Source organism: Limnohabitans sp. TS-CS-82, from assembly GCF_002943475.1.
The window spans coordinates 115,344-172,331 of the sequence record NZ_PTQX01000010.1; the positions used below are offsets into that span (position 1 = coordinate 115,344).

Here is a 56,988-nt window from a genome sequence, read left to right on the forward strand (position 1 = left end):
AAAGCGTCTGGGTTTGTGGGACGACGTGATGGTCATGGACCTGAAGCACTTCGACGGCTCACTGCGCCCCATCGACCGCGTGCCACAAGAGATCAAAGCCTTGTACGCCACGGCATTCGAAGTGGAACCCACTTGGTTGGTCGAAGCTGCGTCACGTCGCCAAAAGTGGATTGACCAAGCGCAATCGCTCAACATCTACATGGCGGGCGCGTCGGGCAAAAAGCTCGACGAGACCTACAAGCTCGCTTGGTTGCGTGGCTTGAAAACTACTTACTACCTCCGCACCTCCAGCGCGCAACAAGTTGAGAAATCAACTGTACAAGCCGGCTCACACAACGCTGTGTCTTCGGGCCCAGCAGCAGGTGGCATGAGTGCACTCGAAGCAGCTGCCGCTGCAGCGCAAGCGCAGATGAATGCCATCCCCGCCACTGACATCAAGTTCTGCGGTGTGGATGATCCCACCTGCGAGTCCTGTCAGTAATTTGCAATTGCACAACAAAAATTTGCAAGGAAGTGCGTGATCGCTTTGCGATTCACTTTCTTGCATCCATAATTCACACATTGGATAAATACATATGTTGACCTGGGACGAAGAAGTCAAGCCCTCATCGCCATCACCTCTTACAAGCGGCACCTCCAGCCGCCCGATGGATCTCCCACCTCTTTCGACAACGCCTGCTTCGCAGCCTGTTGACGCGCGCGCCTCTGCAACCTCATCAACATCAAGCGCCAGCCGCCGTGTGACGGCTGCAGACAAGCGCATCATCAACGGCCAAACCGACGTCAACCAGTTGGTGCCGTTCAAATATAAATGGGCTTGGGAAAAATACCTCGCCACTTGCGCCAACCACTGGATGCCGCAAGAAGTGAACATGACGCGTGACATCGCCTTGTGGAAAGACCCCAACGGTTTGACCGATGACGAGCGCCGTTTGATCATGCGCAACCTCGGCTTCTTTGTGACGGCCGATTCGTTGGCCGCCAACAACATCGTGTTGGGCACCTACCGCCACATCACGGCGCCTGAGTGCCGTCAGTTCTTGCTGCGTCAAGCGTTTGAAGAAGCGATCCACACACACGCCTACCAATACATCGTCGAGTCTTTGGGCTTGGATGAGGGCGAGATCTTCAACGCATACCACGAAGTCAAATCCATCCGCGACAAAGACGAGTTCTTGATTCCGTTTATCGACGCGATCATGGACCCCAACTTCCACACTGGCACACCTCAAACCGATCAAACCCTGTTGAAGTCGTTGATCGTGTTTGCTTGCTTGATGGAAGGCTTGTTCTTCTATGTGGGCTTCACACAAATCTTGGCCTTGGGGCGTCAAAACAAGATGACAGGCGCTGCTGAGCAGTACCAATACATCTTGCGTGATGAGTCCATGCACTGCAACTTTGGCATCGACTTGATCAACCAGATCAAACTCGAAAACCCACACCTGTGGACAGCAGAGTTCAAAGCCGAAATCAACGCTTTGTTCATGCAAGCCGTCGAACTCGAATACCGCTATGCCGAAGACACCATGCCACGTGGCGTGTTGGGCTTGAATGCATCCATGTTCAAAGGTTATTTGCGCTACATCGCCAACCGCCGCGCCACGCAAATCGGTTTGGAAGCGCTGTTCCCCAACGAGGAAAATCCTTTCCCTTGGATGAGCGAGATGATTGACCTGAAAAAAGAACGCAACTTCTTCGAAACCCGTGTGATTGAGTACCAATCGGGTGGTGCTTTGTCTTGGGACTAAGTTGATTCACGATACACATGTCACCTAATTTGTCTGCCACAGCTAAAAACGTCCGTGATCGAGACGTTGTGGTGGATACACCGTGTTCATGGGGTTGGACCCGGGTCCAGCGCCATGAATCGCTTTGCACACTAAAACAAGTGCGAAGTGTTTTCACCCAATGATCTAAATCCGATCTAGGAGAACATAAATGGCAACTGCAAAAAAACCGGCCGCTAAAAAGGCCCCCGCAAAGAAAGCTGTTGTGGCCAAAAAGCCCGCAGCTAAAAAAGTAGCCGTCGCTAAACCAGCGGCTAAAAAAGCTGTCGCTGCTAAAAAGCCAGCGGCTAAGAAAGTTGCTGCCGCTAAGCCAGCAGCTAAAAAAGCTGTCGCCGCTAAAAAGCCAGTCGCTAAGAAAGTTGCTGCCGCTAAGCCAGCAGCCAAAAAAGCTGTCGCCGCTAAAAAGCCAGTCGCTAAGAAAGTTGCTGCCGCTAAGCCAGTAGCCAAAAAAGCCGCTGCCAAGCCAGCCGCTAAAAAAGCTGCTGCTAAACCAGTCGCCAAAAAAGCTGTTGCTGCTAAAAAGCCAGTCGCTAAAAAAGCTGCTGCCAAGCCAGTCGCTAAGCCTGCAGCGAAAAAAGTAGCCAAAGCTGCTGTCGCTAAAAAGCCTGCAGCTAAAAAACCAGCCGCGAAGAAAGCCGCTAAAAAACCTGCTCCCAAGAAAGCTGCGAAAGCAGCCGCTGCGCAGACCACGCTGAACCCGCAAGCTGCTTGGCCATTTCCAACAGCCAGCAAGCCCTGATCATTCAGATCCGTGGCGACGGTTTACCGTCAGCTCAAGCCCGAAACCGAAAGGTCTCGGGCTTTTTCTTATGGAGCTTTTGTCGATGACCATCCCTGATGTTTCTTACCTGCGACGCGAAAAAGCGGGCGATGTGATCGTGGACATTCATGTCATTCCCAACGCATCGCGTACACAGGCCGATGGCGTGCACGATGGCGCCTTGCGCGTACGTCTGCATGCACCGCCCGTGGATGGCAAAGCCAACTTGGCACTCGCGGCATGGCTGGCAGACACTTTAGACATCGCCAAGCGACATGTAGAACTCGTGCGCGGGCAAACTTCTAAACGCAAACAATTGCGCGTCACGGCAGCCGCATGCGAGACGGCGAAATGGACAGCGCTGACGCTTGAACAGCGTTGATTAAGCGGAAATCAGCTCAGTCACGCTGTAATTCTGTGGCCCACGTTGGGCAATTTTCAAAGCACCGACTTGGTTACCCAAAGCTGCACATTGAGCCAACGACCAGCCCTGCTCCAAACCAAACAACAAAGCACCTCGCCAAGCATCGCCGCAACCAGTCGGGTCAACCACCTCAAGCGCCTTGACAGGCGGAACGACGGTCTTCTCGCCCGCCACCCAAACCTCGCAACCCTGCGCGCCTAGGGTCACCACCAAACCGTCCACACGGCGTGAAATGTCAGCATGGCTCAAGCCTGTGCGGTCGCTGAGCATCTTGCCTTCGTAGTCATTCACGGTGACCCACGTCGCTTGATCGATGAAGCGCGCAAGCGCATCGCCATCGAACATCGGCAAGCCTTGGCCTGGATCAAATACGAAGGGAATGTCTGCGGCGTTGAACTGCTCTGCGTGCTGCAGCATGGCATCTCGGCCATCTGGGGAAATGATGCCCAACTTGATGTCCGCACGTTTTTCAATGCGCAGGCTGTGCGCCTGCATCATGGCACCTGGGTGAAATGCCGTGATTTGGTTGTTGTCCCGATCGGTCATGATCATGGCCTGTGCGGTGTAAGTGTCTTCCACTTGACGCACAAACTCGGTCGAAATACCCAGACTGCTCAATCGCTTCAAATAATCAGCACCGTCAGAACCCAGCGTTGCCATGGGCAAAGGCTGTCCGCCCAACATTTTCAAGCTGTAAGCGATGTTGCCAGCGCAGCCCCCAAAGTCACGGCGCAAGGCGGGCACCAAAAATGACACGTTCAAAATGTGCAATTGATCGGGCAAGATTTGCTCAGCAAATCGCCCCTCAAAGGTCATGATGGAATCAAAGGCCAATGAGCCGCAAATCAACGAAGCCATAAAAACTTTCTTAAGGGTAGAAGACCAAGGCACGAAAGCCTGTGATGCGCTGACTGGCAGCGGCTTCTAAATCAAAATTAACGCGCGTGCGCGCCTCTCGCAGCGCCAGCAGGTGATCATCCAAACCCAACTCTTCTGGCGTGAACACACGGCGCACCACCACTTGGTCTTGCAAGTCCAGCAAACTGAGCTCTAAAGCAGGCGTAGCGACGGGGTAATGCTCTGTGTTTTTCAAACGCAGCTGCACCATATAACCACCCGCAGGGGCCTCACTGAAGCTGCTGTTTTCAATCAGTACGGCATCCAACTCGCGTGGCCACGTGACTTCGCAGGCAAAGGGTTCGCAAAGGGCTTGCAACGCAGGACGCAATGCGGGGACTTGGGCAAACACCACATGACGCCCCACCCATAACGCTTGCACCATCAACAGCAGCAACAAGATGACACTGAGAAGAATCCAAACACCACGATGAGAACGCGCTGGAGACGCCGCTAGGGACGCCGCTGGGGAATCAAATGACACAGCGGTCGTCGAAAGCGCTGGCGACAGATCAAGTTCCGCCAGCATTGCCGCCAGTGACGCCGTGTCACTGAGTGCGACGGGTGGCGTCAAATTCGCCAAAGCTTCAAACACGCATGTACAACGACCACACCGCACCCAACCATTGGCCAACTTGAGCTGGTCAGGTGTCACTTTGAAAGAAGTGGCACAGGTGGGGCAGTAGGTGACGTCCATCAGAGTTGCGCGGTCATCAAAATCCAACCGTCTTCTTGGTCACTGACTTGCAATGCGCAATACGGTGCGTACGCGTCTTTCAGCTCTTGCGCTTGACGCTCCAAGATGCCTGCCAACACCAAATGGCCACCAGCGGCCACATGCTTGCACAACAGCGGTGCCAGCACTTTCAGCGGCGTGGCCAAGATGTTGGCCAACACGGTTTGGTACACGCCCGATGCTTGATCGGGCAAGCCCGCATTCAGACGCACGTTGTTCGCATCGGCATTCAACGTGGTAGCTGTCACGGCCGCATCGTCGATGTCCACCGCATCGACCAACGTCGCGCCATGCAACGCTGCGCCAATCGCCAAAATACCCGAACCACAACCGTAGTCGAGCACACGCTGTTGGGTCACATCGTGGGTGGCAATCCAGCGCAAACACATGCGCGTGGTCGGATGGGTGCCGGTGCCAAATGCCAAACCGGGGTCAAGGCGAATGACTTTCTTGGCTTGCGCGGGTGGCTCATGCCACGTCGGCACAATCCAAAATTCAGGCGTGATGTCCACAGGCGCAAATTGCGACTGCGTCAAACGCACCCAATCTTGATCCGCCACCGCTTGAATGCCCAACACTTCAGAGCCGGCAAAGAAGTCTTGCAACGCCAACAAACGCGCAGCGTCTTGCGCGACCGTTTGTTCAGCAAACAAGGCCACGATGCGCGAACGCTTCCAGCCACCTTTGGGTGGTGGCATGCCGGGCTCGCCAAACAAAGCTTGCTCGGCATCGGTTTGTGCATCGGCGTCTTCCACCGACACGCTCAACGCATCCAAGGCGTCCAGCGCATCGCTGATGGCTTCCACACCCTCTTCAGGGCACATCAGTCGCAGTTCAAACATCAACGCTTGTGAGCGGCGAGCCACTCTTCCAAGTAGTGAATGTTCGTACCGCCCGCCATGAACTTGGCGTCCACCATCAACTCGCGGTGCAGCGGGATGTTGGTGTTGATGCCTTCAACCAAGGTCTCGTTCAAAGCCGTACGCATGCGTGCCAAAGCTTCGTCACGGGTGTCACCGTGCACGATGATCTTGCCGATCATTGAGTCGTAGTTTGGCGGCACGTAGTAGTTGGTATAGATGTGCGAGTCCACGCGCACGCCAGGACCACCGGGCGCGTGCCACATGGTGATGCGGCCAGGCGACGGGATGAACTTGAACGGATCTTCCGCGTTGATGCGGCACTCGATCGAATGACCGCGCACATGAATGTCGCGTTGCGTGAACGGCAACTTCAAACCTGCGGCCACCATGATTTGTGTTTTCACGATGTCCACGCCGGTGATGTACTCGGTCACGGGATGCTCCACCTGAACGCGGGTGTTCATCTCAATGAAATAGAACTCGCCGTTTTCAAACAAGAACTCGAAGGTGCCCGCGCCGCGGTAACCAATCTTTTTACAAGCCGCTGCGCAACGCTCGCCAATCTTCTCAATCAGCTTGCGGGGAATGCCAGGTGCAGGCGCTTCCTCGATCACTTTTTGGTGACGACGTTGCATCGAACAATCGCGCTCGCCCAAATAGACGGCATTCTTGAACTTGTCGGCCAAAATTTGAATTTCGATGTGACGTGGGTTTTGGAGGAACTTCTCCATGTACACCGCTGGGTTGCCGAAGGCTGTCCCAGCTTCGGCCTTGGTCATCGCCACAGCGTTGATCAAAGCCGCTTCGGTGTGCACCACGCGCATGCCACGACCACCGCCACCGCCCGCGGCTTTGATGATCACGGGATAGCCCACGCTCTTGGCAATGCGACGGATTTGGGCAGGATCATCAGGCAACTCGCCTTCCGAACCCGGCACGCAAGGCACGCCGGCACGGATCATGGCTTGCTTGGCCGACACCTTGTCGCCCATGATGCGGATCGACTCAGCGGTGGGGCCAATGAATTGGAAACCGCTCTTCTCGACGCGCTCTGCAAAGTCTGCGTTTTCGCTCAAAAAGCCGTAGCCAGGGTGAATCGCTTCAGCGTCGGTCACCTCAGCCGCCGCAATGATGGCGGGCATGTTGAGGTAGCTCTGAGCCGATGCCGCAGGGCCAATACACACAGCTTCGTCGGCCAACTTGACATATTTCGCGTCACGGTCAGCCTCGGAGTACACCATCACCGCTTTCACACCCAGCTCGCGACAGGCGCGCTGAATGCGAAGGGCAATCTCGCCACGGTTGGCGATCAGAATTTTCTTGAACATGGCGTGAACCCCTTATTCAATGATGAACAAGGGCGCGCCGTATTCAACTGCCTGACCGTTCTCGGCCAAGATTTGGGTGATCGTGCCTGCCTTGTCAGCTTCGATCTCGTTCAAGATCTTCATCGCTTCGATGATGCAGATGGTGTCGCCTTGTTTGACTTGGCTGCCAATTTCCACAAACGACTTAGCACCGGGGCTGGACGAGCGGTAGAACGTGCCCACCATGGGTGACTTCACCGTGTGACCTGCGGGCACAGCTTCAACCACCGCGACCACTGGCGCAGGCGCTGCAGCAACGGGGGCAGGTGCGGCTGCGGCGGGTGCTGCCATCATTTGCGTGACCATCGCCACAGGCGCTGGTGCACTCTTGACGATGCGGACCTTGCCTTCAGCCTCTGTAATTTCGAGTTCAGACACATTGGAATCGGAGACCAGGTCAATCAACGTCTTGAGTTTTCGCAAATCCATAACTACACCTTATTTGTTGTAAATAAGGTGCTAATTTACACCAAATCGTGAACCGCTCTCAAAATCTAGGCTTATAAAACCCAGTTATTTACTTCATCTTCTGACAATTTTCCCAATTTACGCTGTTTCAATTGCCCGTGCGCATTTAAAACGACCGTGAACGGCAGCCCACCTTGGCTGTTTCCGAGCACTTTGCCAAGCTCCGTGCCATTCAAACCCGCCAAACCGACGGGATAAGACACCGCATGTTGAGCCAAAAATTGCCTCACACGACTGGGTTGATCAATCGCCAAGCCTAAAACTTGCCAACCTTTTGCTGAATTTTGACGGTAAAAGGCATCGATTAACGGCATTTCTTCGACACAGGGGGCGCACCAAGTGGCCCAGAAGTTCAGCACCAAGGGCTTGCCTTGAAAATCAGCCAGTCGCAACACCTCTCCCGTTGGCGACTCAAACTCAGAGGCCCAAAGGGTCGACAAAGCCTCACTTGGCATGTCTGTCAGCGCATGACGCCGCCATGCCACACCAGCCCCCGCTAACCCTGCCACCGCAGCCACACCGGCGTACAGCCAATGGCGACGTGTTGCTGATATCGTCATGCTTCTTCCTTCATCATTCGTTCTAAGGCCGTCAAATTTCCACGCTGGGTTCGACCTTGGGCATCGGGTTTTAAAGCACCACGCAGATCATCGTGGTCATAAATCATCAAATGAACCACCGCTTTCTGCGTCAAGCCTGGACAAGCACAGACCATACTCAGGGCATCCACAGCCTCGCCATGAAAGCCCTGAACCGTACTCACTTCGTAGCGCACTTGGTGGTCAATCAGCTTAATCTCTGCCGATTTGGGGTCATCACAAAACAACTGCAGGTAAATATCAGACAAAGCGGTCGCGGTACCGCGCCACACTGCACCGCTCAAATGGGGCCGAAACTCAACCAAACGACTCATCCACACCGCAGCCAACTGACGCAAGGCCAGCAATTCAGCAGGCTGCGTGTCCGCACAAAACAAGTCGATGTACTCACGCACCGCATCTTCCACTTGGTCGTTGTTTGGCAATGGCGCACGGCCGTTCAAGCCCAGCTGTTTCACCGCGCGACGTTTGGCAGCGCCGTACTCCAAGCCTTCTTCCACCACCATGCGTGCTGCCGTGGCTGCAATTTCTTCTTGAACCGTATTCATAGATAGCGATTGTCGCGCCAAGCCGCGCGAGACAACATCAAGGGCGATGGGAACACCCACCTAAAATCAGGGCATGCACATACATATTTTGGGAATTTGCGGCACGTTCATGGGTGGACTGGCTGCGTTGGCACGTGAAGCGGGCCATCAAGTCACCGGTTGCGATGCGGGCGTCTACCCGCCCATGAGCGACCAACTACGAGCCTTGGGCATTGAACTGATCGAAGGCTTTGAGGCCGACCAAATGCGCCTTAACCCCGATGTGTATGTGATTGGCAACGTGGTCTCCCGTGCCCGCTTGGCCGACGGCTCACCGAAATTTCCGCTGATGGAAGCCATTTTGGAAAGCGGCGCCACCTACACCAGCGGCCCGCAATGGTTGGCCGAACATGTGTTGCACCACCCCAGCCAGCCTCGCCACGTGTTAGCGGTTGCAGGCACGCACGGCAAAACCACGACCACCTCCATGCTGGCTTGGATTCTTCAAGCAGCAGGCTTGGAGCCTGGTTTTTTAGTCGGTGGCGTGCCCATGAACTTTGGCGTGTCAGCACGTTTGGGACGTTTGAGCTCCGAAGCCGACGTGGCAGCCCACAAACGCACGCCTTTCGTGATTGAAGCCGACGAATACGACACGGCCTTCTTCGACAAGCGCAGCAAATTCGTGCATTACCACCCGCGCACGGCCATCTTGAACAACCTTGAGTTTGACCACGCCGACATCTTCGACAACCTTGCCGCCATCGAGCGCCAGTTCCACCACTTGGTGCGCACCGTGCCCGGCAGCGGCCGTGTGGTGGTGAATGCGGACGAAGACAGCTTGCAACGTGTGTTGGACCAAGGCTGCTGGAGCTGCGTGGCTAAGTTTGGCGTGAGCGCCAACGCACAAGGACCAGACGGCTGGTCGGTGCAAGGTGAGCCCGACAATTTTGCCGTGCTGCATCAAGGCCAAGAAGTAGGTCGCGTGCGATGGGGCATAACAGGCGTCCACAACCAACTCAACGCCTTGGCTGCCATTGCCGCCGCTGAGCACTTGGGCGTGCCCCCCGCGCAAGCGGCCGCGTCTTTGACTGAGTTTCAAAACGTGCGCCGCCGCATGGAAGTGCGTGGCACCGTTGTGCGGGTGGGTGGCGACATCAACGTTTACGACGACTTTGCCCATCACCCCACCGCCATTCGCACCACCGTCGACGGCCTGCGCCGCAAAGTAGGCCCCAACGCGCGCATCTTGGCCGTGTTTGAGCCGCGCAGCAACACCATGAAGCTGGGCACGATGAAGTCACAACTGCCGTGGAGTTTGGAAGACGCGGACCTCGCGTTTTGCCATTCAGGGGGTCTGGACTGGGACGCCACGGAGGCTTTGGCACCGATGGGTGCGCGCGCTTGTGTCGCAGGCTCGGTCGATGCGGTCATTGCCCAAGTGGTCGCCGCCGCCCAAGCCGGCGACCATGTGCTGTGCATGAGCAATGGCGGGTTTGGTGGCATTCACGCCAAGCTGCTTGCAGCCTTGGCGTGATCCCACACGCGCGTCGCGTTAAGAACGCTTGCGACGCGCGGCCACAGCGTCAGACAAAACGTCCAACGCAGCCACCGAGTCATCCCAATCCAAGCACGCATCGGTGATGCTCTTGCCATATTCCAGCTTGGACACATCGTCTTTGCCTGGGGTGAACTTCTGCGCACCGCCGTGAATGTGGCTTTCAATCATCACGCCAAACACTTGGTGTGAACCACCCGTGATTTGCTCGGCAATATCCTTTGCCACGACCAACTGACGCTCGTGCTGCTTGCTGCTGTTGGCATGGCTGCAATCCACCATCAAGGTCGCTGGCAACTTGGCTTTGGCCAACTCTTCGCAAGCAGCGGTCACGCTGGCTGCGTCGTAGTTAGGCGTTTTGCCACCGCGCAAGATGACGTGGCAGTCTTTGTTGCCCTTGGTTTGCACAATCGCCACTTGGCCATTTTTGTGAATCGACAAAAAGTGGTGCGCGCCCGCTGCTGCTTGAATCGCGTCGGTGGCAATTTTGATGTTGCCGTCGGTCCCGTTTTTGAAACCGATCGGGGCAGAAATACCCGAAGCCAACTCGCGGTGCACTTGGCTCTCGGTCGTGCGCGCCCCAATCGCGCCCCACGAAATCAAGTCGCCAATGTATTGCGGGCTGATCGCATCCAAGAATTCGCTGCCAGCGGGCAGACCCAAGCGGTTGATCTCGATCAGCAGCTGGCGTGCAATGCGCAAGCCTTCGTCGATGCGGAAACTCTCGTCCAAGTACGGGTCGTTGATCAATCCCTTCCAGCCCACTGTGGTGCGTGGTTTTTCGAAGTACACGCGCATCACGATTTCCAAGGTGTCAGCGTACTTGTCGCGCAGCGGTTGCAAGCGGCGTGCGTAGTCAATCGCGGCAGCGGGGTCGTGGATGGAGCATGGGCCAATCACCACCAACAAACGGTCATCCTTGCCGTTCATGATGTGGTGGATGGTCTTGCGAGTGTGCGTGATGAGCTTCTCGACCGGTGTGTCTTGGATCGGGAAGAAGCGAATCAAATGTTCGGGAGGAGGCAGCACGGTGATGTCCTTGATACGTTGATCGTCGGTTTGACTGGTGTTTTCAACGTGGCTTGGATAACTTGTGTGGGTTTTCATGATCTCGTCCTGAAGTTTGAAAAAAGTGATTTAAAAATTTGGCAAAAAAAAACCGCCGGGAGTCCGGCGGTTGGTTTGGGAGTTCAGAGCGTTTGGGCTACGTTCAGATCTCTCGACCGCCGTGGGGGCGTGAGATAAAAAAGTAAGCAAAATAAAAACGGGCTGAAGTCATGAATCGGAATGTAGCACAGGGATTCTGGCAGTTTGCTGACAAATCACTGGGGTTTACACGCAACGCCTGAGTCGGGTGCTGCGCATCACACGGGGGTTAAGCCGTTCCACCCACCGTCAAACCATCAATGCGCAAGGTCGGCTGACCCACGCCCACGGGCACGCTTTGGCCTTCTTTACCGCAGGTGCCAACGCCCGTGTCGAGCGCCATGTCGTTGCCAATCAAGCTCACGCGCGTCAAGGCATCTGGGCCATTGCCCACCAAGGTGGCGCCTTTGACAGGGTATTGAATCTTGCCGTTTTCTACCCAAAACGCTTGGCTGGTCGAAAACACAAACTTGCCCGACGTGATGTCCACCTGACCGCCACCAAAGTTCACCGCGTACAAGCCCTTCTTCAAGCTCGACACAATTTCTTCAGGCGACTTGTCACCGCCCAACATGTACGTGTTCGTCATGCGTGGCATCGGCACATGCGCGTAGCTCTCGCGGCGGCCATTGCCTGTGGGCTTGACACCCATCAAACGCGCATTCATGGCGTCTTGGATGTAGCCCTTCAAGATGCCATCTTCGATCAACACATTGCGTTGGCTGGCATTGCCTTCGTCATCCACGTTAAGCGAGCCACGGCGGTCTGGCAAGGTGCCATCGTCGAGCACGGTCACGCCTTTGGCGGCCACGCGTTGGCCAATGCGACCACTGAAAGCGCTGGAGCCTTTGCGGTTGAAATCACCTTCCAAACCGTGACCGATCGCTTCGTGCAGCAAGATGCCTGGCCAACCTGGGCCCAACACCACGCTCATTTCACCGGCCGGTGCTGGGCGTGCTTCCAAGTTGGTCAGCGCGCATTTGACGGCTTCGTCCACATAGCTTTGCACCAGCGCATCGTCGAAATGCGTCAAACCAAAGCGCCCGCCGCCGCCGCCCGATCCTGTTTCACGGCGCCCGTTTTGCTCGGCAATCACCGACACACTCAGGCGCACCAAAGGGCGCACATCGGCGGCCAAAGTGCCATCCGCGCGCACCACCATCACCACGTCGTACTCGCTGGCCAAACCGGCCATGACTTGAATGATGCGAGGGTCTTTGGCGCGTGCCATTTGCTCCACGCGCCCCAGCAAGGCCACTTTCTCGGTGCTGTCGAGCGAGGCAATCGGATCGAGGTCACGGTACAACGAACGGCTGGGCGCCACCTTGCGCGACGGCACCTTGACGCGCCCGCTTTTCGAGGCCGCACCGATGGTGCGTACCGTGCGAGCCGCGTCGAGCAACGAGGCTTCAGAAATATCGTCCGAATAGGCGAATGCTGTTTTTTCGCCACTCACCGCGCGAACGCCAACGCCTTGATCGATGCTGAACGAGCCAGTTTTGACAATGCCCTCTTCCAAACTCCAACCTTCGGAGCGGGTGTACTGAAAGTACAAATCAGCCTCATCCACTTGGTGGGCCTTGATTTCAGCCAAGGTACGCGCCAAGTGCGTCTCGTCCAAACCAAAAGGCTCCAACAACAGTTGACGGGCAACGCTCAAGCGTTCGAGGGTGGGTTCACGTGAAATCATGGGATGGATTGTAGAAGTCAAGCGTCAAGACTGCACCAGTTGCTTGGCTTTGGCCACAGACATCAAAATGCCAAGGCCAAGACCCAGCGTCACCATCGCGGTGCCGCCATAGCTGATGAAGGGTAAAGGCACGCCCACCACGGGCAAGATGCCGCTGACCATGCCCATGTTCACAAAGGCATAGATGAAAAAACTCAAGGTGATGCTGCCCGCCAAAAGCCGCGCAAACAAAGTGGGGCCTTCAACAGCGATGGCCAAGCCCCTGAACACCAAGAAGATGAAGCCCGCGATGAGCATCAAATTACCAAACAGGCCAAACTCTTCGCCAAACGCAGCGAACACAAAGTCGGTGGTGCGTTCGGGAATGAAATCGAGGTGGGTTTGGGTGCCTTGCATGAAGCCCTTGCCCCAGAAGCCGCCCGAGCCAATGGCGATCATGCCTTGGATGATGTGGAAGCCTTTGCCCAACGGGTCTCGCGAGGGGTCGAGCAGGGTACAGATGCGCTGCTGTTGGTAGTCGTGCAAGATGGGCCAGCGGAAACCGTCGGCGCACAACGTGGGCTCAAAAATTACCACCAAGGCAATGCCAATCAGGCCCAGCACGATGGGTGGCACGATCAAAAACCAACTCAAGCCGGCAAAGAAGATCACCGCGACCCCCGCAGACAAAACCAAAATGGATGTGCCCAAGTCAGGCTGACGCATGATCAAACCCACAGGCACCAACAACAGCAGGCCCGCCACCAAAAAGTCGAGTGGACGCAATTGACCTTCGCGCTTTTGGAACCACCACGCCAACATCAACGGCATGGCAATTTTCATGATCTCGCTGGGTTGAATCACCACACCGATGTTCAGCCAGCGACGTGCGCCCTTTTTGGTCAAGCCAAACAGCGCCACCGCCACCAACAAAGCCACCCCTACGGTGTACAAGGGCACCGCAAACGCCAGCAAACGTTGCGGTGGGATCTGGGCCACCACAAACATGATGAAGCCAGCGATCAACATGTTGCGACCGTGGTCAAAGAAACGCGCACCATTGGCAAAGCCGGACGAATACATGGTCAACAGGCCCGCACACGCCAGCAAAAAAACGCCAAACGCCAAAGGTCCGTCAAAGCCTCGCAGCAATGGCATCAAGCGTTGAAATGGGCTGGGTTTGTGGATCACAGTGGGCATAAGCTGGATTATCTCTTTTCGCCAGCGGCTGCTAGGATTTCTGCCATGCCTCAAACCCCAGCCCCCTTTGTTGCCGCGCAGACAAACGCCATCACACATCTGCTTTATTTGCACGGTTTTCGCTCCTCGCCACAGTCCACCAAAGCGCGTCACATGGCGGTGCTCATGGCCGAGCGCTTTCCGGCGGTGACGTGGTGGTGTCCGCAACTGCCGCCTTCCCCGCAAGCCGCAGCCGCCTTGATCGCTGAAGGCACCGCAGACTGGCCCATGCAAACCATGGCCGTGATGGGCTCGTCCTTGGGCGGGTATTACGCCACGTGGGTGGCCGCACAGCGCGGGTGCAAGGCGGTCTTGATCAACCCCGCCGTGTTCCCTGCCCGCGATTTGGCCAAGTACATCGGCGAGCAAACCGCTTGGCACAACCCCGACGAACGGTTTTACTTTGCGCCCGAGTTTGTGGACGAGTTGCGGGCGCTGGAACGCCCCGCCTTTCAACCAAGCCCAGATCAGCTGCTGGCCTTGATCGCCAAAGGCGACGAAGTGCTGGATTGGCGCGAAATGACCGCACGCTACGCCAACGCCCAGCAGGTGCTGATTGAAGGGGGCGACCACGCCCTGAGCGACTTCGACGCCCACCTTCCCCATGTGTTGGCATTTTTAGGTTTGGCGTGATCCCAGGCGAACCGCCAAGGCGATCATGGGACAATTGCGCCCATGTACGCATTGTTTGAAGACGCTGGTAAATTCCAGACGGGCCGCATCCTCTCCGAAGCTGAAAGCTCGGCCCAAATTGAGCTGGAATCCGGCAAACGGGTCAAGGTCAAAGCCGCCCATATCTTGATCAAGTTTGACAAGCCCTCACCCGCTGACTTGATGCGCGAGGCCCAAGCCGTGAGCGCCACCATTGAGCTCGACCTCGCGTGGGAGTTCGCCCCCGAAGACGAGTTCGGTTTTGCCGACTTGGCCCGCGAATACTTCAGCGCGCAAGCCACGCTGACCGAGCAAACCGCGGCCTTGCTGCGCTTGTTCGAAGCCCCCCACTATTTCCGCCGTGCTGGCAAAGGCCGTTTCAAAAAGGCTTCGGCCGACGTGATTCAGCAAGCCTTGGCAGGCATCGAAAAGAAGAAACAACTTCAGGCGCAAATTGAAGCTTGGGCAGCAGAACTGGCACAAGGCACTTGCCCCGCGCCCATTCAAACGCAGCTCTACAAAATTTTGTTCCGGCCCGACAAAAACGCGCCCGAGTACAAAGCCGTGGTCGACGCGGCCCGCGCCACCCAAACTGCGCCCTTGGCCTTGCTGCAACGCGCAGGCGCTATCACCTCGGCTTACCAGTTCCACTGGCAGCGGTTCTTGTTTGACAACTTCCCCAAAGGCACGGGCTTTCCCGCCTTGCAAGCGCCCGCCATTGCGGACGAATTGCCGCTGTCCACGGCTCAGGCTTACTCCATCGACGACTCGCAAACCACCGAGATCGACGATGCTTTGTCCGTCCAAGGTTTGGGCACAGGCACGGTCACGCTGGGCATTCACATTGCCGCACCGGCACTGGCCTTGAAGCCTGGCAGCCCGATTGACCAACTGGGCCGCAACCGCTTGTCCACCGTCTACATGCCCGGCTACAAAATCACCATGTTGCCCGACGATGTGGTGCAAACCTACACGCTGCAAGAGGGCCGCGACTGCCCTGCCGTGTCGCTGTACGTCACCTTTGACGAAGCCACCTTGGCCCAACAGAAAGCCGAAACCCGCGTGGAGCGCGTGACCATCGCCGCCAACTTGCGCCACGACCAACTCGACAGCATCGTCACCGAAGCTTGGCTCAAAGACAGCAGCTTCAGCCACGAAGCTGGCGTGCAAGAACCCGCCATGCCACGCGATCAGTTGGCCTTCTTGTTCCGCTTGGCCCAACACCTCAAAGCCCAACGCGAAGTGGTGCGCGGCAAGCCCGAAACCTTCAACCGTCCCGACTACAACTTCCGTTTGGTCGGCAACGAAGGCGCTGAGCCCCAAGGCTTCGAGCAAGTGCAAATCACCACCCGCCAACGCGGCGCACCGTTAGACCTGATGGTGGCCGAGGCCATGATTTTGGCCAACAGCACGTGGGGCAGCTGGATGGCCGACCTCGGCGTACCCGGCATTTACCGCAGCCAAGCCAGCTTGCTGCCCGGCGTCAAAGTGCGCATGGGCACCAAAGCTTTGCCCCACGCAGGCATTGGCGTGCCCAGCTACGCATGGAGCACCTCCCCCCTGCGCCGCTACACCGACTTGGTCAACCAATGGCAAATCATTGCCTGCGCCAAACACGGCAGCACCGCCGCTTTGGCCGCGCCGTTCAAGCCCAAAGACGCGGAGTTGTTCTCGATCATCTCGGCGTTTGATGGTGCCTACAGCGCTTACAACGGCTACCAAAACGGCATGGAACGCTTTTGGACCTTGCAGTACTTGAAACAAAACAACATCACCGAACTCACCGCCACGGTGTTCAAAACCTTCCCTGGTCACCCGCCCATGGCGCGTGCCGACACCCTGCCCTTGGTGTTCCCCGTCATGAGTGCAGGTGATGTGCCGCGCGGCGCGCGTCTGCAAGTGCGGTTGAGCGACATCGATGACATCACGCTCGACATCACTGGTCATCTCTTGAACGTACTGGACGCAGACGACCCCATGGGCACCGATGCCAGCGAAGCCCCCGAAGAGGACGACGACAACGCCGCCGGTCCACTCGCCATTGCCGTCGATGTCAACGAGGACCCAAACACGGAGGCCACCGTCTCGTGAAAGCCTTGACGCTGCTGCACACGTACTTGTCGCGCTGGACCACCTTGCAGGTGGCCCTGATACTGTCGTTGACCGTGCACGTCGCCATCTTGACGCTGCGCATTGCAGACCCTGAACGCTTTCAGCGCCTGTTTGACGACACGACCTTGGAAGTGATTTTGGTCAACACCCACGCCAAATCCGAGGCGCCCGACAAGGCCCAAGCCTTGGCGCAAACCCAACTGGCGGGCGGGGGTGAACTCAAAACCGGTCGCGCCGCTTCGCCCCTTGCCATGTCCAACGTCACCAACAGCGGCGACAGCGTGGCCAACGTACAGCGCCAAGTGGCGGGGTTGAAAAAAGAGCAATCCCTGTTGCTGGCCCAAGTCAAAGCCATGCTGGCCCAATTGCCGCCACCGCAGCCCAACAAGAGCCAAGCCGAGCGCGAAGAAATTGAGCAGCGACGTCGCCAAATGCTCAAACTGCTGGCCGAAATTGAACAACGCATCGAACAAGAAAATGCGCGTCCCACCAAGCATTACGTGAGCCCCGCCACCCGCGAAGTGGCTTACGCGCTGTATTACGACGCGCTCAAACGCAAGATTGAGGATCGAGGCACGCGCTACTTCCCAGAACGTGATGGCCACAAACTCTATGGCGAACTGACCATGCTCATCACGATCACACCCGATGGGCGCGTGCTCAAAACAGAGATCGTCCAAAGCTCGGGCCAAACCGACCTCGACCGTCGCGCACAAGCCATCGTCACCAGTGCAGGGCCGTTTGGTGAGTTCACCGACGAGATGCGCCAAAAAGCCGACCAGCTAGGCGTAATTTCGCGCTTCGTGTTTGGACGAGACAACGCTTTGCACACGCGCGGCGAAGCGCCTGTCAACTGAACGTGTGGCCTGCATGAACCTCTCTGGCCCACGTTTTCGTCCGCTGCTGAGCTGGCTGCTGCTGATCTTGACGGCTTGGGTTTGCTTGCAATTTTTCTTCCTCGCGCGCATCGCGGTGATGGCGCGTGTGGCGCCCGAGTCCACCGCGTTCGAGCGCTCGGAAGCGTGGCGCCTCGCCAACTCAAAAGACCAACTTCGCTGGCGACAAGACTGGGTGCCCTACAGCGCCATCTCCAACCATTTGAAACGCGCCGTCATTGCGTCGGAAGATGACATCTTTGCCCAACACGACGGTGTGCAGTGGGAGGCGATTGAAAAAGCTTGGGCTAAAAATGCCAAGGCTGAATTGCAAGCCAGCCGTGCCAACAAAACACGCCCCCCCAAAGTGGTGGGCGGGTCGACCATCACGCAGCAGTTGGCGAAAAACTTGTTTCTCTCTGGCGAACGCACCTTGGTGCGCAAAGGTCAAGAGTTTGTGCTGACCTTGATGCTAGAAGCTCTGTTGAACAAACCGCGTATTTTGGAGATTTACCTCAACCATGTGGAATGGGGCGAAGGTATTTTTGGCGCCGAGGCAGCCGCTCAGCATTACTTTGGCAAGCCAGCTTCACAACTCACGCCATGGGAAGCTGGGCGCTTGGCCGTGATGCTGCCACGCCCGAAGTACTACCAAAAGTTCCCGCAATCTGACTACTTGGCTGGTCGCACCGAAATCATCGTCTCGCGCATGAACAGCGCGCAGTTGCCTTAACCGCCATGCGTATTCTCGGCATCGATCCTGGCCTTCGTACCACCGGTTTTGGCGTGGTGGAAAAGCACGGCAACCAACTGCTGTACGTCGCCAGCGGCACCATCCGCACCAACAAAGAGGCCCAAGGGAATTTGCCTGAGCGCTTGAAGGTCTTGTTTGACGGCATCCATGAAGTGGTCGAGCGTTACAAACCCGACTGCTCGGCGGTTGAAATTGTGTTCGTCAACGTCAACCCACAAGCCACGTTGCTGCTGGGCCAAGCACGCGGCGCTTGCGTGACCGCCTTGGTCACGTGCGATTTACCTGTGGCCGAATACACCGCTTTGCAAATGAAGCAAGCGGTTGCCGGACACGGCATGGCGAAAAAAGAACAGGTGCAGGAAATGGTCAAACGCTTGCTCAACCTGCCCGGCCTGCCTGGCCCTGATGCGGCCGACGCGTTGGGCTTGGCCATCACACATGCCCACGCAGGACACGCCATGGCTCGCTTGGCAGCAGCGACCCCCTTGGATCGCAAAACCAGCGGCATGTACCGCGCAGGGCGTAGTCGCTAAATTTTTCGGTCGTGAATTACCAAGCAGGGGCGAGATGTGCCAAACCCTGTGGTGCTTTGCGCACATCGGCAAACGTCACGAGGTCGTACGCGTCTGGGCGGCTTAACAATTCGCGTAACAGCTTGTTGTTCATGGCGTGACCGGATCGAAACGCCACATACGACGCGAGCAAGGGTTTACCGATCAAATACAAATCGCCCATGGCATCGAGAATTTTGTGTTTCACAAACTCGTCGTCATAGCGCAATCCGTCGCTGTTCAAAACCTTGTAGTCATCCATCACGATGGCGTTGTCTAAGCCGCCACCTAACGCCAAGCCATTGGCACGCAGCATCTCCACATCGCGGGTGAAGCCAAAGGTGCGCGCGCGCGCGATGTCGCGGGTGTAGCTGTGGGTGTCGGTGTCAAACACCACGCTTTGCCCTGTGGAGTCAACCGCTGGGTGGTGAAAGTCAATTTCAAAACTGAGCTTGTAACCATGGTGTGGCTCTAAGCGCGCCCACTTCACGTTGTCGCCCTCGCCTTCGCGCACTTCCACCGTCTTGAGCACGCGAATGAAACGCTTGGGCGCGTCTTGCTCGACGATGCCCGCGCTTTGCAACAAAAACACAAACGACGACGCGGAGCCATCCAAGATGGGCACTTCTTCAGCGGTGATGTCGATGGTGAGGTTATCAATCCCCAAGCCAGCACAAGCCGACATCAAATGCTCGACGGTGAACACTTTGGCGCCGCCATTGGAAATGGTCGAAGCCAAGCGCGTGTCGGTCACGGCGGTCGCGCTGATCGGAATGTCGATCGGCTGCGGCAAATCCACCCGCCGGAAGACGATGCCCGTGTCGGGTTGCGCAGGCCGGAGGGTCAGCTCCACGCGTTGACCGCTGTGTAAGCCGACACCCACCGCTTTGGTGAGGGATTGAAGGGTTCTTTGTTTAAGCACGGATGAATTTTAATCAATCCCCTCTTTTCAGGGGATTGATCTGTTCAATCGTCGCGATCTAAATTCTTAGTCGGCTTGCTTGCGCAAGAAAGCTGGAATTTCGTAATCGTCCATGCCGCCGGAGGACAACGCGTCGACCTTGGCTGCCGCTTGGGTGCGGTTGGTGCGCCACACGCTAGGCACGGCCATGCTGTTGTAGTCAGGCTGTGCACGGGTAGTGCCCACGCCCAAACCAGACGCCAAGCCTGACAAACCCGCAGAAGCCGCGGCCATCAAGCCGGCAGGCGATGCGTTAGGGGCTTGGGTGGTGGGAAAGCTCATGCCGTCCGTACCTGTGCGCAACACTTGCAATTGAGGTGCAGCGCGACGGCCACCAGCCAAACCTGTGGCCACCACGGTCACGCGAATTTGGTCGCCCAAAGCTTCGTCGTAAGCCGTACCGTAAATGACGTGCGCGTCTGGCGAAGCGAACTTGCGAATCGTATTCATGGCTTCGCGCGACTCAGACATCTTCAAGCCCCCCTTCGCCGCGGTGATCAGCACCAACACGCCCTTGGCACCAGACATGTCCACGCCTTCGAGCAACGGACAAGCCACGGCTTGTTCAGCCGCAATGCGTGCACGGTCTGGACCATTGGCCACCGCCGTGCCCATCATGGCCTTGCCGGTTTCGCTCATCACGGTGCGCACGTCTTCAAAGTCGACGTTCACCAAAGCTTCCACGTTGATGATCTCGGCAATACCGCCGACCGAGTTTTTCAACACGTCGTTGGCAAAAGCAAACGCTTCGTCTTGGCTGGCATCGTCGCCCAACACGTCCATCAACTTGTCGTTCAACACCACGATCAAGGAGTCCACATTGGCTTCGAGTTCGGCCAAGCCAGCTTCGGCGTTGCCCATGCGGCGGTTGCCTTCAAACTCGAACGGCTTGGTGACCACGCCCACGGTCAAGATGCCCATTTCGCGTGCCACGCGTGCCACTACAGGCGCAGCGCCTGTGCCAGTACCGCCGCCCATACCGGCGGTCACGAACAGCATGTTGGTGCCTTCGAGCGCAGAGCGAATTTCATCGATAGCGGCTTCTGCTGCTTCACGGCCGCGCTCTGGCTTGCTGCCAGCGCCCAAGCCGCTTTCGCCGAGCTGGATCACTTTGTGGGCATTGCTCACGCGCAACGCTTGCGCATCGGTGTTCGCTGTGACGAACTCCACACCTTGCACGCCTGAGCGAATCATGTGCTCAACGGCGTTACCGCCGCCGCCGCCCACGCCAATCACTTTGATTTGGGTGCCTGAGTTGAATGTTTCTACTTCGATCATTTCGATGCTCATGATTTTTCTCCTATCGATCTAAAAATTTGCAGTTGCCTTGATTTCAAAAATTCTTGTGTGTTCATGCTGCGCCCTCAGGATGGAGGAGCAGTTGCAGCGCAGGGTCGCCATCGTCGACCGCTGAGCCGCCTCGGTGGCGGACTGCCACGCGCGAGATAAAGTTTGTGAAACGGAATCATGGTTAAAAATTCCCCACGATCCAGTCTTTGAACCGGTCCATCGCTGACTTGACCGATCCGCTCTTTTGCGACACTTTGAACCCGCGCAGACGCGCCATGCGCGCCTCTTCCAGCAAGCCCATCACCGTGGCAGAGCGTGGTTGCGACACCATGTCGGCCAAGGCGCTCTTGTAGTGCGGCACACCGCGACGCACAGGCTTCAAGAAAATATCTTCGCCCAGCTCCACCATGCCGGGCATCACCGCGCTGCCGCCGGTCAGCACAATGCCTGACGACAACACTTCTTCGTAGCCCGATTCGCGGATGACTTGTTGCACCAACGAAAAAATCTCTTCCACACGCGGCTCAATCACGCCAGCCAATGCTTGACGGCTGAGCATGCGCGGTGCGCGGTCACCCAAGCCTGGCACTTCGACTTGCACCTCTGGGTCAGCCAGCATCTGCTTGGCATAGCCCGATTCGATCTTGATTTCTTCCGCATCTTTGGTGGGCGTGCGCAAGGCCATCGCGATGTCGCTGGTGATCAAGTCACCCGCAATCGGAATCACGGCGGTGTGACGGATCGCACCGTTGGTAAAGATGGCCACGTCGGTGGTGCCTGCGCCAATGTCTACCAACGCCACGCCCAACTCGCGCTCGTCATCGGTCAACACCGACAAACTCGACGCCAAGGGGTTGAGCATCAACTGGTCCACATCCAAGCCGCAGCGACGCACGCACTTGATGATGTTTTCTGCCGCGCTTTGCGCGCCCGTGACGATGTGCACCTTGGCTTCCAAGCGAATGCCGCTCATGCCAATGGGCTCACGCACGTCTTGGCCGTCAATCACAAATTCTTGCGGCTGCACCAACAACAAACGTTGGTCAGTCGAGATGTTGATGGCCTTGGCCGTCTCCACCACACGCGCCACATCCGGCGCGGTGACTTCTTTGTCTTTCACCGCCACCATGCCGGTGGAGTTGATGCCGCGAATGTGGCTGCCCGTGATGCCGGTGTACACGCGCGTGATCTTGCAGTCAGCCATCAACTCGGCTTCTTTCAAGGCCTGCTGAATACTTTGCACCGTGGCATCGATGTTGACCACCACACCGCGCTTCAAACCGTTACTGGGCGACACACCCAAGCCTGCGAGCTTGAGCTCACCGCCAGGCAGAACTTCGGCGACCACGACCATGACCTTGGCTGTGCCAATGTCTAAGCCGACCACCAAATCTTTGTACTCTTTTGCCATAACAGCCTCGTTCTTTCTCTTCTATCGCCCAGTTCGTGCGCGTGGGGCCAACACATCTTGGGTGCTGACACCGCGCAAACGAAGCGCATAACCGTTTTCGTGCCGCAAGTCTGCCGACTCAATGGCACCGACCTTGCGGCCCAATTTTTGGGTGACTTGCACCAAGGTCTGACCCATCACTTGCATGCGCGCCATCACCTCTTGCGTGTTGCCACGCCCCAACTCAATCACCGCACCACGGCCCACATGGGCACGCCAGCTGCCACGCCCTGTGAGCTCTAAGCTGTCGAGCGCCAAGGTCATATTTTTGAACACAGGCGCCAAGGCCAAATACATCGCCAACACCTGCTCCGACTGGCTGTCGGGCCCACTCAAACGTGGCAGGTTGTCGTCGTCCAAGTCACCCACATTGGCTTCAAAAACCTCGCCGTAGGTGTTGACCATGCGCGCGTCACTGTCATCGCCCCAAAACGCCACGGGCTGATGCTCTTGCAAGGTCACACGCAAGCGATTGGGAAACTCGCGCTGCACGGTGGCCAAACGCACCCAAGGCACGCTCTCGAACGTGCTGCGAACGCGGCCCAAATCCGCCGTGAAGAAATTACCCGTCAACTTCGACGCCACATTGGCACGCAAGGTCACCGCGTTGTTGTGTTCCACCTCGCCCAGCACCGTGATACCGGTCAAGGCAAACGCAGGCAATCGCACCAAGGCCCACACACCGGCACACAACACACCCACGATCACCGACACAAACATGAGCGAAGCCGCCATGTGCATCAGACGAACGTCCAGCGGCACGGCCACGGAGGTGTTGACCTCAGGGCGCGGGCGCAGGTGGGTGGTGTAGCGCGTGGTCATGCGTGCGCAGGTCCTTGTGGGTGATCGAGCGTGGCGCTGGCCAGCAGCGTCAAGCACAGGTCTTCGTAGCTGATGCCTGCGGCGCGCGCCGACATGGGCACCAACGAGTGGCTGGTCATGCCGGGGGATGTGTTCATCTCCAGCAAGAAGGGTTTGCGGTCACTGGCGCGCAACATGATGTCGGCGCGTCCCCAGCCACGACAACCCAAGGCACGGTATGCGGCAACAACCAAGCGTTGAATCTCACGCTCCTCGGCCTCTGGCAAGCCGCTTGGACAGTGGTATTTCACGTCGTCGGTGAAATACTTGTTTTGGTAGTCGTAAGCACCATCGGGTGCGGCAATGCGCACCACAGGCAAAGCGCGTGCGTTCGGACCGTTGCCCAAAATCGGACAGGTCAACTCTTCGCCCGTGATGAATTCTTCGCACAACAAATCGGGGTCGTAGCGGGTGGCCAAGGCCGTGGCCGCTTGAATTTGCGACGCATCGGTCACCTTGCTCATGCCAATCGACGAGCCTTCGCGGGGCGGCTTGACGATCAAAGGCAAACCCAACTTGGCGGGAATGGCTTGGATGTTGTCAGCCGTTTGGTCTTCGGGTGCGAGCCACACATAGCCCGGTGTCGACAAGCCGACAGCCGACCACACGCGCTTGGTCATCACTTTGTCCATCGCCATCGCGGAGGCCATCACGCCGGAACCGGTGTAAGGGATGCCTAACAACTCCAGCGCGCCTTGCACCGAACCGTCTTCGCCGTAACGGCCATGCAAGGCGATGAAGGCGTGGGTAAAGCCCTCGCGCTTGAGATCGTCCAAGCTGCGCTCGGCGGGGTCAAACGCCAACGCGTTCACACCTTTGGACTGCAGCGCCGTGAGCACGCCCGTGCCCGACATGATCGACACATCGCGCTCAGCCGACATGCCTCCCATCAGCACCGCGACCTTGGCGCTTTGGAGGTTGAAAGTGGTGGTGTCGCTCATGACTTAGCTTTTCACAGAAGTGTTACGTTGCTCGACCAAGGCCAGAACTTGGGTGGGCACTTGACCAATGGAGCCTGCGCCCATGCACATCACCACATCACCGGCTTGGGCGTTGTCGGCAATGACTTGGGCCATGTTTTGAATGTCATCCACGAAGATCAAGGCTTCGTGGCCCGCCACACGCATGGCACGCGACAAAGCGCGGCCATCGGCGGCGGCAATTGGCGTTTCGCCCGCGGCATAAATCTCGGACAGCCACAACACATCGGCACGGCCCATGACCTGCACGAAGTCTTCAAAGCAATCGCGGGTGCGCGTGTAACGGTGCGGTTGGAAAGCCAACACCAAACGACGCCCCGGAAACGCACCGCGTGCGGCAGCCAAGGTGGCCGCCACTTCCACGGGGTGGTGACCGTAATCTTCGATGAGGGTGAACTCACCACCGGTTTTCGCGGCCACATCGCCATGACGCTGGAAGCGTCGACCCACGCCTTTGAATTCAGCCAGGGCTTTTTGCACCGCCTCGTCTGGCACATTGAGCTCCACCGCAATCGCAATGGCGGCCAAGGCATTGAGCACGTTGTGCTCGCCCGCCAAGTTCAGGGTGATGTCTAAGTCGGGCAGCGTGATGCCGTTGCGACGCTGCACCGTGAAACACATGCGACCGTTGTCGGCACGCACGTTCACCGCACGCACTTGCGCTTGGTCGTTGAAACCGTAGCTGGTGATCGGGCGCGACACATCCGACAAGATGCTGCGCACGGCCGCATCGTCGGTGCACAAAATGGCGGCGCCGTAAAACGGCATGCGGTGCAAAAACTCAACAAATGCTGCCTTCAAACGGTTGAAGTCATGGCCATACGTGTCCATGTGATCGGCGTCGATGTTGGTCACCACGGCCATCACGGGCAGCAGGTTCAAGAACGAGGCATCCGACTCGTCGGCTTCGACCACGATGTAGTCGCCCGAGCCCAATTTGGCATTGGCACCGGCGCTGGTCAGCTTGCCGCCGATCACAAACGTGGGGTCCATGCCGGCTTCGGCCAGCACACTGGCTACCAAACTGGTGGTGGTGGTTTTGCCGTGCGTGCCCGCAATGGCCACACCGGTTTTCAGGCGCATCAACTCAGCCAACATGACGGCACGCGGCACCACAGGCACGAGCTTGGCGTGCGCCGCCACCACTTCGGGGTTGCTGGCTTGCACGGCGGTCGATGTCACCACCGCATCGGCACCCGCGATGTTGGCGGCGTCGTGGCCCACATAGGTTTGGATGCCCAAGCTTTTCAATCGCTTCAACGCGGCACTGTCTGACAAGTCAGAGCCTGAAATGACATAGCCCAAATTCAGCAGCACCTCGGCAATGCCGCTCATGCCTGCACCGCCGATGCCGACGAAATGGATGTGACGAATGGCGTGTTTCATGCCTTCTCCCCTTTGGCTGCCAAGGTTTCGCAGGCAGCGACCACCGCTTGTGCGGCGTCAATTTTTCTCATCGCGTAGGCTTTCTCTGCGCACGCTTGCAGCGTGCGGCGTGTCATGAATTGCAATCGGTTGGCCAAGTCTTGGGCGTTCAACTCGGCTTGTGGAATCAACCAGCCACCGCCCGCTTCCACCAAGAAACGGGCGTTGGTGGTTTGGTGGTCGTCCACCGCATGGGGGAACGGCACGTAAATCGCCGCCACGCCCACCGCCGCCAATTCGGTGACGGTGCTGGCACCCGCGCGGGCAATGACGATGTCGGCCTCGGCAAAGGCTTGTGCGGTGTCGTCAATGAACGGGGTGAGTTCGGCTTGCACGCCCGCTTGCGCATACGCGGCTTGCAGGGCGTCGATTTGTTTGGCACCGCTTTGATGCAAGACCGTCGGACGTTGGGCTGCAGGAATCAAGGCCAAGGCTTGCGGCACCAAGGTGTTCAATGCTTGCGCCCCCAAACTGCCGCCGACCACCAACACACGCAAGGGGCCACTGCGGCTGGCAAAACGCTCGGCCGGTGTGGCTTGCGTGACAAAACCTTCACGCAAAGGGTTGCCCACCCACTCGGCTTGAGGCATCACGTTCGGGAATGCGGTGAACACACGACGTGCCACACGCGCCAACACTTTGTTGGCCATACCAGCCACCGAGTTTTGTTCGTGGAGCACCAAGGGCTTGCCCAGCAACACAGCCATCAAACCCGCAGGAAAACTGATGTACCCGCCCAAGCCCACCACGGCATCGGGCTTCACGCGACGCACCACTTGCAGGCTTTGCCAGAAGGCACGCAAAAGCTTGAACGGCAACAACGCCAAGGTCTTGAAGCCCTTGCCGCGCACGCCGCCAAACTGCACCGTTTCTAGGGCAATGCCTTGCGCAGGGACCAAACGGCTTTCCATGCTGGGGGCTGGTGCGCCCACCCAATGCACATTCCAACCGCGCGCACGCAACAGTTCAGCCACGGCCAACCCTGGGAAAATGTGACCACCTGTGCCGCCCGCCATGATCAAAGCGGTGCGTGTGGGCTGAGAGGTGCGCACGTTCATAGCCGCCCTCCATGCATGACCACACGGTTTTCATAGTCCACGCGCAACACCACCGCAATGGCGATGAGGTTGAGCAAGATGGCCGAACCGCCGTAACTCATCAAAGGCAAGGTCAAACCTTTGGTGGGCAAAGCGCCGAGGTTCACGCCCATGTTGATGAACGATTGAAAGCCCATCCAAATGCCCACGCCCTGCGCCACCAAACCGGCAAACACGCGGTCCATGGCAATGGCTTGGCGACCGATGTACATGATGCGGCGTGTCAGCCACATGAACATGCCAATCACCAGCACGACGCCGACAAAACCAAATTCTTCACCAATCACCGCCAACAAAAAGTCGGTGTGTGCTTCGGGCAACCAATGGAGTTTTTCAACACTGCCGCCCAAACCCACGCCAAATATCTCGCCGCGACCGATGGCGATCAGCGAGTGCGACAACTGGTAACCCTTGCCCAACGCATGCTCCATGCTCCACGGGTCGAGGTACGCAAAAATACGCTCGCGACGCCAAGGCGACGACGCGATGATCAATCCAAACACCGCTATCAGCGCCGTGGCGATCAAGAAGAACATGCGCGCATTCACGCCACCCAAGAACAAAATGCCCATGGCGATGACCGCGATCACCATGAACGCGCCCATGTCTGGCTCGGACAGCAACAGCAAGCCCACGATGGACACCGCAGCACCCATGGGCGTCACGGCGGCAAAGAACTTTTCTTTCACGTCCATCTTGCGCACCATGTAGTTGGCGGCGTACAGCAACACGCCCCACTTGGCCAACTCAGAGGGCTGGAAGTTCATGAACCCCAAGCCAATCCAACGGCGTGCGCCATTGACCGATTTGCCAATGAAGGGCATCAACACGGCAATCAACAACACGATGGACACCACAAACACCCAAGGTGCCACGCGCTCCCAAGTGTTGAGGGGCACTTGAAAGGCAAACAACGCGGCCACAAACGCCACGAACAAGGACATGGCGTGGCGCAGCAAAAAGTGCGTGGGGGTGTACCCCGCGCCCATGCGTGGGTTATCAGGAATGGCAATCGACGCCGAATACACCATCACCAAACCGAACATCAGCAGGGCAAACGTGACCCACACCAAAGGCTGATCGAACCCCTTCACATGCACAGGCGAAGCCGTGGTGTGGGTGAACTCGGTGCCTTGCACGCGCACTGGCAACACATCGATGCCCGCCTCGGGCTGATCGGCGCCCCACAGGCGACTCACGCGCTGCCCGACGGCTCGCAAGAACTGCGGCACAACGTGGAGGTGACGCATCACGGTCATACGCCGACCCCTTGCGTGCCATCCAAGGCCTGTCCGGCTTCGTCGGCCAAGGCTTGAACAGCGTTCACAAACACCTCAGCGCGATGGGCGTAGTTGCGGAACATGTCGAGGCTCGCGCAAGCGGGCGACAGCAACACCGCATCACGCGCTTGGGCCATGCGACTGGCTTGCAGCACCGCGTCAGGCAAAGTCGCCGCGTCGACCAAGGGAACGCCACAGTCTTGCAACACCTCGCGCAAAGCGGGGGCATCGCGCCCGATCAGCACCACGCCACGTGCGTAGTGTGTGATGGGCGTTTGCAGTGGCGAGAAATCTTGCCCCTTGCCATCGCCGCCCAAGATCACCACCAAACGGCGATCCACACCCAAGCCTTGCAAGGCAGCCACGGTGGCGCCCACGTTGGTGCCTTTGCTGTCGTCAAAGTACTCGACGTCGTTCAACACCGTGACCGATTCGACACGGTGTGGCTCGCCGCGGTATTCACGCAAGCCAAACAACATCGGGGCCAAACTGGCTTGGGTACTGCCCGCCAAAGCGAGTGCGGCCAAAGCATTGAGCGCGTTGTGACGGCCACGAATGCGCAAGGCATCGGCGGGCATCAAGCGTTGAATGTGAATTTCTTCCGCATCGTCTTTGCGGCGGCGACGTGTTTCGTCAGCTTCCAAGGCGCGCACCAACCACGTCATGCCGTTGATGGTCTCAATGCCGTAGTCACCAGGACGTTGCGGCAGGTCGCCGCCAAAGGTGACGTGTGCACGCACTTGGGGTTTTTGCAACTTCACGCGCACGGGTTCGGGCAGCATGTTCATCACGCCCAAATCTTCGCGGTTGAGCACCAGCAGACCGTGTTGACCAAAAATGCGCGCTTTGGCCGCGGCATAGGCGCGCATGTCGCCGTGCCAATCCAAATGATCTTGGGTGAGGTTGAGCACGGCACCGGCGGTGGGCTCGAAGTTGGTGACGCCGTCCAACTGGAAGCTGGACAACTCCAACACCCAGACTTGCGGTAGGTAAGGATGATCCACCGGTGGCGGAGGTGGCGGCACGAGTTGTGGCAACTCGACATCGAAGGGGGTATCGGCAGCGGCTTCTTCAGTACGGGGCTGCTCCGCATTGACATCGGCATTTTCTGCAGCGTCAGGGCTGGCAACAGCCTCCCCCTTGGGGGATTCCGTGTGCTGCGTCAGTGTCATGCTGAGCTGCGCGTGATCGGCGGCGGCCAATGCAGCGTCCACGCTGGCTTGGAGTTTGGCCTCGGCCAACACGCTGGCCGCTTGCGCAGCCGCCAGTGCTTCTTGCACTTTGGCCTCTTCGGCCTGTGCGGCATCCAGTTCGTCTTGTTCGGCCTTGGCTTTTTCAGCGGCCTCGGCCTCTTGAACAGCGGCGACGTCCAACGCTTGCGACAAGGTGTCGAGCAAGGTGGGGCCGATGTTGCCGGCGATGGCCACGCGCAAACCCGCACGCTCTAACAACTGGCCGGTCAACGACGTGACTGTGGTTTTACCGTTGGTGCCCGTGATCGCCAACACTTTGGGGTGATAGGCCGCGGTGATTTGTAAATCACTGAGGGCTTGTGCAAACAAGGTAAGTTCCGTGCCGATCCACAAACCAGCAGCCTGTGCCGCTTGCCAAACCGAAGCCACTGACTCAGGACTCAAACCTGGGCTCTTGAACACGGCACGAATGCCGTGACCATCTTCTGAACCCTGCAACAACGCGGCATCAAAGGCGCCATGCACAAACGTGACTTGGGGCAACTCGCTGCGCAAGGCTGCCAAATGCGGCGGCTCCGCACGCGTGTCGACCACTTGCACTTGCGCCCCGCAACGCACGCACCAACGCGCCATCGCCAAGCCGGAATCACCCAAGCCCAGAATCAGCACCGATTGGTTGAGGAGTTGCTGCATCGTCTTATCTCAGCTTCAAAGTCGACAAACCCACCAAGCACAGCAGCATGGTGATGATCCAAAAACGCACGGTGACTTGGGTTTCTTTCCAGCCGCTTTTCTCGAAGTGGTGGTGGAGCGGCGCCATTTTCAAAATGCGACGACCTTCGCCAAATTTCTTCTTGGTGTATTTGAAATATGTGACTTGCACCATGACCGATAAGGCTTCGACCACGAAGATGCCGCCCATGATGGCCAGCACAATTTCTTGCCGCACGATCACGGCCACGGTGCCCAAAGCGCCACCGAGCGCCAACGCGCCCACATCGCCCATGAAGACTTGGGCGGGATGGGTGTTGAACCACAAAAAGGCCAAGCCCGCGCCCGCCATCGCGGCACAAAACACCATCAATTCGCCAGAGCCGGGAATGTAGGGGAACAGCAAATATTTGGAGTAAACCGAGCTGCCGGTGACGTACGCAAACACGCCCAAAGCAGAACCCACCATCACCACGGGCATGATGGCCAAGCCATCCAAGCCGTCGGTCAAGTTCACGGCATTGCTGGAGCCCACGATGACCAAATAAGTCATGATGACAAAGCCAAACACACCCAGCGGGTAGCTCACTTCTTTGATGAAGGGCAAGAGCAAACCGGCCTTGGGCGGCAAGTTCACATCAAAACCCGACTTCACCCACGAGTAGAACAACTCCAACACGCGCAAGTTGCTGCTCTCGGAAATGCTGAACACCAAGTACAAAGCGGCTAGCAAACCAATGGCTGATTGCCACAAATACTTTTCACGCGAAGGCATGCCTTCGGGGTCTTTGTTGACCACTTTGCGCCAATCGTCGGCCCAACCCACCGCGCCAAAACCGAAGGTGACGATCATCACGATCCACACAAATCGGTTCGACAAATCGGCCCACAACAAGGTGGACACCGCGATGCCAATCAAGATCAACACGCCGCCCATGGTGGGCGTGCCACTCTTGGCCAAATGCGTTTGCATGGCGTATTCGCGAATGGGTTGGCCAATCTTTAGCGCAGCCAAACGGCGAATCACAGCGGGCCCGGCGATCAGGCCAATCAGCAACGCCGTCAACGCCGCCATCACCGCACGGAAGGTGAGGTATTGGAAAACGCGGAAATACCCGAAATCGGGCGACAGAGTTTGCAGCCATTGGGCCAACATCAGCAGCATGGCGTGTGTTCCTTTGTGAGGTCTTGTGCAGCGGTGATGGCGTCCACCACCCGCTCCATCTTCATGAATCGTGAGCCTTTGACCAACACGCTGCCCACGTTCGGCAAGAGCGCCTGCACGCGTGCCTTGAGGCTGTCGATGTCGTCAAAGTGTTGTGCGTGTGGGCCGCTCGCTTGTGCGCTGTGCGCGGCCAAATCGCCCAAGCACAGGACGTGCTCAATGCCGCAGTGCAAGGCATGTACGCCCACTTCTTGGTGAAACTCGGAGCCTTGATCGCCCACTTCGCCCATGTCGCCCAAGACCAACAAACGGGGTTGGGGCAACTCGGCCAACACGTCAATCGCCGCGCGCACCGAGTCTGGGTTGGCGTTGTAGGTGTCGTCCACCACGGTGATGGTGCGGCCTTGGCACTGAACTTCAAAAGCACGCGAGCGGCCCTTGACCGGCTCAAAGCTGTTCAGCCCTTCGACCACTTTTGCCAGCGGCACGCCCGCAGCCAAGGCACAAGCCGTTGCAGCCAAGGCATTGCCCACGTTGTGACGACCGGCAATGTGAAGCTGAATGGCCAACTCGCCAGCGGGCGTCTGAGCGCGCACCACCCAATGGCCTTGGTGCCAGTCGGCTTGCAACAACTGAACCTCAGCCATGGCTTGGCCTGCTGCCAACACTTGGTTGGAAAAACGCAGGCAACGGCGTTCGCCCGCCAAGGTTTGCCACAACTCGGAATAGGTGTCGTTGGCAGGGAAGACCGCCACGCCATCTACGGGCAAGGCTTTGAGCGCTTCGCCGTTTTCTTGCGCCACCGCCTCGACCGTGGCCATGAACTCTTGATGCTCGCGCTGCGCGTTGTTCACCAAGGCCACGGTGGCTTGGGTCATGGTGGCCAAACCGGCAATTTCGCCGGGGTGGTTCATGCCCAACTCCACCACCGCACGGCGGTGGTGTGCGCGCAAACGCAGCAGGGTTTGAGGCACACCAATGTCGTTGTTCAAGTTGCCTTGGGTGGCCATGGCATCGTCACCCACATCCGCACGCAAGATGCTGGCGATCATTTGGGTGACGGTGGTTTTGCCATTGCTGCCCGTCACGGCGATCACAGGCAAGGCAAACTGAGCACGCCAGCCTGCGGCCAATTGACCCAAAGCCACACGCGTGTCGGGCACTTCCAAGCCTGCCAACTGGGCGGCAGCTAAACCGTGGTGCGCCAGCGCAGCAGTGGCGCCTTGGGCGGCCACATCGGCCAAGAAATCATTGGCATCAAAGCGCTCGCCTTTGAGGGCCACAAACAAATCGCCGGGTTGCAAGCTGCGACTGTCGGTGTGCACGCGTTGGACCACTTGCTGCGCATCGCCCACCAATCGGGCATCGGTCAGCCACGATTGAATGCGTTGTAGACGGAGGTTCATGTCAGACATGGACGCTCCTTTGTGCCAAAGCGGCTTGGGCATGGGCCACATCGCTGAACGGATGTTTGACGCCCATCACCTCTTGGTAATCTTCGTGGCCTTTGCCAGCAATCAACACCACGTCTGCGGGCTTGGCGCTGACCACGGCGTGAGCAATGGCTTGGGCGCGGTCGACGATGACCGTGGCGCTCTGGGCGCGCTGCAAGCCCGTCAACATGCTGTTCAAAATCGTTTGTGGATTTTCGCTGCGCGGGTTGTCACTGGTCAGCACCACATGCTGAGCCCACTGCTCAGCGGCAGCGGCCATCAACGGACGCTTGGCCGCATCACGATCGCCACCGCAACCCAACACGCAGGTCACATCGCCACCGCGCGATTGCGCCAATGGCAACAAGGCTTGCACGGCTTGCGCCACCGCATCTGGGGTGTGGGCGTAGTCCACAACAACCAAGGGCGCGCCGTCAGCCGTCAGGGCTTGCATACGGCCTGGCACGGCTGGCAATTGGGCACACGCTTGAACGGCGTCGGCCAAACTGTGGCCCACGGCGCGCAGGCAAGCCAACACACCCAACACATTGCTGATGTTGTAGAGGCCCACCAAGCGGGTGTCGAGGTGGTGCGTGTCCGCGCCTTCCACCACATCAAAACTCAAACCCAAGTGTCCGTGCGTGATGTTGCAGGCTTGCACATGTTGCGCGGGCAATGCCGACAGACGCTGTGCGGTGGATGCATCGCACGACACCGTCCACACGCTGCGTTTGCCCGCAGTTTTGAGTTGCGTGGCCAAGAGGGCGCCTTGCGCGTCGTCCACATTCACAACGGCGGCTTGCAAACCTAGCCAATCAAACAACGCAGATTTGGCTTGCCAGTAACTGGCCATGTCACCGTGGTAGTCCAAATGGTCTTGGGTGAAATTGGTGAACATGGCAACGCGCACTTGGGCGCCATCTAAACGGTGCTCAGCCAGACCGATGGACGAGGCTTCAATGGCACAGGCATCCACGCCAGCCGTCACCATGTCGCGCAAACGGGCCTGCAACAACACTGGGTCTGGCGTCGTCATGCCCGTGTATTCGAGGGCATGGACTTCGCCCACCCCCAAGGTGCCCACCATGGCACAACGTTGCCCCACTTGACCCAAAGCATGCGCCAGCCACCACGCGGTGGAGGTTTTGCCATTGGTGCCGGTGATCGCAACCACATCGAGTGCTTGGCTGGGCTGTTCGTAATAAGCCGCTGCAATGGGGCCGCTGGCAGCCTTCAAACCGTCGTAAGCGGCAATCGCGTTGTCAGCCGATGCAGGCCAATCAAACTGGTCGGCGCCTTGGTACTCCACCAAACAAGCCGTAGCCCCTTGTTGCAGAGCTTGCGCCACATACACACGGCCATCGGTCACACCGCCTGGCCAAGCCACGAAACCGTCACCCGCTTGCACACGACGGCTGTCGGTGTGCAACACGCCGCGTACGCGACTGTGCAGCCACTGCGCCGCTTCTTGATGCGTGTGAAGTCGCTTCATCAGAAGGACTCCTTTTCCACTTGCGTGAACACTTGGGGCTTGACCGCCATGTCGGGCTGAACGCCCATCAAACGCAGCGTTTGCTGAACGGTTTGACTGAACACGGGTGCGGCCACATCGCCACCGAAATACAAGCCGTTGGTCGGCTCGTCGACCATCACAGCCACCACGATGCGTGGGTTTTCAATGGGCGCGATGCCGACAAAAAAGCCGCGGTATTTTTTACCTGCGTAACCCTTGCCTTCGACCTTGTGAGCGGTCCCCGTTTTGCCGCCCACGGAGTACCCCATGGTCTGCGCCTTGACCGCTGTGCCGCCCGGACCAGTCACCATGTGCAGCATGTTGAGAATGGCCGCAGCGTTTTTGCTGGACAACACGCGGGCGCCTGCCGCAGGCTGCTGAATCTTCACCAAGCTGACGGGCAACAGCTCACCATCGTGTGCAAACACGGTGTAGGCCTGCGCCAGTTGAAACAAACTGGCCGACAAACCGTAGCCATAACTCATGGTCGCCTGTTCGATCGGACGCCATGTTTTGTAAGCGCGAACTTTGCCAGACACAGCCCCCGGAAACGGCACTTGGGGCTTTTGCCCCAGTCCCATTTGCGTGAAGATTTCCCACATGTCGTGGGGCTGCATTTGCATGGCGATCTTGACTGTGCCGACGTTGCTGGATTTTTGAATCACCTCATTCACGCTGAGCATGCCGTGAGGGTGCGAATCGGTGATGGTGGCGGTGCCCATCTGCAAGCGACCAGGCGCGGTTTGGATCATGGTCTCGGGCTTGACGACGCCCTTCTCCAAGGCCAAACCAATGACCAAAGGCTTCATGGTGGAGCCGGGTTCAAAGGTATCGGTCAGCGCGCGATTGCGCAGCTGCGCACCGCTCAAGTTGCCACGTTTACCCGGCGAATAGCTAGGGTAGTTGGTGAGCGCCAAGATTTCACCGGTTTGCACATCCAAAACGACAACGCTGCCAGCGGCAGCTTTGTTGGCTAACACGGTTTCTTTGATCTTTTCATACGCAAAGTACTGCACTTTGCTGTCGATGCTGAGCTGCAAATCTCGCCCATCAACAGGCGGCACCATCTCGCCCACGTCTTCGACCACGCGTCCCAAACGGTCTTTGATCACGCGGCGCGAACCTGCTTTGCCACCCAAGTCTTTGTTGAAGGTCAGCTCCACGCCTTCTTGGCCTAAGTTTTCGACGTTGGTGAAACCCACCACATGCGCCACAGCCTCGCCTTCGGGATAAATGCGCTTGTACTCTTTGCGCAAGTAAACACCCTTGATGTTGAGCGCTTCGATTTCTTTGGCAACGGACTCGTCCACTTGGCGTTTGATCCAGACAAAAATTTTGTCTTCGTCTTTGAGCTTTTTATCCAACTCGGCTGGGCTCATCTCCAAGAGCTTGGCCAAGCTTTTGAGCTTGACGGGGTCACGCTCGATGTCTTCAGGGTTGGCCCAAATACTGGGCACGGGCACGCTAGACGCCAAGATGTGACCATTGCGGTCCAAGATGCGACCACGGTTGGCAGGCAACTCCAAATTGCGCACAAAACGCACGGTGCCTTGGCGCTTGAAAAACGCGTTGTCAATCACCTGCACATAGGCCGCGCGCGCCACCAAACCCAAAAAGCCGAACGCAATACACGCCACGATGAATTGGCTTCGCCAAATCGGCGTCTTGCTGGCCAACAATGGGCTGGAGCTGTATTGAACGCTGCGGCTGCTCTTGATCATGGCTTCACCTGCGCGGAGGCAGCGCTGCTGGGCAAGGCGGCATATTGCGTGATGGCTGGCGTGATGGTGCGCATGCGCAACTGCTCACGAGCGAGCTTTTCAACACGCAGCGGCGTGGCTTGCGCACGGCGCTCCACATCCAAACGGTCGTTCTCAATTTCCAAACGACGGGCTTCGCTGGTGGCCCGGTCAATCTCTGTGGTCAATGAACGCGACTCATACTGCGTGCGCACCAAATAAAAGGCGCTGGCCATGACGGCCAAAAACAAGACCAAGCTCACGCGGCTCATGACCGCGCCTCCGCATCGCCGCCCAAGCGCTCGGCCACACGCATGATGGCGCTGCCCGAACGTGGATTGCCTTTGAGCTCTTCAGCACTGGGCTTGATGCGATCGACGGGTTTGAACTCCATCACCTTCGGTGCGGCAAATGGGGCACGACGGTCGTACACCTCACGCGAATGTTTGGTGATGAATTGCTTGACGATGCGGTCTTCCAACGAGTGGAAACTGATCACGGCCAAGCGGCCTTTGGGACGCAACACCTTCAACGTGGCCTCTAGCGCTTGTTGCAACTCCTCAAGCTCGGCATTGATGAAAATCCGAAAAGCCTGAAATGTGCGCGTTGCAGGGTTCTTACCCGACTCGCGGGTTTTGACCGTGTCAGCCACGAGCTGGGCCAATTCAGAGGTGCTTGTAGGCAAGCGCCCTTCTTGTCGGCGAGCATCAATCGCCTTTGCAATCTGTAAAGCAAACCGTTCTTCGCCATATTCACGTATCACCTCCGCAATGTGTTGGAGCTCTGCCTCGGCCAGCCACTCGGCCACGCTTTGGCCACGCGTGGTGTCCATGCGCATGTCCAAGGGGCCTTCAAATCGAAATGAGAAACCGCGTGCGGGGTTGTCGATCTGGGGGGAGCTGACCCCCAAATCCATCAAAATGCCGTCCACGCTGCCCGCCGGCAATTCACCCAAATCGGTGAAGCCTTGGTGGCGAATCGAAAAACGGGGGTCTTGAATTTGGGCAGCGGCCGCAATCGCGTCAGGGTCTTTGTCAAACGCGATCAAGCGACCTTGCGGCGACAACTTCGACAAAATCAGACGAGAGTGCCCACCACGACCAAAGGTCGCGTCTACGTAGGTTCCGTCCGGCTGAATGTCGAGCGCCTCGACCGCTTCGTGCAGTAGGACGGTGGTGTGCTGCCAGGGCTGTTCCACCGTTATCCTTTAAAAAGAGAAGTCCTTGAACACATCAGGCATCTCCCCTTGCATGGCTTGGGCTTCTTGCGCCTCATAGGTCGCCTTGTCCCAAAGTTCAAAGTGATTGCCCATTCCCAGCAGCATGGTGTCTTTGCTGATACCCGCTGCAGTTCGCAACTCAGGGGAGATCAACACACGGCCCGTGCCGTCCATGTCCGCATCCATCGCGTTGCCTAGAAAAATACGTTTCCACCATTGCGCGCTCATGGGCAGCTCGGCAATACGCTCGCGGAACTTCTCCCACTCAGGGCGCGGAAACACCATCAAACAGCCGTGCGGATGGCGCGTGATCGTCAGTTGCCCAGCCGCGGTTGCGCTCAAGACGTCGCGATGCCGCGTTGGCACCGACAGACGACCTTTGGCGTCAAGACTCAGCGATGAAGCACCCTGAAACACGAAAGCGACCTTTTTCCTTGGCTACACACATAAAGCTCTTAAGCGACAAATGCCAAAACGCACTTTTCACCACTTATTTGCACTTATTTGCACTGTAGCAGGAAAATTCAACAAGGCCAGCAGTATTTGGATTTTTTTCAATGAAATCAAGGACTTACGACGATTTTAAGATTTACCTACAGAGCTAAAAATCTATATAAATGAAGCACTTAGGAAGGTCTGTAAAAGTGGCTTATCAAGACCTCTGGACTGCAAAAAAAAAGCAGGCCCAAGGGCCTGCTGATCAAATATTTATCAAAACCGACAAATCATTAATCCCCAAACATACGCTGTTTGATCTCGCGGCGCTCTTGCGCTTCCAAAGACAAGGTTGCCGTGGGACGCGCCAACAAACGGCCGACGCCGATGGCTTCACCCGTCTCGTCACAGTAACCGTAGTCACCGTTGTCAATGCGGTGGATGGACTGCTCGATTTTCTTGAGCAACTTGCGCTCGCGGTCACGGGTACGCAGCTCCAAAGCATGCTCTTCTTCGATGGTCGCGCGGTCGGCAGGGTCAGGCACCACCACGGTGTCTTCACGCAAATGCTCGGTGGTTTCGCTAGCGTTGCTCAACACTTCATTTTTGAGTGTGACCAACTTGAGTCGGAAAAACGCCATTTGCGTGTCATTCATGTACTCGCTGTCTGGCATGGCAATGATTTCAGCATCGGTGAGCTGTTCAGCCGTTTTGGATTTCCAGTTGTTGGCGAGTTTGGCGTCTTTGGTAGGTATCACAGGAACAATAGTTGGGGCAAAAGGAGCCGAGATCGGCATGAAGCTAGATTTGGCGGCGTTCGACGCCACCACTTGAGCTGGCGGGGGAGGAACCAAAGCCGCCATCTTGGCAGCTCTGGAGTTTTTCTTGTGCACCACGGGGGTGTAACCAGGAATGATGGGCACCACATGCACGATGGGTGCCGCCACAGGCTTGGCTTTGACTTTAGGCTCTTTGGCGGGTTTAGGCGCCTTGACTGCTTTAGGAGGTTTGACTGTTTTCTCTGGCTTGGCCGCCACGACTTTCGGCGCAGCTGATTTCTCAGACTTCACAGCCTTGACTGGCGCGGCTTTCGCTGCTGCTTTTTTCTCGACCGCAGGTTTGGCCGCCTTAGCTGCCGCTTTCACGACGGGTGCCTTCTCCGCTTTTTTAGCGGTGGGTTTGGCAGCCGCTTTGAGAGGCAGAGGCGCTTTCGTGGGCGCTTTCGTGGGCGCTTTCGTGGGCACTTTCACAACAGACTTCTTAGCTGCTGCTTTAGCGGCAACTTTCGCCGCAGGCTTGGCCACCGCTTTGGTCGTCACTTTAGATGCCGATTTAGCGGGTGCTTTGACCGGCACTTTAGCCACCGGTTTTGCAGCCGCCTTCGCTGCCACCTTTTTAGCCACGGGCTTTGCAGCAACTTTGGCAGGCGCTGCCTTTTTTGCCACCGTGGTGGTTTTTGCAGATTTAGCCGTTTGAACAGCTTTAACCGCTTTCACAGCCGTGGGCTTTGCGACAGGTTTTTTCACTACTTTTTTCGCAACCGCTTTGGGCGATGCACCGTTTTTAACTGCTTTTTTCGCAATTTCAGGCTTCTTAGAAGCGGGTTTTCGGGCTTTAGCGTTCACAGAGTGTCTCCTCGCAGGCCTTTACCGCACGGGTGTGTGCGAGGGTTGGAACCCTGTGACGCATCCAAAAAGGCGGCGGCGTCACAGCTTGGGTCTGGCGCGCGGGATTGTAGCCACAAACAGAAGCACCATTTTTCAAGTCTTGGTGCATCGATTCATTTATCAAACTAAAGACTGCTCTAAGCCTTGCACCAAGATATCTTTGGGTAAATCAATGCCAATGAACACCATTTTGCTGAGGCGCTCTTCGCCTTCTGCCCATTCAGGGCCCAAATCGCTGCCCATCAACTGGTGCACGCCTTGGAAAATCACCTTGCGCTCGGTGCCCTTCATATTGAGCACGCCTTTGTAGCGCAGCATCTTGGGGCCGTAAATATTGACGATGGCGCCTAAAAAGTCTTCCAACTTGGCGGGGTCGAACTGGCGCTTGGACTTGAACACGAAGCTTTTCACATCGTCATCGTGGTGATGGTGGTGACCGGGACCATGGTCGTGCGCATGTGCGTGATCGTGCGCATGTGAGGGATGGTCGCAGTGCTCACCGTGTTCATGGTCGTGGTCATGCTTGTGCGAGGGGTGGTCGCAATGCTCGCCGTCATGGTGGTGATGGTCGTCGTCCGACAAGAAGTCGGGGTCGATGTCGAGCTTGGCGTTCAAGTTGAACCCACGCAAATCAAACACCTCGGCCAACGACACCTCGCCAAAGTGCACCACTTTTTGTGGCGCGCGCGGGTTCATGTGCTTGAGGCGGTGCTGCAAAGCATCCAACTCGGTAGGCGAGACCAGATCGGCCTTGCTGATGAAGATTTGATCGGCAAAGCCCACTTGGCGACGCGCTTCTTGGCGGTCGTTCAACTGCTGGGCAGCATGCTTGGCATCGACCAAGGTCAAGATGGAGTCGAGCAAGAAGCTCTCGGCAATCTCGTCGTCCATGAAGAAGGTCTGCGCCACAGGGCCAGGGTCGGCCAAACCGGTGGTCTCGATCACCACGCGGTCAAAGTTGAGCAAGCCTTTGCGCTTTTTGGCGGCCAGCAATTGCAGCGTGGTGCGCAAATCTTCACGGATGGTGCAGCACACGCAGCCGTTGTTCATCTGAATGATTTGCTCGTTGGTGTCAGACACCAAGATCTCGTTGTCGATGTTTTCTTCGCCAAACTCGTTTTCAATGACCGCAATCTTTTGGCCGTGGGCCTCGGTCAGCACGCGCTTGAGCAGCGTGGTTTTGCCTGAACCCAAAAAGCCGGTCAGGATGGTGGCGGGGATCAACATAAGAGAGCCTTCTAGAAATTAGAGTGAATCTGGAGAGATGGTGGCGGCAGCGGCTTTTTCAACCAGTTCCGCCGCTTTGACAACCACCAAACCTTTGAGGTATTCCCCCTCGGGGAAGGCCAAGGTCATCGGGTGGTCGGGCGCGCCTTGCATGCGCTCGCTGATGTAGCCGTCACACGGCGCGTCAGTGCCCGCAGAGGCCACAATTTTATGGAACAAATCCGCGCTGATGCCGCCCGAACAGCTGTAGGTGAAGAGCACGCCGCCCGGCTCCAACAGCTTGAATGCCAAACGGTTGATGTCTTTGTAGGCGCGCGCCGCACGGTCGGCATGCGCGGCAGACGGCGCAAACTTGGGCGGGTCGAGCACGATGGCGTCAAACGTGCGGCCTTCTTGAATGAACTGCCGCAACGACGCATTCACATCCGCATCCATCATGGTGGTGCGTGCGGCGTCAAAACCGTTCAACGCAACGTTCGCTTTGGCCAGCTCAATCGCGGGGCCAGACGAATCGATCGACGTCACATGTGCCGCACCGCCCGCTAAAGCGGCCACGGTGAAGCCACCGGTGTAGCAATAGCAATTGAGCACGCGCTGAAACTGCAAGCGACGGGCGTAATCGGCAAACTTCTTACGGCTGTCGCGCTGGTCCAAATAAAAACCGGTCTTGTGTCCCTCAGCCACGTCCAGCGACAACTGCCAACCGTGCTCGCGCAGCACCACACCCGTGGCGCCCTCGCCGCGCAGCCAGCCTGTGACTTCGGGCAAACCTTCGAGCTTGCGCACGTTGGAGTCTGAGCGTTCGTAGAGCTTGGTCAGGCCTGTTTGCGCCAGCAGCTCGTCGGCAATCACAGACTTCCAGCGCTCGGTACCGCATGAGAGAAAAGAGGCCACCAAGATGTCGTCGTAACGGTCCACGATGAGGCCCGGCAAACCATCGGACTCGCCATGAATCAAACGCACGCCATTGCTTTGAATGTCAAATCGGCTGCGCGCTGCAATGGCGCGGGCGATGGACGCTTTGAAGAACGAAGCGTCAATGCGCTGGCCTTCGTCAAAACTCCAAATGCGTGCGCGAATTTTGGAGGCGGGGCTGAACGAAGCCCAGCCGAGGAACTTGCCATCGTTGGCTTCGACCCGCACGGTCTCGCCCGCGTCGCCACTGCCTTTGGCAATGGCGCTGTCAAAAATCCACGGGTGGCGGCGCAGCGCGGAGCGCTCTTTGCCTTCTCTGAGTTTGATCGATTTCATACCGACCATTGTCGTTACTTCTTACGCGCCCTCGGATGCGCCGCGTCATAAGCCTGCGCCAAATGCTGAAAGTCCAGCCGCGTGTACACCTGCGTGGTGGTGATGTTGGCGTGACCCAGCAACTCTTGCACCGCCCGCAAGTCGCTGCTGGACTGCAGCACATGGCTGGCAAACGAATGCCGCAGCATGTGCGGGTGCACGGGGGTCGACAAGCCCGCTTGCAAGCTGCGCTGACGCAGGCGCTGCCAAATGGCTTGCGCCGTCAAGCGCGTGCCGTGCTGGCCAATGAACAAGGCCATTTGATCAGCGGCAGCGGGCTTGACGCCCTGCCCGCGCACGGCGATCCACGCTTGCAACGCCTCCAACGCTTTACGCCCGACAGGCACGCTGCGGCGTTTGCTGCCTTTGCCCAGCACATGGGCATCGCCGCTTTCTAAGTCAATCCAACCTTTGGCGATGGCGCTGGCCTGCACATCCAAGCCCGTCAACTCGCCCACGCGCAAACCACAGCCGTAGAGCAGCTCCACCATCGCCGCATCGCGGCTGTTGAGCCACGGGTCGCTCGCGGGGTCTGTTGGCGTGAAGTCGGCCAACTGCACGGCGTCATCCACGCTCAGCGCTTTGGGCAAGGGTTTGGGCGATTTGGGGGCACGGATGTCTTGCACGGGGTTGGCGCTGATCAAGCCTTCGCGGCCCATCCACACATAAAAACCGCGCCAGCCCGACAAGATCAACGCAATGCCACGCCCGCTGCGACCGCCTGCGTGCATCTGCGACACCCAACGGCGAATGTGCGTGCTCTGCACCGCATCCAGCGCCACACGCGATTGCTCGGCGTAACTGCTGAGTTTTTGCAGATCGAGGGTGTACAGCGCCAACGTGCGCTCGGCCAGTCGCTTCTCAAAGCGCACATGGTCGAGGTAGCGGGCCACCCAATCCATCACGCGGCGCGAAGGTGGCTCAGCGCCCACATGGGTTGATCTGCAAGCCGCATGGTTTAACGCAGCGACGTCAAGGCCGCGCTGGCCAAGTCGCCCAAACGCTCGATGAAATCGGTGCCCATGCCCGCAAAGTAGCGCTCGGGGTCGGGCGAGGCCAACACCAACAAGCCCACCACGGGTTGCTCAACGGCGGTGCGCGGTGTGTCTTGCTCGCGGGTGGCGCGCAGGGCAATCAACGCCACCGACTGGGCCGCACTGGGCTCGACCAGCCAAGTGACGGCTTCAAACGCTTGGTTGGGCCCCACGTAAGGCGTGGTCAGCGCGGCGGCAAACGCTTTGGCGCTGTCGGTCACGCCTGCGACAAAGGCTTCGATCTGAAATGGCTCAGCCACGTCCCACAACTTGATGACCACTTGCGGCACAGCAAATTCGTTTTGAATGCCCTCGGCCACAGCGCGCGGCAGGTCGCGGGCGATGGGGTTCATCAGCAGGGATTTGACCCAACGTTGCAGGTGCGCCATCAGCACCTCGTTTTCGGTGCCGTGACGCATCATGTCCATCATGCGCATCTCCAGCCCTTTGATTTTTTCGCGCAGCATTTCGGCTTGGCGCTCTTGCAGGCTCACTGCGCGTTGGCCGTGGGGGCTGGTGAGTTTGACGGTGGCCAGCAACTCGGCATGGCGGTCAAAAAAATCAGGCGTGTTCACCAAAAAATTGGCGATGTCGTCTTCGGTGATGGGGTTCATGGAGGCGTGAGTCATAAGGTGTCTGGAAGGGTAATGTCGCCGCGAAACACGGTGGTGGCGGGGCCGGTCATGCGCACCGCGCTCTGACCGCCTTGCCATTCGATGGTGAGTGTGCCGCCGTGGGTTTGCACGGTCACGCAAGGGTCTAACAAGCCCCAGCGAATGCCGGTGACCACCGCGGCGCAAGCGCCCGTGCCACAGGCCAAGGTTTCGCCGGCCCCGCGCTCAAACACGCGCAAGCGCACCGCGCCGCGGTTGAGCACTTGCATGAAGCCCGCGTTCACACGTTTAGGGAAAGCGGCATGGTGCTCGATCAACGGGCCTTGCGTCAGCACGGGTGCGGTGTCCACATCGGCCACCACTTGCACGGCATGCGGGTTGCCCATGGAAACCACGCCAACGCGGGGCGTGTCGCCGTTGCTGAGGGGCAATTGCCACGCCAACACCTCGCCAGCCCAAGGCGCAGCAGAAGCCGGCGCATACACCGCTTGGGCGTGTTCAGGCGCAAAGGGAATTTGGGGCAAGTCAAACACGGGCGCCCCCATATCGACCGTCACTTGACCGTCTGGCATTTCTTGCAGCGTGATCACGCCGCCATGCACTTTGACGCGCACCGTGGTTTTGTCGGTCAAGCCCTGCTCGCGCACAAAACGCACAAAGCAGCGCGAGCCATTGCCGCATTGCTCGACTTCGCCACCATCGGCGTTGTGAATCACATATTCAAAATCCACATCGGGCTGAGGCGCGGGACGCACGGTCAAAATTTGATCGGCACCGATGCCAAAGTGGCGATCGGCCAAGAAACGGTAATGGGCAGGGGTGAGGTTCAGGCGCTCGCGGGTCTCGTCCAAGACCACAAAATCGTTGCCTGCGCCCTGCATTTTGGTGAAGCTAATTCGCATCGGTCGATTATCGGACACCGCGTGTCACGCAATGGTCAAGATTTACACGTTTGTGCGTCTATGCTCGCGCCCATCTTTCAACTTCCGACACACAAGGCCAACTCATGCGCATTCCCGCTTGGACCCCCGAACAAAAAGCACAACCCAAAGACTTGACCGACGCCATTTTGGCGCGACGTGGCGGCGAATTCATCAACCTCGACCGTGCCTTGCTGTGGAGCGAGCCCGTGGCGCGCGGCTGGAACGTGTATTTGAAAAACGTGCGCACCGGCCTGCCCACCAGCCGCAAGCTGTGTGAACTGGGCATTTGCACCGTGGCACTGTTGACCGGTGCCGAGTACGAGTACCACCACCACGCCCCCGACTTCTTAACGGCAGGCGGCACCCAAGCCGAACTCGATGCCCTGAACCGTGCGGTAAAAGGCGATGCACGCCAACCCAACACCGACGCAGCCTTGGGCGAGGTCGAGCGTTTGGTGGTGCAATACGCCGCACAAATGACCCGCGATGTGACTGTGCAAGACGCCGTGTTTGCCGCCTTGAAAACCCATTTCAACACCACCGAACTGGTGGAGTTGACCACCGCGATTGCCACCTACAACATGGTGGCGCGCTTCTTGGTGGCCTTGCAAATCACACCCGAGGGCGAGCCGCACCGTTGATGCAGCCCATTCGGAGTGAGAGACAACTCAGTCGACTTTGATGTTGTTGTCTTTCACCACTTTGGCCCAAATGTCCATTTGCTTTTCAATGAACGCACTGGCTTGGGCCGAGCTGCCGCCCGTCACGTCAATGCCTTGCGCATCGAGCTTCTTGGCAACTTCGGGGTTTTTCAGCACTTTGTTGAGTTCTTCGTTCATGCGCTTGACGATTTCAGGTGGCACTTTGGACGAGGCCAGCACCGCCCACCACGCAGGCGCTTCAAAGCCGGGATAGCCGTTTTCGGCCACGGTGGGCACGTTGGGCAGATCCGGCGAACGCTTGCTGGATGTGACGGCCAGAGGGCGCATGCGACCGCTGTCGATGTGCGGCTTGGTCACAAAAACAGAGCCAATGGACAAAGGCACATGGCCCGCCACAGCATCGCTCATCATGGGGCCACCGCCTTTGTAGGGCACATGCGTCCACTCGGCGCCCGCATTTTTGCCCAACAAGGCCATGGCCAAGTGGCCCAAACTGCCGTTGCCAATCGTGCCAAAGCTCACATTTTTCTTGGCCTTGGCCGCCGCCATCACATCGGCAAATGTTTTGTATTCAGAGTTCACATGAGTGGCCAGCACCATGGGCGACGTGCCGACCAGCACCAACGGCACCAAATCTTTTTTGGTATCGAAAGGCATGCTGGGGTTGAGGCTGGGGTTCACGCCGTGCGTGTCAAACACCACCGCAAAGGTGTAGCCATCCGCAGGCGCTTGCACCACTGCAGCCGTGCCGATGACGCCCGATGCGCCACCCCGGTTTTCCACAATCACGCTTTGCCCCAATGCGAGCGACAGCGGCTGCGCGATGATGCGGGCTACTTGGTCTACCGAGCCGCCTGGCGGGAACACCGCAACCAGCTTGATGGGTTGCTTGGTCGGCCAAGCCTGAGCGGCAGCCCACTGCGGTGCGCACAGCGCAGCCAAAGTCAGGGCGCAGCCCAAAGCAGTTTTGAAAGTACGTCGTTGCATGCGAAATCCCAAAGAGTTTTGTCTAAGGCAGAATTGTTCGTGAACGCAGCCCTCCAAACTTTGCGGCTTATACGCAAGGGTAAACACCAAGATGAGGCCTCTCCATAATTGGGCATGGCTCGCACTACCCAACTTTTACACCCCGCCCGCACCGCTGTTGCCGTGCGCCCTGCTGCCACCGTGTTGCTGCTGCGCGATGGCCCCAGCGGCTTAGAAGTGCTGATGACACGCCGCTCCGCCACGGCCAGCTTTGCCCCCGGCGCCTACGTGTTCCCGGGTGGCGGCATTGATGCTGCTGACGCGCAAGCACACCCACACGCCCGACGCCGAGCCACACAAAGCGACTTGCATTTGACGCAAGCCATCGCGGCCATTCGCGAGAGCTTTGAAGAGCTGGGCATCTTGCTGGCCCGCCATGCCAACGGGCAAATGGCCAACGCCGCAGACATCGCCGCGCTGGACCGCCAAGCGTCTGGCGACAAATTTGCCAGCCAATGCGCAGCGCGTGGCCTGACCTTGGCCGCCGACGAAGTGTTTGTGTTGGCGCATTGGATCACCGACCGCGACCTACCCCGTCGCTTTGACGTGCCGTTCTTGGTGGCCCGCATGCCCGACGCGCAAACGCCCGTGGCCGACGAGCAAGAACAGTTCGAGCCCGTGTGGGTGCGACCCGCCGATGCGCTGAGCCGTCACGAGGCGGGCGACTTTTTCATCATCTTCCCCACCATCCGCACCTTGGAGCGGCTGCAGCATTACGCAACGGTCGACAGCGTGTTGGCCGCTTGCGCCAGCGAGCAACCGTGGTTCACCAGTTGCCCGCGGGCGGGCTGGTTGGCAGGTCAAGAAGTGCGCTACATGGAGCACGAGCAGCCATTTGGCGAACTCGCCCTCACCTGCCCCGACGGCCAAATTGCCCACCACCTCGACTGGCAAAGCGACCAGCCCGTGTTGCTGTTGAAAAACGTGCAGCGCCTCACCGCCCCCAACCCCGGCGTGATGACCGGTCCAGGCACCAACAGCTACTTGGTGGGCGACCCCGACACGGGCTACGCTGCCATCGACCCAGGCCCCGCCGATCCAGAGCACTTGGACCGTTTGTGGCGCGCAGCGGGCGGCAACATTCGCCACATCGTCTGCACCCATTCGCACCCCGACCACTCACCCGGCGCCGCGCCACTGCAAGCCCTGTGCGCGCAACACGGCCACACCCCGCCTGTGTTGGGTCTGTCGTCGCAACCCACGGCCCGCGCGCACAGCAGCTTCACGCCTGACCGCGAATTGGCAGATGGCGAGTTGTTGGTCTTGCAAGGCAACGGCACCACCCACACCCTGCGCGTGGTGCACACGCCCGGCCATGCGGCCAATCATTTGTGCTTGGTGCTGGAAGAAGACTGCTTGCTGTTCAGCGGTGACCATGTGCTCAACGGCAGCACCACCGTCATCGACCCGCCAGACGGCAATATGGCCGATTACTTGAATTCGCTCGACAAATTGCTCGCCGCTTGCGCGCAAAACCGCATCGAATTCATCCTGCCCGCGCACGGCTATGTGCTGGGCAACCTGTGGGACGAAGCGCACGATGCGCGGGCTTGCATCACCCACCTGAAAAACCATCGCCTGAAACGCGAAGCCAAAATTTTGGGCGTGATGCAAAAGCACCCAAACGCCAGCATGGACGATTGGGTGCAACTGGCCTATGACGATGTGCCGCCACGGTTGTGGCCCGTGGCCATGCGCTCGCTGTTGGCGCATGTGGAGCGCATTCGCAGCTTAGCCTGACGAGTTCGTTGCCAAGAACACCCGCGCCATGCTGGGGCGCACTTGCTCCCACATGGCTTCGCTCATGTGTGCAGGTTTGTGTTTACTGAACGTGAGGGGCGTTTCTTTTGTGAAGTCACGCATGGCAAACACAATGCAATTGGTGGTGCCCGGCGCGTCAATCGCCCACATGTCGCCTTCAAAAACGGACGAGATCCGGTCTACATACACATCAAGGTACTTGCCAAATCGGTGCAAATTGGCCACAGCCACGCCACCTGATGTCAACACACGGCGACAGTCGGAATAAAACGGGGTAGAGCCCAACTGCTCGGGCATGCCCTTTGGGTCAAACCCGTCGATCATCACCACATCAAACGTTTGCTCGGTGTGCGCCATGAAGTCGGCTGCGTCCATCTGCAGCACTTGAAAACGCGCATCGTCATCGGGAATGCAAAAGCTTTGGCGCAACGCAATGACGTGCGGGTTGATCTCCACCACCGTGATGTGCGTGTCGGGCAAATGCTTGTAGCAAAACTTGGCGAGTGAGCCACCACCCAAACCGACCATCAAGATGCGTTTGGGTTGCGGCTGAAACAGCAGCACACCCATCATCAAACGCGTGTATTCAAACTGCAGCTCGTCGGGCCGCGCCACGCTCATGCGGCTTTGGATGTCGATGTCTGAAAACACCATCGACTTGGCTAATGCGGTTTCGTGCACGATGGGTTTTTCAAAATCGTCGTTGGGCGTTGGGTGTGACATCTCGGTTTTTCAAAAGTGAGATGCACGTCAGCCAAAGCCAACCGAAAAAATCTCGAAAGGAATAAAAGTGTGAAGCTCGCCGATACGCCGGATTCTGTGCACCGTGGTTGCCCACGGCGTGACCGTCATTAATCTGGGCCGAGGGTTGCCCACTCGGCTCGGTGCTACCTACCCGCCAACTCAGCGGACCGCCTCAACGTTGGCCTACTTGGTATTGCTGCGCGTAGAGATTGCCCGTTTCACCCGCACTAAAGCGGCTCGTCTCTGTTGCTCTAATCCTCACCTCACGGTGGAGAGGTGTTACCTCTTACGCTGTCCTACGCAGTCCGGACGTTCCTCCAGTGCCTGGTTTCCCAGATTGCACCAGCGACGGCCTAGCGAGCTTCACAGCTTGATTATCGACTACTGCCGCTTGCCATGAAGGAGCGCAATGTTCATTTCGGCAGACAAAGTGCTTGCATAAAACTTTTCAATCATTTCGACAGACGTTCGTGCATTGCGAGCCAAGGTCAACAAATCGATATTGCCTCCGTAGATCAAACGAAACGTGATGGCCGTATGGCGCAAGCTGTACAACGATCGATCTGTCCCATGTGGCCCTACCTTTAATCCAAGGTCTTTCAAAATCCAGTTCAAACACCACCCAGCGATATCAACCACCATGCGACGGTTTTGTAGCTCGGGGAAAAACACATAGTCATCAGGTTGCCCATACCCGTGAAATTTTTGGTGCTTGAGCAACGTGGCATAAATTTGAACTGCCGCGGGCAAACTCACCGTCGCTGCTTTGTGACGTTTAACCTCAGGCAAGGTCAACCGCAAATACGAATAGCCATTACGAACAACTTCTATGTGCTTGTTCTTTATTTGACGAATATCACCTGGACGCACAAATGTATAGACCATGAAACGGAACAACCAATTCATCTCAATTGGCATTTGGTGATACGCCAGTCGAATCCAACGCGCCTGTCCACCGATCCACTCGCTATACGTCTGATCTCTCAGTTGTTTTGACCTACGCAAGATGGCGCGGTACTCCGTCAATGTGAATGCACCTCTTGAATTAGGCTGCGATTTAAGCGCAGGAAATGATGGCACGGCTGGAAGAATTTTCTTTCGGCACAGCAAGCGCAACACTTTCCTTGTTTGTGCGATGTAGCCTTGTATCGTTGAAATTGTTAAATTCTTCTTAGTCAAAAATCCTATGAAATCTTCCAAAACGCGCTCATCAATTTCATGCAGCGAGTGCCTGCTGAAATACTCAAAAACTACACCTTCCAATCTAATTTTGGTCATGACATAAGTGCCATGCTTAATTTGATCGCGCTGTACTTTTTGTAGCTCTGCAAGCAATACCTCTGCAATCAAATCATGCAATAGATACTGGTTTTGAAAAACAGTTGCGGCCATCAAATCTTCGGCTTGCGGCATACGCATGCCAGACGCTTTTAACTTTTCGAAAAACACATGCGCAAATGCTTTGGCTTCGTCACCGTTTGTCGTTTTCAGACTTTGCGTGATGTATCGACCTTGGTTGTAAAACCGGACTTGCCAATACTTACTGCCTGCAATTCGATAAATTTTTAATGTTTTGGGAAGTCCATCAAGGCTCGTCATGCTCGACTTGATCGGTGCGCTACGAACGCGAGATTGATGGAAATAATCTTCATTGGTCGCATTTGCAATGCTGGGCATCGAGGCGTTCATTGGTGTCCACAGTTCATAAGTTGATTGACTTATGAATTTTTGAGCTCAGCCGCTCAAAAGGCCCTAGTTATATCGAAAGTATTTTTAGATTCTGCAAAAAGGGCAACAACCCTCGTTGCTATCGCCGCTTTGGCTGCATTCGGCGCACAAGCTCAATCTTCTGTCACCATCGACGGTGTCATGGACGCTGGCTACCAAGCCATCAATTACAAAGGCAACTCTGTTACCGGCTTTCAAGGTAACGGCTCTAGCACATCACAAATTAACTTCCGTGGTACATCTGACCTCGGCGGTGGCTTGAAAGCCAACTTCCGCGTTGAAAGCGACTGGAGCACTGTTTCTAACGCTGCTAACACCGGTGCTAAGACAACGCCCGCGACTGGCGTAGACGGTACATTGAACAACGGCGCTACTTTCGGCAACGGCGAATTGCGCGTTGGTTTGGCTGGTGGTTTTGGTTCTGTTGACTTCGGTGCCATCAACCAAAACGGTTTGACCGCCATCTTGTTGGGCCAACCTTTCGGTACAGCCATCGGTGGTGGTTACGCTTCTGCCATCCGCGTGAACGCTGCTGGCTCTGCTGTGCGTGAAGACCAGTCTGTCCGTTACAACACACCTTCTTTCTCTGGCTTTGCTGGTACTTTCTTGAAGTCCAACAAGGAAACCAAAGCAGTTGACAGCACAGCTGTGACTCAAGCTAGCTTCAGCACCTCTTTGGGCGCTTACGACAAGCAAGGCGTGCAAGAAATTGGCGTGACATACGCTAACGGCCCATTGGCTGCCAACTACAACACTGCTAAGTTTGACGCTATTTCAATCGGTACAGGCCGTGAATCCACAGTAAACACTTTGGCTGCTGCTTACACCATGGGCGCTGCTAAGTTCATGTTCTTGAACCAAACCAACAAGACTGACACGAACACTGTCAATACAGCCTACACGTCTGTGGCTGCCACTTACACCATGGGTCAAACCGTGTTGATGGCAAACGTTGGTGGTTTGAAGTCAAAGGCTGGCACATCAAACGGCAAGAAGTCTGACATCATGGGCATCGGCGCTGACTACAACCTGAGCAAAACAGCTGCTGTGTACGCACGTTACGAGTCGATCGACGACAAAGCTGGCGTGATCGCTGCTGCTGCCACCATCGACGGTACAGACACAAAGCGTACACGTACAGCCTTGGGCCTGCGCGTCGCTTTCTAATCCCCAAACTGGCTTAGCCAGTTAAGGATTTAAAAAGTCTAAAACCCCATCACTCGTAAGAGTGGTGGGGTTTTGCTTTTCAGGGATTTCCCTTTGCCAGTCTTCTCTAGAATGCAAGCCACACCTTTACTCAATTCCAATTGGAGCCTCACATGAAAAAGCATTTGTTCGCCTTGGCCATTGCCTCGTTGCTGGCCAGCACCGCCTTCGCGCAAGCCAACGACACCATCGCCAAAGTCAAAGCTTCTGGCAGCGTCACCATGGGCGTGCGCGACTCGTCGGGTGCTTTGTCTTACACCTTAGGTGATGGCAAGTATGTGGGCTATCACGTTGAGATTTGCCAACGCATCATCGACAACCTTGAAAAAGTGGCTGGTAAAAAGCTCGACGTCAAGTACACCTCGGTGACCTCACAAAACCGCATTCCATTGACGGAAAACGGCACGGTGGACATTGAGTGCGGCTCCACCACCAACAACGAAGCTCGTCAAAAGCAAGTGGCTTTCGCGTTCACCACTTACGTGGAAGAAGTGCGAATTGCTGTTCGCGCCAACTCAGGCATCACCTCCATCGGTCAGTTGAACGGCAAGAACGTAGCCACCACCACAGGCACCACCTCTGTGCAACTCTTGCGCAAGAACGAGCGTGCCACTGGCGTTGATTTCAAAGAAGTGTTCGGCAAAGACCACGCAGACAGCTTCTTGTTGCTCGAATCCGGCCGCGCTGATGCGTTCGTGATGGACGGCCAAATCTTGGCTGGCAACATTGCCAACTCTAAGAACCCCGCTGAATTCAAAATCGTGGGCGAAGTGTTGAACGTGGAGCCGATCGCCATCATGTTCCGCAAGGATGACCCGGCTTTCAAGAAATTGGCTGACGACACCATCGCTGGTTTGGCCAAATCAGGCGAGCTCGCCAAGCTGTACGACAAGTGGTTCACGCAAGCCATTCCTCCCAAGAACATCAAGCTGGGCATGCCCGCTAGCGATGCCAACAAGGATGCTTGGAAAAACTTGAACGACAAGCCTGTCGAAGCCTACGCTAAGAAGTAATTTTTAAAAGACAACAAACATGGCACTCGAATGGCAGGTTTTTTTTGAAGACGACGGTGGTGGAAGAACCTACCTCGAGTGGATGTTTGAGGCCTGGGGCTGGACGCTTTCAGTAGCGGGCGGCGCCTGGGTGGTGGCCATGTTGTCGGGATGCCTGATTGGCATTCTTCGTACCTTGCCCCAAGACACACGTTTTAACGTGTGGCTGACCCGATTCGCCAACGTGTGGGTGGAGCTGTTTCGCAACATTCCCGTGTTGGTTCAAATTTTTCTCTGGTACTTTGTGTTGCCCAAGGTCTTTCCGGCCATGCAACAAGTGCCGGGGTTTGTATTGGTGGTGTTGGGCCTAGGCTTCTTCACCTCCTCGCGCGTGGCCGAGATGCTGCGTGCTGGCATTCAAGCCATGCCACGCGGCCAGCGTTATGCGGCCATGGCCATGGGCTTTACCACTTGGCAAACGTACCGTTATGTGCTGCTGCCCATTGCGTTTCGCACCATTTGGCCGCCGCTCACCAGCGAGTCGATGAACTTGCTCAAAAACTCATCGGTGGCCTTTGCGGTGTCGATTGCCGAACTCACCATGTACGCCATGCAAGTGCAAGAAGAAACCTCGCGTGGCATTGAGGTGTACTTGGCCGTGACGGCGCTGTACACCGTGTCCGCCTTTGCTGTGAACCGTGTGATGGCCCTCATTGAGCGCCGCATGCAAATCCCTGGCCTTGTGGTGGCGGGTAATGTCAGCGGGGGGCACTGAACATGAGCGCACTCGATTTCTCTTTTGTCGACTGGGACATCTTCAGCAAGTTTGTGTTGAAGGGCATGTTGTTCAGCATCGAGCTGACCATCGTGGCCACGATTGGCGGCATTGTGTTTGGCACGATATTGGCGCTCATGCGCTTGTCGGGCAACAAGGCGCTTGAGCTGCCCGCTGTCATCTATGTGAATGGCATGCGCTCCATCCCCTTGGTGATGGTGATTCTGTGGTTCTTCTTGCTGATCCCGTTTTTGATTGGCCGCTCCATCGGCGCGGAGCTGTCAGCCACGATCACCTTTGTGGCCTTTGAAGCAGCGTACTTCAGCGAAATCATGCGGGCGGGCATTCAGTCCATTCCGCGTGGTCAGGTGATGGCGGGCCAAGCTTTGGGCATGACCTACAGCCAAAACATGCGCCTCATTGTGTTGCCACAAGCCTTTCGCAACATGATTCCGGTGTTGCTCACGCAAACCATCATCTTGTTCCAAGACACCTCCTTGGTCTATGCCATCGGTGCCTATGACTTGCTCAAGGGCTTCGTCACCGCAGGCAAGATTTATGGCCGCGTGGAAGAGGTGTACATCTTGGCCGCCTTGGCATATTTCGTGATTTGTTTTGGCCTCTCGGCCCTCGTGCGTCGCTTGCAAGCGCGCATTGCCATCATTCGCTAAAAGTAATGCCAAGCATGCGCGTTGACATTCATTGGAGTTCGCTGTGATTGAATTGAAAAATGTTTCCAAGTGGTACGGCCCCGTGCAGGTGCTGAACAACTGTTCCACCAACATCCAAAAGGGTGAAGTGGTCGTGGTTTGCGGCCCCTCAGGCTCAGGTAAGTCCACCCTCATCAAAACCATCAATGCCTTGGAGCCATTCCAACAAGGCGAAATTTTTGTAGACGGCATCGCCGTCCACGGCAAAGACACCGACCTGCCCAAACTGCGCAGTCGCGTGGGCATGGTGTTTCAGCACTTCGAGTTGTTCCCACATTTGTCGGTGACCGAAAACCTGACCATTGCGCAGCAAAAAGTGTTGGGCCGCAGCGAAGAAGAAGCACACGTACACGGCTTGAAATACTTGGAGCGCGTGGGCCTGATGGCACACAAAGACAAGTTCCCAGGTCAACTCTCAGGCGGCCAACAACAACGCGTGGCCATTGCCCGTGCCTTGAGCATGGACCCCATCGTGATGTTGTTTGACGAACCCACCTCCGCACTCGACCCCGAGATGGTGGGCGAGGTGTTGGACGTGATGGTGGACTTGGCCAACGAGGGCATGACCATGATGTGCGTGACCCACGAAATGGGCTTCGCCCGCAAAGTGGGCAGCCGCGTGATCTTCATGGATGTGGGCGGCAAGGTGTTGGAAGATTGTTCGAAAGACGAGTTCTTCAACCACCCAGAAAACCGTCAGCCACGCACCAAAGAGTTCTTGAACAAGATCTTGGCGCACTGATTTTTGTTTTCGCTTCGGGGAGGGGTGCGCAGCTTGGGTACGGCGGCTTCCTCATAATGGGTACATCAAATCGTCAGCCGCCGTACCCAAGCCGCGCAACTGGTTGGGTTTGGAATATTTCAGGCGAGCATGTTTGCGTTAGCTAGCGCTAGCTTTCTACGAGCACCGATGATGGTTATCGCTACAACGCTGCTTTACCAACCGTCCTAACTAAACATTTGTCAGCCGCAGTCTGCGGGTAGAGGCCTTGGGCCGGTGACGATTTTAGGTACCCCTCATGAGGAACCGGCCCAAGGCCTCTGCCCACAGCTAGCTCAGAGAAAAACAGAAGACAATAAAAGCATGACGCAAGAACTCACCATCACAAGACCCGACGACTGGCACCTGCACGTGCGCGATGGCGCTGCACTCAACACCGTGGTGCCCCACACCGCCGCCGAATTTGGCCGCGCCATCATCATGCCCAACCTCAAGCCCCCCGTCACCACGGCGGCCCAAGCGCTTGCGTACAAACAACGCATCTTGGCCGCCGTGCCTAAAAGTGCCGAGGGTGGCGTGAACTTCGAGCCTTTGATGACGCTCTACCTCACCGACAACTTGCCCGCCGACGAAATCGCGCGCGCCAAAGACGCAGGCGTGGTCGCTACCAAGCTTTACCCAGCAGGTGCCACCACCAACAGCGATGCGGGTGTGACGGACATGCGCAAGACCTACAAAACACTCGAAGCCATGCAAAAGGCGGGCATGTTGTTGTTGGTGCACGGTGAAGTCACCAGCCCCGACATCGACTTGTTCGACCGCGAAGCCGTGTTCATCGACACCCAGCTCATTCCGCTGCGCAAAGACTTCCCCGAACTCAAAATTGTGTTCGAGCACATCACCACCGCCGAAGCCGCGCAATACGTGGCCTCTGCAGACAAGTACACCGGTGCCACCATCACCGCGCACCACTTGCTGTACAACCGCAACGCCATCTTCACCGGCGGCATTCGCCCACACTATTACTGCTTGCCCGTGTTGAAGCGCGAAACACATCGCCAAGCTTTGGTGAAAGCAGCTATCAGTGGCTCGCCCAAATTCTTCTTGGGCACCGACAGCGCGCCACACCCTGCACAGCTCAAAGAACACGCCACAGGCTGCGCCGGTTGTTACACCGCGCACGCCGCCATGCCCATGTATGCCGAAGCGTTTGACAACGCAGGCGCACTCGACAAACTCGAAGGCTTTGCCAGCTTTCATGGCGCAGACTTCTACGGCTTGCCACGCAACACCGGCACGCTCACGCTGCGTAAAGAAAGCTGGACACCCCCCGAGAGCTTTGCGTTTGGCGAAGCTGATTTGAAGCCTCTGCGCTCTGGCGAGGCCTTGCCTTGGCGCGTGGTTTAAAGAAGCCCGCAACCACCTCAGCCGCAACGCGTACACCCAACACGGCCCGTTGCAGCAATGCTGTTGCTGACGCTAACCGGCCAGCCGTGTTTGGTGGCGATCTCCTGTCAGATATTGATTGGTCTCAACCGTGGTTCGTGCCGTGGCGCGAACTCGGTGAGCCAACAGCACATCGCGCGATACAACAGCAAAGCGTGGCTGAAGCTCTTAACGCAAGAGCACTTGGCGTCGCCAACGACGTGACGTTCGTCCCCCAATCAGCCCTGCCCGAAGGCCAAGCCTACGAAGACTTCATCTTCAAAACTGCCCAAGTGCCCACCAGAGATGGTCTGCATGATTTTTTCAACGGCCTGTGTTGGCACCGCTTCCCGCTGGCCAAACGTCGTTTGAACCAGTTGCAAGCGGCAGAAATCGACAACCAAGGCATTCGCCATACGCGTGGTCCTGTGCGCGATGCACTCACCTTGTTCGACGAAAACGTGGTGCTCATGCACGCGCCCGACGACGTGTGGGCCGCGCTGCAAGCGCGTGATTGGCTCAGGCTGTTTGTGGACTTGCGGGCCCAATGGCAGCAGGTGCATCTGGTGCTGTTTGGCCACGCCTTGCTTGAGAAATTGGTCACGCCCTACAAGTCCATCACGGCGCATGTGTATCGCGTGGACCGTGACATCAATCCGCAAGATGAAGCCGCGCTGGATGCGTGGTTGGTGCAAGACTTGCAACCCGCCAAACTCGCCACCAAACCCTACGAGCCGCTGCCCATTCT

At 57.4% G+C, this 56,988-nt stretch carries 55 protein-coding genes and 1 other RNA gene (2 of these 56 running past the window's edge); 20 read left to right on the forward strand and 36 right to left on the reverse strand.

The window, feature by feature from the left end:
- The 4 genes from C5F52_RS18845 to C5F52_RS18860 all read left to right on the forward strand — a co-directional run.
- On the forward strand, nt 1-481 hold the end of the coding sequence (locus tag C5F52_RS18845) for a ribonucleoside-diphosphate reductase subunit alpha (RefSeq protein ID WP_104799998.1). 2,435 nt of this gene lie to the left of the window's left edge; only the last 481 of its 2,916 coding nucleotides appear in the window; the start codon falls outside the window, past its left edge; the stop codon is at nt 479-481.
- Nucleotides 482-575: 94 nt separating this feature from the next.
- Nucleotides 576-1,751, forward strand: coding sequence for a ribonucleotide-diphosphate reductase subunit beta (locus C5F52_RS18850; RefSeq protein WP_104799901.1), 1,176 nt, complete (start codon nt 576-578; stop codon nt 1,749-1,751).
- A 190-nt stretch (nt 1,752-1,941) separates the two neighbouring features.
- Entirely contained in the window at nt 1,942-2,529 is a 588-nt protein-coding gene (locus C5F52_RS18855; protein WP_104799902.1) for a histone H1-like DNA-binding protein, read from the forward strand.
- Between the two features lie 85 nt (nt 2,530-2,614).
- Nucleotides 2,615-2,932, forward strand: a complete 318-nt coding sequence (locus C5F52_RS18860) for a DUF167 domain-containing protein (RefSeq protein ID WP_236657922.1) — start codon at nt 2,615-2,617, stop codon at nt 2,930-2,932.
- Here C5F52_RS18860 and C5F52_RS18865 read toward each other — a convergent pair whose 3' ends face one another.
- The 7 genes from C5F52_RS18865 to C5F52_RS18895 form a co-directional block, all read right to left on the reverse strand.
- Nucleotides 2,933-3,832 carry a carbohydrate kinase family protein gene (locus C5F52_RS18865; RefSeq protein WP_104799904.1) on the reverse strand — a complete coding sequence of 300 codons (900 nt, stop codon included), beginning with the start codon at nt 3,830-3,832 and terminating at the stop codon, nt 2,933-2,935. It abuts the gene before it with no gap.
- 10 nt (nt 3,833-3,842) lie between these two features.
- Entirely contained in the window at nt 3,843-4,568 is a 726-nt protein-coding gene (locus tag C5F52_RS18870) for a zinc-ribbon and DUF3426 domain-containing protein (RefSeq protein ID WP_236657923.1), read from the reverse strand.
- Nucleotides 4,568-5,449 carry a 50S ribosomal protein L11 methyltransferase gene (gene prmA / locus C5F52_RS18875; RefSeq protein ID WP_104799906.1) on the reverse strand — a complete coding sequence of 294 codons (882 nt, stop codon included), beginning with the start codon at nt 5,447-5,449 and terminating at the stop codon, nt 4,568-4,570. Before prmA ends, C5F52_RS18870 begins: the two co-directional genes overlap by 1 nt.
- Nucleotides 5,449-6,798, reverse strand: coding sequence for an acetyl-CoA carboxylase biotin carboxylase subunit (gene accC / locus C5F52_RS18880; RefSeq protein ID WP_104799907.1), 1,350 nt, complete (start codon nt 6,796-6,798; stop codon nt 5,449-5,451). The genes prmA and accC overlap by 1 nt, the downstream gene beginning before the upstream one ends.
- 12 nt (nt 6,799-6,810) lie before the next feature.
- Nucleotides 6,811-7,266 carry an acetyl-CoA carboxylase biotin carboxyl carrier protein gene (gene accB / locus C5F52_RS18885; RefSeq protein WP_104799908.1) on the reverse strand — a complete coding sequence of 152 codons (456 nt, stop codon included), beginning with the start codon at nt 7,264-7,266 and terminating at the stop codon, nt 6,811-6,813.
- A 71-nt stretch (nt 7,267-7,337) separates the two neighbouring features.
- A complete protein-coding gene (locus C5F52_RS18890) occupies nt 7,338-7,823 on the reverse strand; it encodes a TlpA disulfide reductase family protein (RefSeq protein ID WP_369953275.1) in 486 nt (161 codons plus the stop codon).
- Between the two features lie 38 nt (nt 7,824-7,861).
- Nucleotides 7,862-8,452 (reverse strand): hypothetical protein, encoded by a 591-nt coding sequence (locus tag C5F52_RS18895; RefSeq protein WP_104799910.1) that lies wholly within the window; start codon nt 8,450-8,452, stop codon nt 7,862-7,864.
- 73 nt (nt 8,453-8,525) lie between these two features.
- Between C5F52_RS18895 and mpl the strand changes: the two genes are divergently transcribed.
- Nucleotides 8,526-9,965 (forward strand): UDP-N-acetylmuramate:L-alanyl-gamma-D-glutamyl-meso-diaminopimelate ligase, encoded by a 1,440-nt coding sequence (gene mpl / locus C5F52_RS18900; RefSeq protein ID WP_104799911.1) that lies wholly within the window; start codon nt 8,526-8,528, stop codon nt 9,963-9,965.
- Nucleotides 9,966-9,983: 18 nt separating this feature from the next.
- Here mpl and C5F52_RS18905 read toward each other — a convergent pair whose 3' ends face one another.
- The 3 genes from C5F52_RS18905 to rodA all read right to left on the reverse strand — a co-directional run bounded on the left by C5F52_RS18905 (nt 9,984) and on the right by rodA (nt 14,001).
- Nucleotides 9,984-11,093: a 3-deoxy-7-phosphoheptulonate synthase gene (locus C5F52_RS18905; RefSeq protein ID WP_104799912.1), complete on the reverse strand. Its 1,110-nt coding sequence runs from the start codon at nt 11,091-11,093 to the stop codon at nt 9,984-9,986.
- 268 nt (nt 11,094-11,361) lie between these two features.
- A complete protein-coding gene (gene tldD / locus C5F52_RS18910) occupies nt 11,362-12,822 on the reverse strand; it encodes a metalloprotease TldD (RefSeq protein ID WP_104799913.1) in 1,461 nt (486 codons plus the stop codon).
- A gap of 24 nt (nt 12,823-12,846) precedes the next feature.
- A complete protein-coding gene (gene rodA, locus C5F52_RS18915; protein WP_104799914.1) occupies nt 12,847-14,001 on the reverse strand; it encodes a rod shape-determining protein RodA in 1,155 nt (384 codons plus the stop codon).
- A gap of 45 nt (nt 14,002-14,046) precedes the next feature.
- On the opposite strand from rodA, the gene C5F52_RS18920 reads away from it, so the two are divergent.
- The 5 genes from C5F52_RS18920 to ruvC are packed head-to-tail and all read left to right on the forward strand — an operon-like array spanning nt 14,047 to nt 18,965.
- On the forward strand, nt 14,047-14,673 hold the full coding sequence (locus C5F52_RS18920; protein WP_104799915.1) for a YqiA/YcfP family alpha/beta fold hydrolase: 627 nt from the start codon (nt 14,047-14,049) through the stop codon (nt 14,671-14,673).
- Between the two features lie 42 nt (nt 14,674-14,715).
- Entirely contained in the window at nt 14,716-16,782 is a 2,067-nt protein-coding gene (locus C5F52_RS18925) for a ribonuclease catalytic domain-containing protein (RefSeq protein ID WP_104799916.1), read from the forward strand.
- Nucleotides 16,779-17,660, forward strand: a complete 882-nt coding sequence (locus C5F52_RS18930) for an energy transducer TonB (RefSeq protein WP_369953281.1) — start codon at nt 16,779-16,781, stop codon at nt 17,658-17,660. Before C5F52_RS18925 ends, C5F52_RS18930 begins: the two co-directional genes overlap by 4 nt.
- Before the next feature lie 13 nt (nt 17,661-17,673).
- Nucleotides 17,674-18,411 carry a monofunctional biosynthetic peptidoglycan transglycosylase gene (gene mtgA, locus C5F52_RS18935; RefSeq protein WP_104799917.1) on the forward strand — a complete coding sequence of 246 codons (738 nt, stop codon included), beginning with the start codon at nt 17,674-17,676 and terminating at the stop codon, nt 18,409-18,411.
- Nucleotides 18,412-18,416: 5 nt separating this feature from the next.
- A complete protein-coding gene (gene ruvC / locus C5F52_RS18940; RefSeq protein ID WP_104799918.1) occupies nt 18,417-18,965 on the forward strand; it encodes a crossover junction endodeoxyribonuclease RuvC in 549 nt (182 codons plus the stop codon).
- Between the two features lie 16 nt (nt 18,966-18,981).
- Here the strand turns inward: ruvC and lpxC are convergent, their stop codons facing one another.
- The 17 genes from lpxC to dksA all read right to left on the reverse strand — a co-directional run bounded on the left by lpxC (nt 18,982) and on the right by dksA (nt 38,985).
- Nucleotides 18,982-19,905 carry a UDP-3-O-acyl-N-acetylglucosamine deacetylase gene (gene lpxC / locus C5F52_RS18945; RefSeq protein WP_104799919.1) on the reverse strand — a complete coding sequence of 308 codons (924 nt, stop codon included), beginning with the start codon at nt 19,903-19,905 and terminating at the stop codon, nt 18,982-18,984.
- 66 nt (nt 19,906-19,971) lie between these two features.
- Complete coding sequence (gene ftsZ / locus C5F52_RS18950; RefSeq protein ID WP_104799920.1) at nt 19,972-21,234, reverse strand: cell division protein FtsZ; 1,263 nt, start codon at nt 21,232-21,234, stop codon at nt 19,972-19,974.
- Nucleotides 21,235-21,415: 181 nt separating this feature from the next.
- Nucleotides 21,416-22,645 (reverse strand): cell division protein FtsA, encoded by a 1,230-nt coding sequence (gene ftsA, locus C5F52_RS18955; RefSeq protein WP_104799921.1) that lies wholly within the window; start codon nt 22,643-22,645, stop codon nt 21,416-21,418.
- Between the two features lie 21 nt (nt 22,646-22,666).
- Nucleotides 22,667-23,506, reverse strand: a complete 840-nt coding sequence (locus tag C5F52_RS18960; protein WP_104799922.1) for a cell division protein FtsQ/DivIB — start codon at nt 23,504-23,506, stop codon at nt 22,667-22,669.
- On the reverse strand, nt 23,503-24,486 hold the full coding sequence (locus C5F52_RS18965) for a D-alanine--D-alanine ligase (RefSeq protein WP_104799923.1): 984 nt from the start codon (nt 24,484-24,486) through the stop codon (nt 23,503-23,505). Before C5F52_RS18965 ends, C5F52_RS18960 begins: the two co-directional genes overlap by 4 nt.
- Nucleotides 24,487-24,489: 3 nt before the next feature.
- Nucleotides 24,490-25,911 carry a UDP-N-acetylmuramate--L-alanine ligase gene (gene murC, locus C5F52_RS18970; RefSeq protein WP_104799924.1) on the reverse strand — a complete coding sequence of 474 codons (1,422 nt, stop codon included), beginning with the start codon at nt 25,909-25,911 and terminating at the stop codon, nt 24,490-24,492.
- On the reverse strand, nt 25,908-27,008 hold the full coding sequence (murG, locus tag C5F52_RS18975) for an undecaprenyldiphospho-muramoylpentapeptide beta-N-acetylglucosaminyltransferase (protein WP_104799925.1): 1,101 nt from the start codon (nt 27,006-27,008) through the stop codon (nt 25,908-25,910). Before murG ends, murC begins: the two co-directional genes overlap by 4 nt.
- Entirely contained in the window at nt 27,005-28,297 is a 1,293-nt protein-coding gene (gene ftsW / locus C5F52_RS18980) for a putative lipid II flippase FtsW (protein ID WP_104800000.1), read from the reverse strand. Before ftsW ends, murG begins: the two co-directional genes overlap by 4 nt.
- Before the next feature lie 5 nt (nt 28,298-28,302).
- Entirely contained in the window at nt 28,303-30,213 is a 1,911-nt protein-coding gene (gene murD / locus C5F52_RS18985) for a UDP-N-acetylmuramoyl-L-alanine--D-glutamate ligase (RefSeq protein WP_104799926.1), read from the reverse strand.
- Between the two features lie 4 nt (nt 30,214-30,217).
- Nucleotides 30,218-31,396 (reverse strand): phospho-N-acetylmuramoyl-pentapeptide-transferase, encoded by a 1,179-nt coding sequence (gene mraY, locus C5F52_RS18990; RefSeq protein ID WP_104799927.1) that lies wholly within the window; start codon nt 31,394-31,396, stop codon nt 30,218-30,220.
- On the reverse strand, nt 31,387-32,811 hold the full coding sequence (gene murF / locus C5F52_RS18995; protein ID WP_104799928.1) for a UDP-N-acetylmuramoyl-tripeptide--D-alanyl-D-alanine ligase: 1,425 nt from the start codon (nt 32,809-32,811) through the stop codon (nt 31,387-31,389). The genes mraY and murF overlap by 10 nt, the downstream gene beginning before the upstream one ends.
- On the reverse strand, nt 32,804-34,321 hold the full coding sequence (locus C5F52_RS19000) for a UDP-N-acetylmuramoyl-L-alanyl-D-glutamate--2,6-diaminopimelate ligase (protein WP_104799929.1): 1,518 nt from the start codon (nt 34,319-34,321) through the stop codon (nt 32,804-32,806). The genes murF and C5F52_RS19000 overlap by 8 nt, the downstream gene beginning before the upstream one ends.
- Nucleotides 34,321-36,063, reverse strand: coding sequence for a penicillin-binding protein 2 (locus tag C5F52_RS19005; RefSeq protein WP_104799930.1), 1,743 nt, complete (start codon nt 36,061-36,063; stop codon nt 34,321-34,323). The genes C5F52_RS19000 and C5F52_RS19005 overlap by 1 nt, the downstream gene beginning before the upstream one ends.
- Entirely contained in the window at nt 36,060-36,353 is a 294-nt protein-coding gene (gene ftsL, locus C5F52_RS19010; protein ID WP_104799931.1) for a cell division protein FtsL, read from the reverse strand. The genes C5F52_RS19005 and ftsL overlap by 4 nt, the downstream gene beginning before the upstream one ends.
- Nucleotides 36,350-37,279, reverse strand: coding sequence for a 16S rRNA (cytosine(1402)-N(4))-methyltransferase RsmH (rsmH, locus tag C5F52_RS19015; RefSeq protein WP_104799932.1), 930 nt, complete (start codon nt 37,277-37,279; stop codon nt 36,350-36,352). The genes ftsL and rsmH overlap by 4 nt, the downstream gene beginning before the upstream one ends.
- Nucleotides 37,280-37,288: 9 nt before the next feature.
- The gene (gene mraZ / locus C5F52_RS19020) at nt 37,289-37,717 is read right to left on the reverse strand and encodes a division/cell wall cluster transcriptional repressor MraZ (RefSeq protein ID WP_104799933.1); all 429 of its coding nucleotides are present in this window, start codon (nt 37,715-37,717) and stop codon (nt 37,289-37,291) included.
- Between the two features lie 311 nt (nt 37,718-38,028).
- Nucleotides 38,029-38,985, reverse strand: a complete 957-nt coding sequence (gene dksA / locus C5F52_RS19025; protein ID WP_236657925.1) for an RNA polymerase-binding protein DksA — start codon at nt 38,983-38,985, stop codon at nt 38,029-38,031.
- On the opposite strand from dksA, the gene C5F52_RS30070 reads away from it, so the two are divergent.
- Nucleotides 38,972-39,211, forward strand: coding sequence for a hypothetical protein (locus tag C5F52_RS30070; protein ID WP_236657926.1), 240 nt, complete (start codon nt 38,972-38,974; stop codon nt 39,209-39,211). The genes dksA and C5F52_RS30070 overlap by 14 nt on opposite strands.
- A gap of 311 nt (nt 39,212-39,522) precedes the next feature.
- Here the strand turns inward: C5F52_RS30070 and C5F52_RS19035 are convergent, their stop codons facing one another.
- From C5F52_RS19035 to dapF, 5 genes are read right to left on the reverse strand one after another with little or no spacing between them, the layout of a single operon-like run.
- Entirely contained in the window at nt 39,523-40,629 is a 1,107-nt protein-coding gene (locus C5F52_RS19035; RefSeq protein WP_104799936.1) for a GTP-binding protein, read from the reverse strand.
- A gap of 18 nt (nt 40,630-40,647) precedes the next feature.
- Nucleotides 40,648-41,880, reverse strand: a complete 1,233-nt coding sequence (locus C5F52_RS19040; protein WP_104799937.1) for a class I SAM-dependent rRNA methyltransferase — start codon at nt 41,878-41,880, stop codon at nt 40,648-40,650.
- A gap of 14 nt (nt 41,881-41,894) precedes the next feature.
- A complete protein-coding gene (locus C5F52_RS19045) occupies nt 41,895-42,821 on the reverse strand; it encodes a tyrosine recombinase XerC (RefSeq protein WP_104800001.1) in 927 nt (308 codons plus the stop codon).
- 56 nt (nt 42,822-42,877) lie between these two features.
- Complete coding sequence (locus C5F52_RS19050) at nt 42,878-43,582, reverse strand: DUF484 family protein (RefSeq protein ID WP_104799938.1); 705 nt, start codon at nt 43,580-43,582, stop codon at nt 42,878-42,880.
- Nucleotides 43,579-44,469, reverse strand: a complete 891-nt coding sequence (gene dapF, locus C5F52_RS19055; protein WP_104799939.1) for a diaminopimelate epimerase — start codon at nt 44,467-44,469, stop codon at nt 43,579-43,581. The genes C5F52_RS19050 and dapF overlap by 4 nt, the downstream gene beginning before the upstream one ends.
- A 104-nt stretch (nt 44,470-44,573) precedes the next feature.
- Between dapF and C5F52_RS19060 the strand changes: the two genes are divergently transcribed.
- Nucleotides 44,574-45,131, forward strand: a complete 558-nt coding sequence (locus tag C5F52_RS19060) for a carboxymuconolactone decarboxylase family protein (RefSeq protein ID WP_104799940.1) — start codon at nt 44,574-44,576, stop codon at nt 45,129-45,131.
- 27 nt (nt 45,132-45,158) lie between these two features.
- On the opposite strand, the gene C5F52_RS19065 is transcribed toward C5F52_RS19060, so the two are convergent.
- Nucleotides 45,159-46,139, reverse strand: coding sequence for a tripartite tricarboxylate transporter substrate binding protein (locus C5F52_RS19065; RefSeq protein WP_104799941.1), 981 nt, complete (start codon nt 46,137-46,139; stop codon nt 45,159-45,161).
- Nucleotides 46,140-46,253: 114 nt separating this feature from the next.
- On the opposite strand from C5F52_RS19065, the gene C5F52_RS19070 reads away from it, so the two are divergent.
- Complete coding sequence (locus C5F52_RS19070; RefSeq protein WP_104799942.1) at nt 46,254-47,918, forward strand: MBL fold metallo-hydrolase; 1,665 nt, start codon at nt 46,254-46,256, stop codon at nt 47,916-47,918.
- Here C5F52_RS19070 and C5F52_RS19075 read toward each other — a convergent pair.
- The 3 genes from C5F52_RS19075 to C5F52_RS19085 form a co-directional block, all read right to left on the reverse strand.
- Nucleotides 47,910-48,662 (reverse strand): fused MFS/spermidine synthase, encoded by a 753-nt coding sequence (locus C5F52_RS19075; RefSeq protein WP_104799943.1) that lies wholly within the window; start codon nt 48,660-48,662, stop codon nt 47,910-47,912. The two genes, C5F52_RS19070 and C5F52_RS19075, sit on opposite strands and share 9 nt — an antisense overlap.
- 67 nt (nt 48,663-48,729) lie before the next feature.
- Nucleotides 48,730-49,048, reverse strand: an RNA gene (gene rnpB / locus C5F52_RS19080) — RNase P RNA component class A.
- A 16-nt stretch (nt 49,049-49,064) separates the two neighbouring features.
- Nucleotides 49,065-50,360, reverse strand: a complete 1,296-nt coding sequence (locus C5F52_RS19085) for a phage integrase SAM-like domain-containing protein (RefSeq protein WP_161499734.1) — start codon at nt 50,358-50,360, stop codon at nt 49,065-49,067.
- Nucleotides 50,361-50,411: 51 nt separating this feature from the next.
- On the opposite strand from C5F52_RS19085, the gene C5F52_RS19090 reads away from it, so the two are divergent.
- From C5F52_RS19090 to C5F52_RS19120, 7 genes are all read left to right on the forward strand, one after another.
- Nucleotides 50,412-51,578: a porin gene (locus tag C5F52_RS19090; RefSeq protein ID WP_255416382.1), complete on the forward strand. Its 1,167-nt coding sequence runs from the start codon at nt 50,412-50,414 to the stop codon at nt 51,576-51,578.
- Nucleotides 51,579-51,730: 152 nt separating this feature from the next.
- Nucleotides 51,731-52,630 (forward strand): amino acid ABC transporter substrate-binding protein, encoded by a 900-nt coding sequence (locus tag C5F52_RS19095; RefSeq protein ID WP_104799946.1) that lies wholly within the window; start codon nt 51,731-51,733, stop codon nt 52,628-52,630.
- A 19-nt stretch (nt 52,631-52,649) separates the two neighbouring features.
- Complete coding sequence (locus tag C5F52_RS19100; RefSeq protein WP_104799947.1) at nt 52,650-53,384, forward strand: amino acid ABC transporter permease; 735 nt, start codon at nt 52,650-52,652, stop codon at nt 53,382-53,384.
- A 2-nt stretch (nt 53,385-53,386) separates the two neighbouring features.
- Entirely contained in the window at nt 53,387-54,055 is a 669-nt protein-coding gene (locus C5F52_RS19105) for an amino acid ABC transporter permease (protein ID WP_201747049.1), read from the forward strand.
- Nucleotides 54,056-54,098: 43 nt separating this feature from the next.
- Entirely contained in the window at nt 54,099-54,836 is a 738-nt protein-coding gene (locus tag C5F52_RS19110) for an amino acid ABC transporter ATP-binding protein (protein ID WP_104800002.1), read from the forward strand.
- Between the two features lie 342 nt (nt 54,837-55,178).
- Complete coding sequence (pyrC, locus tag C5F52_RS19115; protein WP_104799949.1) at nt 55,179-56,222, forward strand: dihydroorotase; 1,044 nt, start codon at nt 55,179-55,181, stop codon at nt 56,220-56,222.
- Nucleotides 56,223-56,416: 194 nt separating this feature from the next.
- Nucleotides 56,417-56,988: the 5' portion of a DUF3025 domain-containing protein gene (locus tag C5F52_RS19120; RefSeq protein ID WP_369953313.1), read on the forward strand. It continues 112 nt past the right edge of the window; 572 of the gene's 684 nt are visible here — the first part of the coding sequence; its start codon is at nt 56,417-56,419; the stop codon falls past the right edge of the window.

Excerpts from the sequence above, each read along its gene's own strand:
- C5F52_RS18850 (WP_104799901.1), top strand. The coding sequence starts at position 576 with ATGTTGACCTGGGACGAAGAAGTCAAGCCCTCATCGCCATCACCTCTT.
- C5F52_RS18855 (WP_104799902.1), top strand. The coding sequence starts at position 1,942 with ATGGCAACTGCAAAAAAACCGGCCGCTAAAAAGGCCCCCGCAAAGAAA.
- C5F52_RS18860 (WP_236657922.1), top strand. The coding sequence starts at position 2,615 with ATGACCATCCCTGATGTTTCTTACCTGCGACGCGAAAAAGCGGGCGAT.
- C5F52_RS18865 (WP_104799904.1), bottom strand. The coding sequence starts at position 3,832 with ATGGCTTCGTTGATTTGCGGCTCATTGGCCTTTGATTCCATCATGACC.
- C5F52_RS18870 (WP_236657923.1), bottom strand. The coding sequence starts at position 4,568 with ATGGACGTCACCTACTGCCCCACCTGTGCCACTTCTTTCAAAGTGACA.
- prmA (WP_104799906.1), bottom strand. The coding sequence starts at position 5,449 with ATGTTTGAACTGCGACTGATGTGCCCTGAAGAGGGTGTGGAAGCCATC.
- accC (WP_104799907.1), bottom strand. The coding sequence starts at position 6,798 with ATGTTCAAGAAAATTCTGATCGCCAACCGTGGCGAGATTGCCCTTCGC.
- accB (WP_104799908.1), bottom strand. The coding sequence starts at position 7,266 with ATGGATTTGCGAAAACTCAAGACGTTGATTGACCTGGTCTCCGATTCC.
- C5F52_RS18895 (WP_104799910.1), bottom strand. The coding sequence starts at position 8,452 with ATGAATACGGTTCAAGAAGAAATTGCAGCCACGGCAGCACGCATGGTG.
- mpl (WP_104799911.1), top strand. The coding sequence starts at position 8,526 with ATGCACATACATATTTTGGGAATTTGCGGCACGTTCATGGGTGGACTG.
- C5F52_RS18905 (WP_104799912.1), bottom strand. The coding sequence starts at position 11,093 with ATGAAAACCCACACAAGTTATCCAAGCCACGTTGAAAACACCAGTCAA.
- tldD (WP_104799913.1), bottom strand. The coding sequence starts at position 12,822 with ATGATTTCACGTGAACCCACCCTCGAACGCTTGAGCGTTGCCCGTCAA.
- rodA (WP_104799914.1), bottom strand. The coding sequence starts at position 14,001 with ATGCCCACTGTGATCCACAAACCCAGCCCATTTCAACGCTTGATGCCA.
- C5F52_RS18920 (WP_104799915.1), top strand. The coding sequence starts at position 14,047 with ATGCCTCAAACCCCAGCCCCCTTTGTTGCCGCGCAGACAAACGCCATC.
- C5F52_RS18925 (WP_104799916.1), top strand. The coding sequence starts at position 14,716 with ATGTACGCATTGTTTGAAGACGCTGGTAAATTCCAGACGGGCCGCATC.
- mtgA (WP_104799917.1), top strand. The coding sequence starts at position 17,674 with ATGAACCTCTCTGGCCCACGTTTTCGTCCGCTGCTGAGCTGGCTGCTG.
- ruvC (WP_104799918.1), top strand. The coding sequence starts at position 18,417 with ATGCGTATTCTCGGCATCGATCCTGGCCTTCGTACCACCGGTTTTGGC.
- ftsZ (WP_104799920.1), bottom strand. The coding sequence starts at position 21,234 with ATGAGCATCGAAATGATCGAAGTAGAAACATTCAACTCAGGCACCCAA.
- ftsA (WP_104799921.1), bottom strand. The coding sequence starts at position 22,645 with ATGGCAAAAGAGTACAAAGATTTGGTGGTCGGCTTAGACATTGGCACA.
- C5F52_RS18960 (WP_104799922.1), bottom strand. The coding sequence starts at position 23,506 with ATGACCACGCGCTACACCACCCACCTGCGCCCGCGCCCTGAGGTCAAC.
- C5F52_RS18965 (WP_104799923.1), bottom strand. The coding sequence starts at position 24,486 with ATGAGCGACACCACCACTTTCAACCTCCAAAGCGCCAAGGTCGCGGTG.
- murC (WP_104799924.1), bottom strand. The coding sequence starts at position 25,911 with ATGAAACACGCCATTCGTCACATCCATTTCGTCGGCATCGGCGGTGCA.
- murG (WP_104799925.1), bottom strand. The coding sequence starts at position 27,008 with ATGAACGTGCGCACCTCTCAGCCCACACGCACCGCTTTGATCATGGCG.
- ftsW (WP_104800000.1), bottom strand. The coding sequence starts at position 28,297 with ATGCGTCACCTCCACGTTGTGCCGCAGTTCTTGCGAGCCGTCGGGCAG.
- murD (WP_104799926.1), bottom strand. The coding sequence starts at position 30,213 with ATGCAGCAACTCCTCAACCAATCGGTGCTGATTCTGGGCTTGGGTGAT.
- mraY (WP_104799927.1), bottom strand. The coding sequence starts at position 31,396 with ATGCTGCTGATGTTGGCCCAATGGCTGCAAACTCTGTCGCCCGATTTC.
- murF (WP_104799928.1), bottom strand. The coding sequence starts at position 32,811 with ATGTCTGACATGAACCTCCGTCTACAACGCATTCAATCGTGGCTGACC.
- C5F52_RS19000 (WP_104799929.1), bottom strand. The coding sequence starts at position 34,321 with ATGAAGCGACTTCACACGCATCAAGAAGCGGCGCAGTGGCTGCACAGT.
- C5F52_RS19005 (WP_104799930.1), bottom strand. The coding sequence starts at position 36,063 with ATGATCAAGAGCAGCCGCAGCGTTCAATACAGCTCCAGCCCATTGTTG.
- ftsL (WP_104799931.1), bottom strand. The coding sequence starts at position 36,353 with ATGAGCCGCGTGAGCTTGGTCTTGTTTTTGGCCGTCATGGCCAGCGCC.
- C5F52_RS19035 (WP_104799936.1), bottom strand. The coding sequence starts at position 40,629 with ATGTTGATCCCCGCCACCATCCTGACCGGCTTTTTGGGTTCAGGCAAA.
- C5F52_RS19040 (WP_104799937.1), bottom strand. The coding sequence starts at position 41,880 with ATGAAATCGATCAAACTCAGAGAAGGCAAAGAGCGCTCCGCGCTGCGC.
- C5F52_RS19045 (WP_104800001.1), bottom strand. The coding sequence starts at position 42,821 with ATGGATTGGGTGGCCCGCTACCTCGACCATGTGCGCTTTGAGAAGCGA.
- C5F52_RS19050 (WP_104799938.1), bottom strand. The coding sequence starts at position 43,582 with ATGACTCACGCCTCCATGAACCCCATCACCGAAGACGACATCGCCAAT.
- dapF (WP_104799939.1), bottom strand. The coding sequence starts at position 44,469 with ATGCGAATTAGCTTCACCAAAATGCAGGGCGCAGGCAACGATTTTGTG.
- C5F52_RS19060 (WP_104799940.1), top strand. The coding sequence starts at position 44,574 with ATGCGCATTCCCGCTTGGACCCCCGAACAAAAAGCACAACCCAAAGAC.
- C5F52_RS19065 (WP_104799941.1), bottom strand. The coding sequence starts at position 46,139 with ATGCAACGACGTACTTTCAAAACTGCTTTGGGCTGCGCCCTGACTTTG.
- C5F52_RS19070 (WP_104799942.1), top strand. The coding sequence starts at position 46,254 with ATGGCTCGCACTACCCAACTTTTACACCCCGCCCGCACCGCTGTTGCC.
- C5F52_RS19075 (WP_104799943.1), bottom strand. The coding sequence starts at position 48,662 with ATGTCACACCCAACGCCCAACGACGATTTTGAAAAACCCATCGTGCAC.
- C5F52_RS19085 (WP_161499734.1), bottom strand. The coding sequence starts at position 50,360 with ATGCCCAGCATTGCAAATGCGACCAATGAAGATTATTTCCATCAATCT.
- C5F52_RS19095 (WP_104799946.1), top strand. The coding sequence starts at position 51,731 with ATGAAAAAGCATTTGTTCGCCTTGGCCATTGCCTCGTTGCTGGCCAGC.
- C5F52_RS19100 (WP_104799947.1), top strand. The coding sequence starts at position 52,650 with ATGGCACTCGAATGGCAGGTTTTTTTTGAAGACGACGGTGGTGGAAGA.
- C5F52_RS19105 (WP_201747049.1), top strand. The coding sequence starts at position 53,387 with ATGAGCGCACTCGATTTCTCTTTTGTCGACTGGGACATCTTCAGCAAG.
- pyrC (WP_104799949.1), top strand. The coding sequence starts at position 55,179 with ATGACGCAAGAACTCACCATCACAAGACCCGACGACTGGCACCTGCAC.